The organism is Corynebacterium sp. LK31, from assembly GCF_014335015.1.
In the GTDB taxonomy this organism is placed as follows: domain Bacteria; phylum Actinomycetota; class Actinomycetes; order Mycobacteriales; family Mycobacteriaceae; genus Corynebacterium; species Corynebacterium jeikeium_D.
On the sequence record NZ_PDGW01000029.1, the window covers coordinates 1 to 57,671 of the forward strand.

A 57,671-nucleotide genomic window follows, 5' to 3' on the forward strand; every position below is an offset into this window, starting at 1 on the left:
GTGCCAACAGGGGGCGGGTCACCGGGTTGCACTGTCGCCTGTGTTTCTGCGTGCTCTCGAAACGTGGGCTGGTGCCCCGTGGTTTCCGCCTGGTGTCCCTGTTGGCCGAGTCGGTGTCTACCCGGTTGGGGTGGTCTGGTGGTCGGTGTTGGTGGGGTGCGCCTGGGGTGTGGTCTGTGGGTGTCTCCCGACAGCTCGCTGTCGGGAGCCGGGAGGGTCGATGTGTGTGACGCGGCGAGCCCGTTCGCTGGCCTCCTTGCCCCAGTGGCTTGCCTTGCCGGTGTCGGCGTCGCCTGGGGCGGTGGCCGCGATGCGGTGCTCCCGCTACACATCGACCCTCCCGGTTTCCTGCCGGGGCGGGTGGTTGGTGTTGGGCGTGGGGTGGTGATGGGTGTCAGCCCCCTGGGGGCTGGGGTGAGCGCTGGTGCGCATCGGCGACCGCATAGTGGGTCAGGGTCGTGTCGTAGCCGTCGGTGGCGTGGGGTCATTGTCGCGCCTGGGATCATCGTGGGGCACCACGCATTTTTTTGGGGGGCCGCCAGGGTGACCACTGGGTCACCGCAACCGCACCAGGGCACCGTTTCCTCGGGGCATATGGCAGGGGCGTTACGTGCCTCCGGTGTATCTGCCATTGCCGCGACGAAGGGGGCAGGCAAGAGGGGGCTCACCTCTGGGGGACACCTCCCCCAGGAAGGCGCCAACCAACCAGGGGCCACAGCCCCAGGCGCCTTCGCGCAGTGCCCGAAACAGCGACATGGCAAGAAGCGGCGAACCACCACACGAGGGACACCGACAAGGGGGGGAGCCGCACGCAGCCAACGCCGGGCACAAGCCCGCCGCCGCACAGGAAGCCACGGCCACCAGCACCCACCAGGCCACGGCGACCACAGCGGCGGCACCGGGAAAACCCACCAACGCCCACCTTTATCCGACCGAGCACACCGTCACGACAAAACGGGCCCACACCGCAGCTTCCGAGAGCACGCAGGAACAAGGAGAAAGGGCCCGTTCGTGACAGCGACGGAGGAAAAGGAGGCGGGGTTTTACCCGGCACCCCGCGCACGGTGCGGGCGTGGGGTGAGTTGGTTGTTTTTGTTTGGCTGGTAGGTGCGGGTTTTGGTGGTGTTTGTGCTGGTATTGGGGTTGGGGGTGGGGTCAGCGGGGTCGCGTTATGGTGTCGCGTGTATGGCCGCGTGTATGGCCGCGTGTTTTGTAGTTGGTCTGTAGTTAGAGGTGTAGTCGCGGTGTAGTTGGCTGTGTAGTCACGTTTGTAGTCAGTTGTGTAGTGCGGCTGTAGTCCTGTGCGCAGTGTGGTTGTAGTCAGGGTTGTAGTCAGTTGTGTAGTCAGTTGAGAGGTCGTTATGGCGCGGCTAGTTGAAGTGTCGGAAATGGTGCGTAGCACCGTGAAGACGGTAGAGCCGGAGTCGGTTGTGAGTAAGCGTCGGCGACGTCGTTCCGCCGGCAGTGATTCTGGGAAGAAAAATGGTGATGGTTGGCGTAGAACCACAGCCGATCAGATTCTGTTAAATATGTCCACGCGCTTAGGTGCGATTAGTCAACGGCAGGCGGTCAAGTACGTCTACGATACGACCGAAAAGAATGTGCAACGACGAGTGCAGTTCATGGTCGAAGCGGGCTTGTTGCAACGCATTGACACGTTGCCGTGGGCAGGAACCGTGTTGTGGCCTACCCGTGCTGGGCGCATTGTTGGAGTCGGGGAAGATTCTCCGTTGGTGGAGATGGAACCGCCGTCGATAACGACGATGCTGCACCGACTTCTCGTTGCCGAGGAAGCGCTCAAGGCGTCACTTGTTCATCACCGAGCTGTGTTTACTGAACGTGAAATCCAGGTCTGCCAAGCTCGCGGCGGAGACTACCTGTACCAGATGCTAGAAGATGCAGGAGTTCGGCGATCGGCAGGCGGAACCGCTGGTGTTGTGCCAACAAAAACCTTCGCCGATCTCGATGGGCTGGGCCGACGTGAAATTGAAGCGTGGCTTGTCGTACCAATGACCCACGGAGACACTGACGTGCGCTCCCCAGACTTCATAGAAGTCACCGAGCGCGGCACCCTGCGGGCAGTCGAAGTAGAGCTGACTGCCAAAGCTAACCAGCGCACACGCAACATCCTCGCCAGCTACCGAGACTGCGTAACCGGCCACGGTGAAGTCATGCGCGGCCAAGGGTGGACGTTGCAGAAAGCCAAGCAACATCTACGCCAATTCGAGTCCGTCCGGTGGGTCTGCACACACCCCGTCTATGACCTGTTGCGCGGCCCCGAAGGTGGTATCAACCCCATGACGCATAAGCCCGACAAAGGCATGGTGCGTGAGGTATGGGACGAATCATTATCGTCGTTTCTCTTCTTTGAAAAACCCGACACGTGGAAGCTTGACAAAACGCGCTGGCCGATTAGCTGCGAGCTCATTGACATCGCCCATGACCCCGGCCTGGAGTACGAATTGCTCCAACGAAGCCTTCCTCCGACCTACCGCTGCTCATACAGCGCCTGGCGCAAATGGCGGCGCATATGGAAAACCGATGTTGCAGGCGACGCCAATCCTGTCGGTTTTGAACAGTGGCTCCGCTTTCCCGGCAACTACCGTCGTTGCCTAGAAGCAGCCGGCCGATAACTGGCATCGCGGGCAGCACTGACATGGCACAGTAGCCCTATCCAAAGCACCACCACCGCAATCCACCACGAAAGGAGATCCAGCTATGGGCTGGTTCAACGACGTCGAGCAAGCAAGCGGCGTTGACACAGAGAAGAAAACAAACAAGGGCGGATTAGCAGTCGGCGGCACCATCTTCGTCCTACTAACGCTGGCGACCCAGCCGCTTATCGTCATCCTTTTCGCCATCTTCGCGATTATTGGCGAAAAGCGCCGCGTCCGGCTGAGTCGATGGGCAGGAGCCGCCGTCGCAACGTGGCTCATTGGCATCATGGTCGCTGGGTTCTCGCCGGCCACATGGTTTGGTTGGTGGCCGGCAGGCGCAGCAATGCTTTGGCAAGCCGGCACTGCACCTCTCAAAGGGATTCCGCTGTTATCGCTCATCGCAGAAACAGCCGACAATGGACAGTACCTCTTCCTCAAACACGCCCTCTTTGCCACTCCAGTGGCGCTGTTTCTCATGTCAATTTGGTGGTGGGCACGCTCGTACTCGTTGCGTCTCCGCGGTCAAAATGAAGGCGAAGAATACTCTGACCGGCGACCTGTAGGGTTCCTCGACAAGTGGCGGCGCAAGCGCAATCTTGTTGCAGTCCAGTCCGGTCAGTGGTCAACACGGCACCCCGGAGAGATCGCCATCGGCATTGGAACATACGGCGATGTTGCCTCTGCAATGGTCGATAATTTTAAAAAGGCCTTCGCCATTGTCGGTACGTCACGTTCAGGTAAGACCCGCCTGGCCAACTCCATTGTCGCCCAGCAAGTCCATGAACTCTCGGGTGGAAACATCACCATCGACCTCAAAGGCGATGACGATATGGCGCGCGCAAAAGCAAAGCTGGCCTATGAAAAAGGCGTGCCATTCCTGCATTTCAAAATGATGCCCAAGACGGGCGGTGGCTACCGCCAGCCTCACCCGTTTGCCCCAGATCGCCCCGCTCACTACGACCCATTCCAGCGCGGAAACGGTGCTTCGAAAGCATCCATGCTTTTGGGATCGGTGCCCCGCGACGGCGACGCAGCGGTGTATGAACGCACCAGCCTAGAGATCGTCCAGTTGGCATTCGACATCGCTGCGCTGACCGGATTCGACCGCCAACGCAACGCTCAAGGTTTTCCCGTCTCCGGCCTGTCCATCCTGCTGCAGATGCTCGATCCTGACACGCTCACGCAAAAAGGAACTTCCATCACCGGCGCTCAAGTCAAACAGGCCAACCCCTTCCTCAGCACCGCTGCAGCAGATCGGAAAGCCACGGCAATTAGAGCTCGCGTGGAGTCGCTGGAGAAGGAACTGGCGAACCGACAGTCGGTTGTCAATGCCGCAATTGGAGACGTGCGCAGCCTGGTTGCCACCTATATCAACGACCCCAGCGTTGGCATGTTCCTGAATCCCGGCACCACGCCACTGTTGGAAATTGACCTTGTGCGAGCCATTCTCCGCAATGAGATTGTGCTGTTTTCATTGCCCGCACAGGACTACCCGAAGATGGCCTCCATGATTGCCACGATGGTGCTCCTCGATCTGCAAAGCGCAGTATCGACGCTGCGCCAGTACCACCAAGAGGTCGCTCACTTCCTTAACGCTGAGTCTCATGTCGCTGATGGAACACCGTGGAATCCGATGACAATTCAGATTGAAGAGCTTGGCTCCACACGGTCGCCGGCAGCAGCAGAAGCCATGCTCGGGCTGTTCAATAAGTCCGCTGACGTCAACATTCGCCCCATCCTGTCAACCCAGTCACTATCGGATATTGAAGCTGTGGACTCTACCGGCGTGTGGTTGCGCCAGCTTTTCGGACAGCTATCCGGGCTGGTGTCATTCCAGCTGTCAGTCGCCCAGGATGCGGAAACATTCGCTGGTTTCTCCGGCACAGTCTCGAAGAAAATCCCTACTGAACAGAAGGAAATTACGAGCACGCGCACCGGACTGTTCCAAGGTGCCGGAAGTGCCGGCAGGCTCATGGCCAGGCAGGAAACCGTGACCCGTATCGGCGAAGGAGATGCCCTGGCCCTTGATATTGAGCAGCGCCAGCTGCTGTGGGTTTCCAAGAGTCCGAAGATCACGGCGGTTCACACCACCGCCCCTGAAGGGCCAAATAACTGGTCGGAAGTCCTGACCCTGACCCCAGTGTGGGAGCCTCCGTATCAGTGGCGGCCATTTTCCGATGAAGAGTACGTCGAAGCCTGTAAAGAAAAGCAGCGCACCGTCTATGAAGCGCTGATTGAAGACTTGGAGACCAACCCTATGCTGCACAAGATTCTCAACGCTGCAGAGGAGACATTGGACGTAACTGCCACTGCAGCGCAGGACGCTTTCGAACCTCCATTGCCTCTAGAGAACCTGCCCGAGCCGAATAACCTCCCCGCCGCGCCGATGCATCATCCCGAACCGGAGGTGTCACGTCCCCGTGACATGCGGCCGCAATCATCCCCGCGGCAGATGCGCGAAGAAGACCTCGCACCACGCGATCGAACAATCCCAATGGATTACGACACTTTCGATGAGCAAGATGAGGATTCCTTCGCCGCAGTTCCCGCAGGTGCTCCTCACGATGCTGACGCTGATCTCTTCGATGATTCCCCCGGTGGCGATGATCCGTTTAGTGGCGAGGAAGACCCCTTCGGCGACTTCTCCGACACCGACCCGTTTGGCGGCGACGATGACCCGTTCGCACCGAAATAGCCAGGTCAGTCGGGAAAGCCATGCAGGAAAGCGGTCGAGCGCTACTGTGAGCGCAATCGATAAGAACACCATGCACCACACCAAAAGGCTCGCTATATGACTACCACCATCCCCACCAACGATTTTGTCCTCCCAGATGGGTTCATTCCGGCCAGCCCAGATGGAAAGCCCGCCCCGGTCCCCAAGCGGTTTACCGACACCTTCCGTCCCGCATTTCCGAATGATCCAGCTACGCACAAAATGCTGGATCAGTTCTTCGCCAACACGCGCAAGGCTGAGCAAGCCAGTAGCGATTACCAGGCTTCCTTCCCTGATTCGCCCTTGCCGGTAGCGAAGCGGAAAACCCACACGACCACGGCAGATGGTCTCATGCGCGTCTCCGAAGATGGCACTATCACGTACCTGTACCTGATGGATAACGGCGATGGAACCTTCACCGCAACCAAATCCGACAGTGACGAAGCGTTGTGTGATGCCAAAGGAAAGCCCATCCTGTGCGACATGGAAGGGCACCCCCTTCCTCCGAAAAAGCGGTGGTGGGACAAAATCGCCGAGAAGGTTGGCGACCCATCGGGCGGCGACGATGAAGCCGATGTCATTGTCTACGACAAGCACGGAACGCCAATCGGAGATTTCGATGTCGTAAGTGTTGGCCACGCACCCACTAGCGGACGTGGCCGGCGAGGAAGTAAAGCCCTCATGGTCGGTGCAGCCAGCCTGGCTGCATTTTCTTGTGCAAGCCTGTTGCTCGGTGTGATTGTGGGGAGAACTGCTGTTCCGGCGCAAGGCCAGGTCACAGAAGAGGAAGCCGCTAAGTACCACCTGTCTTCATTCCCTACCGATTCCGCCGCTACCTTTGGGCGTCACTATGTTGAGCTGTGCCTGACCCACCCGGATAAGGAAGAGGCGCAGAATAAGCGTGTCGAGCTGATGAAGGGCATGGCGCTGCAGCAGCTTGGGGAAGGCTGCGGGTGGACATCTGGCGGACAGAAGGAAAACCCGGTCACTATCAACTTCAACGGTGAGGTCGAAAATCGCACGGAGTACCAGGGAGGGCAGGTCGCCTACCTTGGATACTTCGTTTCCATGAGCTCGGGTGACTTCATGAACGTCACCTTGCCGGTATGGGCAGGGGAGAACACTGATGGGCGTAAGGCGTTCAAAGTGGTCGGCCAATTGGGGTACTCCGCGGCGCCAGCACAAGACGCAGTTCCGAACCTGGAAACTGGCCTGATGGAAGACCGGCAGATCGCGCCGAAGCTTAAGCCCATGTTGGAGACGTTCTTTAAGGCCTGGGGGCAGTCCGACCGGAAGACCCTGGAGGCTTTGACCGCGACCGACGCTAAGGGAGACGTGCTCTCGGGAATGAGCGGCAAGTTCCAGAAGCCCGAGATTACGTCGGTACGAGTCATCCCATTTGACCCGCCCGTTGAAGTGCAAGGACAAACTGCGACGTTTGAATACGTCGAAGGGTCGCAGGTCACCGCATTGGTCAACCTGGACTGGACTGTTAAGGACGATAGTGGCGGACGCACACAGCCAGCGGGCTACCGCGTCACCATGACGCTTATCAATAACAAGTGGCAGGTCAGCGAAATGCTACCGGGGCTGGTTGCAGAAGCCACCGCAACTGCGGGAGAAGGTCAAGGCGGCGCCGCGGGTGCCGGCGACGGCATTGGGACAGTCAACGACCTGAAGTAGCGCGCACGGCTATTTCCGCAGCTAAAAGCGGGAAAGCGGCCATAGTTCATAATCAGGGATGCGCGGGGAAGACCCCGGTCGCATCCTCCGATAACCACCAAAACACTTTCAAGGAGACACCACATGTTCTATGAGATTTTGGCTCAGCAGCAGTCAGGCGGCGGGCAGGGCTCGGCGGGTATCACCAACGCCATCAACAACACCACGCAGCAGCTGCAGATCATCGGCGGTGCTGTCGCAGCGCTGGCCTTCATCGCTGCGGTCATCATCGGCCTGGTCATCGTGATCCGCGGTGGCAACATTCAGCGACTGATTGGCCCACTGGGGGCCGTGCTTGGTGGCGCATTCATTCTCGGCATCGGAACCGCTGCCGTTGGTTGGCTTATCAGCCTCGGCCAGTCTGTCTCCGGTTAATCGACTGAGAGACTCGCAATGTCGAATCCGTATGAGTTCCGCGATTACACACTGCTGAAAAATCACCAGGTTAGAGTCTGGAAACTCTCAGACCAGGTGGACTTAAAGCTTTTCGGCGGCCTCGTTGCTCGTGTTGCCGGTATCGCGATTGCTATTGCCATCGCGGTGGGATTCATCGTATTCGTCGTAGCAAGCATTATCGGGTTGCCGTCACCAGTGGTTTTCGCGCTGATAGCTGGCGGATCTCTTGGCACATGGTTTTACCGTCGAGCAACGTCTGAAAGCGTAAAAACCGACCCCATCACGGCGCTGAAAAAGATTATTCGTCGTATCACCGCTCCTCGTCGCTACGCCGGAGCGGTGACCGCCGAAACAAAGGCAACCAAAATTCACTGGCAGGTCATTCTGTGGCGACCGCATGACAACACCGCCGATATTGGGACAATCCGCCAGTTCAATTCGTACAACCCGCAGCCAGTTGGCTACGACGAGCGCAGGGAAGACCCGCCAGGATATGCCGACATTCTCGTTGGCTACCGCGACCCGTTTAACCCGCAGAAGTTCGTCGAATACGACTACCCCGACTAAGAGGTCTTCACGATGAGGAAGAACGCACCCCAGGAATCTACTGAAAAGAGAAAGTGGTGGCAGCCACGTAAAAAGGATGCGGCCGCCAAGGCTGCGGAACTCCTTGATGCACGTCGGCTGGACTACCGCTACGCGCAAGATGACCCATTCCTATTTATCAAGGGAGAATCGGTCTGGACAGGCGTTATTCTATCCACCACGTCTGATGAATACGCCGCTGGCGAAGAGCAGATCGCGGCTGTGCAGCGCAACGTGCAAATCTACGGTGACCTCTCCACGCACTTCGTAAATGCGTACAAGGAAGATGATGTCACCATTCAAACCATCACGCGCTTTGCCCCAGTCAACGCAAATCAGTGGCAGGAAAGCTACCTAAAGAACTGTTGGGATCCAACGAAGCTGTTTGCGTCCCTGATTGAAAACAAGGTACGACCGCACCTGGAGGAAACCGCTCCCGAGCGTCGCCAATACCTCTTGGTTCGGCTTGGAGACTTCAAGGCACCCCGGCAGGTTGACCCTCTAACACAGATACTTGGCCGCAGTGCAGGTGTCGCAGAAGAGGTATTCAACGAAAAAGACCTGTCGAAGTTCCGCAAACGAGCACGTGAAACGTGCGCGATTCTGACCCAACACGGCGCATCGCTGATGTACCGCAATGACCTCAACTGGCTGATTCAAAAGGCTCTGTACGGGCATTTCCCGGTCAATAATGTCACCGGCATTAATCGCACCCGACCGTGGCGCGGTGGCTGGTTCGACGAGATTGTCAACATCTCGGCCGACATTGAGGATGACTACGTGCGCGTGAAGAACCCGCACCCGGAAAATGGCTGGGGGGAGTATTCCTACATCACGACCCTGACCGTCGAGTACCCAGACCCGACAGTGCCGTTTGAGTACTCCGGTGCCTGGGGGCGTCTGCTCAAGACAATGCCACGTCCCGTAGACGTAATCTGGCCGGCCACGATTCTGTCTGCAGAAAAGTGGCGCCGACTTGCGAAAAAGCTGACCAAGAATGTTCTGGACGAAGCAAATGTGCGGCAGGAAGTCGGCGCCCAGCACTCCGAGTCTTTCGATCGGAAATGGGAGGCCGCAGAGACACTGAAGCACGAACATGAAATCGGCGCAAAGCCGGTTCTTGTGCATCAGCAGCGACTGACATTTGCTGCTGCATCACCGGAAGAGCTGACGAAAATCACCACCGACATCATCTCGATGTTCGGGGAAAGTGCTCGTGTTCGCCGACCAATTGGCGACCAGGGCTACCTGCTTGAAGACCAGCTTCCAGGGGACATGACACCTCCGAAGGGAAGGCGCGGGCAGCTCCCACCAAGTGTGGGGCGTCTTTTCATGTCGAACTTTAACCAGAGCATCGACGTGGAAGACGAACAGTGGAGCGACCTCGAAGCGCTTGCATACGCTCGTCTCGATTCATCCACGCTGGTAGGCGATGCAGTGGAGTTCCGTGGTGGGCAACCTATTTCCTGGCAGGGAATGCAGATTGGCTACACTCTCGACACCGGAACGGCAGTCCACTTCGACCCGCTCGTACAGATGGCGCGTAACCGAGGAGCTGGCATCGTCATCATCGGCGCCTCCGGCGGTGGTAAGTCCTCGCTGGCACTGACCCTATTTTTCTGGGTGAGCGAATCTGGCACGCAGACCATCGTCATTGACCCAAAGAACGACTTTGAGGCGTTTGTCTACTACCTATCGTTCGGAAATCAGGTCAATCTCCCCGGATTCACCGAGGAAGCCCAAGCGGGTATCCTCGGCGGGCCTGACAGCAAGTTCCGGCCCACCAATCCGCAATTCTGGGCTGATACCGCAATCGTGTCTCTCGGCAATGGTGCCCCCGGAGCATTGGATCCGTGGGCTATTGCCGGCGGTACAGGTGATTCTGCGTACATGCAGGGCGAGAACTTGGCGCGTGACGTGATGAACCTGGTCTTCTTGGAAAAGGATGACCGCAAGATTCTCAATACTGCGTTCCAGAACATGCGAGATCAGCACCTCAATCACCCAGGGGTTTCCGAGCCATCATTGTCGGAGCTGGCGCAGCACCTCGGAGCAGAGATTGAGCTCAATGAAAAGGCGTTGGAAGATTCCAAGACCACGCCAGGTGATGCGATTCTTGTTCGTGAGGAACTGCGTCGTATCCGCAGTGTGCAAGATCAACTAGTTCGTGCGGAGACGCGGCAGTTTGGTCGCTTGATGTTCGGTAAGTCACGTGCGCGCGAGCCGTTCCGAGTGGGCAATAAGCGCCGGACAATTATCACTCTTCTTGGCCTAACCCCGCCGTCTCAGAACACGCCTGTGTCTGAGTGGGATGAAAATACTCGTGATGCTGCAGCTGCGATGCTGATTGTTCTTCGTGAAATTGAGCGCATGATGGGTAAGACCACTCGTGTGCAAAACCCGCGAGGAAACTTGCATGGCTACCCGCCTCGGTCGCTATGGGTGGACGAGTTCTACTTCGTGGCGGCAATCCGGGCTGGTCGTGTGTTGCTCGATCGTCTGGCCCGTCAGGGACGCTCGCTGTACTTCTCGCTCGTCCTGATTTCTCAGCAGGCACGCGACCTCAAGGCGTTGGATGAAGACCAGGGCAGCGATGAAGATGCATCGGTCAACCAGTTCGCTACTCGATTCGTGTTCCGTCAAGAAGGCTTGAGTGAAGCAAGTGATGCGTTGTCACTGCTTAAGCCAACGGCAATGAAGAACTTGACGGACATGGAGCGAAACGCAATGGCTATGCGATTGATGTCGCCTGGTGATGGTGGCACGCTTCTGCCTGGCCAATGCGTGATGCGTGATGTGGATGGACGTGTGGCTACCATCGCTGTAGACCGATTGTTCCGAGAAATCGAGGCGGCGACTCAGACAAATCCGTCGCAGCGTTCTCGGGCACAGTCAGAGCCAGTATCGGCAGATGGAACCGAATGGACAGTCCACACCGAGCTTCGTGACCGCCTGCGAACCGGCATGATTACAAGCGAGATTGGCAGCATTCGAGAAGCCATTAACGATGCTCGCGACGAGTCCGCAGAGTTTGACGAATACGCTGCTGTCCTGTCCGTCTAGGAGCCGATGCCGTTCTAAAAGGCGGAAAGCGGCGGTGTGTGACACTAATTGCGCCATGCACCATAACCGCACGTAGATAGGAACGGCTCGGATGCCGAAAGCAATAGTTCAGGAGGTGGAGGCACCGCCTATCGGGCCTTCACAGTCACACACATCATCCCGCCTCAGCAGACTTCTTAGCTGGTGGGGTGAGGATCGCACTGTAACCCTGAGCCGCCGAATCGGTGGCACAGGGCTTATGCTGTCTAGCTTTTACGCCATCGGCGGCCCCGGAGCCGCACTTACAGTCGCGACGCTGATGGTTGCAATCTGGGGCGCGAAGCCACTTATCGCGCGCTGGCCAGAGCAACTAGGCTCTCTCGTTTCCTTCGCTGCAACATGGACGCTTGCCATGCTGTTTTCTGGGGTCATGGGGCCCGATCTTGCAATGGCCGGCTCACATGACTTAGGAGCAGGTTTTGCTATCGGAGCATTCCTGCTCACTGTGTTGGTGTGGGTCGCCCCGGCAGGAAACTGTCATCGTGGGTGGTCTACCTTTATTGGTCTTATCCCAATCAACGTTGGCATGTTTATCGCAGCCGCGTGGCCACAGCACTCCGGTGTCACGTCCCTTATCGCAGCCAGCCTCGGGTGCGCACTCATCTTTTTGCGTCTGCGCCACCATGCTGGGCAGGCCATGCAGAATGAAGATGCTCGCAAGAAGCGGCGCATCCGAACTGTCGCAGCGGGAATTATCGGCGGCATCCTTCTTATGAGCGTGGCCGCGGTTGCCACGCCCCCTAAAGCCAACGCAATGTTCGGCATTTTCGATGACAAGCTGTGCTCGATGATGTCCCCGGAAACCACACAGGAGCCGATTGGTACTGGCCCAGAAAGCTGGTTTCCTCCAAAGAACTTTGCCCAGATCCCAGCACAACAGACTCAAGAAGGAGTGCCGAACCCTCCTCCATATCTCGATACTCCATTGAAAATGGAGGGAGACCTCGACAAATACACCCTGTTTGAGGTTGCAGGCCTGCGCGGACTGCGCTTTGTTAACTGGACGCACACAGCATCAGGCGGCTACGACTGCTCATTTGGTGCATTTATGTCTGTGAACTCAGGCAACTCAATCAACACGTTGTCGCGCGCAATCTTGCAGGCCGTCATCGCATTGAAGGAGTACTCGCAGACGAAAAACCCATTTGCGGCACTGTATGCGCAGTTCTCACCGATGCTCGATGTCTTCATCACCATCGCAATGTCAGCTTTTGGTCTGCTCTACATGGTGTCTCTCATCGTGCTGCTCTTTAAGCTCGTGAAGGGCGGAAGCCTCCAGACGCACGGCGGCAAGCTCATGGGAGGGCTCTTGGCGGCATTCCTCTTTGGCGTGGTCTACAACGGCAGCATTCTGACAGCTTCGATGGAAAACCCCAACGGAAGCCTGTTTTACGAGGTCATGTCCGATGCTGACTCCTTTGTCGGCACACTCAATGCGGCAGTTGCCTCCGAGGTACTCGATGGTATCCCAGATGCAGAAAGCTCAATGTGCCGAAAGCCTGAGGGTGGCACAAATAGCGTTGAGGATGGTCAGCGGTACTCCTCATGTCTGATGGCAGAAGTCATAGCGTATCGGCCGTGGGCGAAAGCGCAGTTCGGAATTAGTGGCGAAAGACAGATTGAGCCCAATGTGAAGCCCGTCGAGGGGGCATCAAACAGCAAAGATGGTGACCCTAAGGCGCTTCCTTGCTACAACAACTACAACGGCTGCTCTGATATTCGCAGCTACCTTATTGCACAGGCCGGTGGCCCGTCGTATATCCAAGACTACGAAAAGTGCCTGTCATCCAACGGGTACGAGATTCCAGGGCCAGACGATGACGCCGATCCACCTGAGATTGACCAACTCCGTGTATGCGACCCGTACTACGCCGTTGCTGAAGACTTCTTCCAGAAGCAACGAACCGATAAGACAAAGGCTCAGGGCACGGAGATGCTGCTGTCCTATACAGGCAGATCTGGCGGGCACGCATCCAGCGCATTCTTTGGATTAGTCGCGGCGGTAGTCGTTGGCGGCATCATCGCAGTGATTGCGGCCGCAACCTTGATGGCCCACTTCCAGCTGCTATGGCTGTTTTTGACCGGCCCGTTCTACTTCCTCGGTGCAATGCTTAGAGGCTTCGAGGTAGTCAACAAGTGGGGCGCTCAGGTTATCCAGACCTTCATCCTTCGGATGTTCTATGGCTTTGCGGTCACCGGCATCATTCTGGCTATCAGCATTATTGCAGTGCTCGATGTGTCTTCTGGTTTCCGAATGCTCTTGCTTGGTTTGATGGTCGGCAGCGTCATTAAGGGACTCCGTAAGCTCGATGCGATGACCGCTTTCGGCGGCGCTGAGCCTGCCGGATTTAGCTCAGGTGGCATGAAGGTCGGTGCTGCTGCAGCCGGTGTCGCCGGGTACAAGGGCGGTACGGCGGCAGCAAGGTCTGCTGTTCGTGCAGCACCGCGTGTGGGCAAAGGCGTTGCCGGCGCTGCCGGAGCTGCTGCTGGCAAGGTGTTGCCGACGAAGACCATCGGTAAGGGCGTGGACTTTATCAACAGTTCCGAAAAGGCTGGCAAAAACATGGTCGCTAGTAGGGCTGGAAGTATCGCTGGGGCCGTTGTCCCCGGAAAGGGTGCTGCTGGTGTAGTTAGTCGAGCCGCCGATACCGTCAAGGCGAAGTCGAGTGCAGTTTCCGAGAAGGTTTCCGAAGTTGCAAACCAGAAGGCACCATTTAAGTCGAGCTATGCGGCGTCAAGGGTGGCACCGTCGGAAACCAAGGTAGAGCGCGTTGATAAGAGCTCGGGGGTTAGCCGCGACAGTGGTTCGACTGCGCGCAGGGTAGCTTCGAGCCAGCCAAATTCGAACCAGGGAACACAAGCCGGCTCGGCATCTCGCACACCAGTACAGCGGCGACGCTCAAGGTCAGCGGATAACTTCGACGATCCGACCGGAACTCTTGGTGGAGGGTCATCGTCGCAGCGAGATCGCCGTCAGAACCGTCGAGGACACCGAGATGATGCTTCCAAGTTCAGTACCGAAGATAAGGCCAACCGGATGCCTGGGGCGAAAAGTCGGGACAGCAAACCGGCAGGGTCTGCTCAGGGAAGCCGAAATGCTGATGAGTCACGGCCGCAACGGCCACAGCGCAACGAACCTCGGCCAGCGCAAGACCGCTTGAGGCAGGCTCGCAGGTCTGCCCAACGCAGAACATCCGGCAGGCCGCCCTTCGATGGCAACGATAAGTCCGAATAAACCCCAAATATGGAGGAAAAATGACTACCGAAACTCCCGATGTAGCACCGGCACCTCCGTTGGTTGCCGAGGGCACAGCCTACCGATTCGTTGACGATGAAGGTGACCTGTATTTGGTCATCGACGGAGTTGTCGAGGAGGAATCGACTGCAACAATGGTGCTGCCGGTTAGTAATGACACGCTTGCGGTTTTCGCTGACATCGCCAATCAGCGTCTTACACCGGAGGAAGGCGATGACGATGAACCGAATGACGGAGAAATCGCCGATGATGAACCGTCCTGGGGCAAGCGCATGGGGCGAAGAGTCAAGAAAGTGACCACAGACCCTGCGGGCGTCAAAGGGCTGTTGGAGTCTAGCTCTCCGCAGAGCAGTATCAAGGGGCTGGATATACCTACGCTTCTGGTCATGGTCGTAGGCGTTATCAGTGTTCTGTTGGTGATTGGATCATGGATTTTCTAGACAAAATGGCCACACAGGCTCAGGGGATTGCCCATAGTCCCGGAAGGCGGGCGGCGTTCCTTACTGTTGCCCTCGCGGCAATCAGTATGTCTGCCCCGCCGACCAGTCTGGGGGTCGGCGTTGCGTTGTTCCAGCTTGCGCTGTGGAGTGTGCTCGCGTTTTCCTGCGCGACGGTAGCGAAGCAGTCTGACGTACCTAAGACAGTGAGCACACTTCTTCAGGTTGCGGTTTTTATTGTGTGGGCAGGCGTTTTAATACTCGAAGTGCTGCCGCACGTTACCTAAAGGGCCGCTGTCGAGACCGTTCTATCTCCGTGGGGAAAATGAACGCAACAGATGGAAAAGAATAGGCCAGCAGGTAAGCGGATGGTTGTCATAATTTCTCCGACACCAAAGGAGACACCACCTTATGACCTCCATCCGCACCCACCGCAAAAGCAGCATCGCGCTTCTATGTGCAGCAACAGCATTTCTTGCCGCATGTTCGTCTGAGGATGAAAAACAGCCCGAAGAGCAGGTCACTACTGCCACTGAACAGTCTGACCCGGAGCGCAATACCCCGACACGGCCAGTCCCGGACTCCACCGAGACAATCATGCCGACTGTGCGCAGCGCTCCTGACCCGGTTGATGGGCTAACAGAAGATGCCGCGATCGTTACTGCTCAGCGTTTTATCGAGCAGTGGGTGCAGTTTTCACCATCACGTCCCGACGCTAAGCAGTACTGGTTCTCGTCGTGGGAGAAGTCTGCAACATCTGAGTTCCGCGCGTCGATGCGTCGCCAAGCCGACCCACTGTGGTCATGGACGTGGAACCAGGGCAAAAAGACGTGCTGCGTTGAGTTTCCCGGAAAGCCCGAAGCAGTTGTAGGCGATAAAGCCGCGGTTGCCAAGGTTCCACTTGCTCGATGGGTGATGCCTATTGAAGGCACTCAAGCCGAAATTGAACAGGCCATGACTCAGGAGGAGAAAACCTACCTGATTTGGATGACCGCTCGCGGTGAGAAGTTCTCCATCGACCGTGTAGACGAAGTGCCTGCTGACGCAGTTCTGCCTGGCGAGGTCTAGTCAATGGCGCAACAGAAAAGCGATACGAAAGAGGCTGTCAAGCGCGTAGCCGTAGGGCTAATTAAGAAGAAAATTCTCCTTGCCGTTGGCCCGACAGCGCTAGTCATTATCGCTGTCATCATTGCCGTCGCACTGATTATGAGCTTAGGTGTCGTGATTTTCGGTGGTGGCGGCGCCGGTGACAGCGAAGGCGGTACTGACCAACAGTGCTTGGATGTCGGCACACCGACACCACAGCTCGGTGGCGTCACGCGAGGATCATCTGGATCATCATCGGGTGGATCGCCGACCGGAACAGCAGAAATCTCCGAAGATGACTTAGGCCTACCCGTACCGTATGACTGGGTAAAAAACCCTACCTCTGGCTTTGGCCCACGATGGGGATCGTTCCATGACGGCATCGACTACGCTTACGGCCCGGAAGTGATGGGACACCCGATGTACTCGGTTGCAGACGGCACAGTTGTCGCCGCCGGCCCGGCCACAGGATATGGCAACTGGGTGCGCATCATGCATGACATTGATGGCCAAAAGGTGGAGAGCCTTTATGGGCACATCGAAGATGGTCATCTGTATGTCAAGGAAGGTGACCAGGTAAAAGCTGGTGACCACATCGCAGACGTAGGCAATGCAGGATTCTCCTCGGGCCCGCACCTTCACTTCGGTGTCTACCCAGGCGGGTGGAGCCAGGGAGGTGGTGTCGATCCTGAGCCGTGGCTCCCTAAGTTCCAGGAAGCAGCTAAAAAGTCCGGTGGGCGCAGCAGCGGAGATAGCCAAAAGGAGGACAAAGACAGCGATCGGGCTCGCACAGAGGAAACATCCTCCGAAACCGGCTCGACAGACGGCATTGTTTCCGTCGCAGACTGGGAGAAACTGGCCGAATGTGAGGCGGGTGGAAACTGGCAAACCAGCACCGGCAATGGCTACAGCGGTGGACTGCAGTTCGCCGCTCAAACCTGGTCGGCATTCGGCGGCGACGAGTACGCCCCTACTGCAGATAAGGCCTCAAAAGAAGAGCAAATGGAGGTCGCCAACAATATCCTTAAGAGTCAGGGATGGGGTGCATGGCCTGCATGTACTGCAGGGTTTGGCCCAGAGTTTACAAAGCTGAAGCCAGCACCGGAAGGAACCTTCGTCAAGGGTGAGTCATCTGATGATGAGAAGGACGATAAGAGTTCAGATGATGACCAACGCTCCCAAAATGGAAGCAGCAGTGGAAACTCTGCTCGCGTAAAAGCGGGAGATGTCCTGCCGAAGGTCGATAAAGGCAACTACGGAAATGTCAATAGCCCTGTTGAAAATGGTCTGCAGTCTAACGCGCTGAAAGTCATCCGCAACGTTCACGCACGCTATCCCGAGGTGGAAACCTACGGTGGTCTTCGCCCCGGCGACAGGCTTGACCACGGCACTGGCACAGCCATTGACATTATGATTGTGCCTCATACTGACCCAGCGTGGGTCGCGCTCGGCGACGAGATCAACGCTTGGCTGCAGAATAATGCCGAAGACTTAGGCATTAAGTACCTCATTTGGAAGCAGCGTATTTGGCACCCCGGATCTCCTCCCGATAAGTGGGACATGATGGAAGAGCGCGGTGACCCTACGAACAACCACTACGACCACATTCACGTCTCTGTCAATCCAGACGAATCACCCAGTGCAGCCACAGAGGTAAAAGCAATCCCCGGCATGGATGACCCCTACGGGCCACCGGAAACCACTGTCGATGGAAAGGAGGGAGAAGACGCCGGACAACTCACCCGTGAAGACGGCACACCAGGGCGCGGCGCGATCTCCGGTGATACATCCTCGGTTGGCACCGGAAATGCCGCCGATGGGGAAGCGGCAAAGGCTTTCCCCGGCATTAGCCCCTACACCCCGGAAGGGCCACAGCTGGCGATGGAGCTCAATCAAGAGCAGCAATCCGTAGTGCAGGCTATTGACTCGGCCGCAAAGGAATCACGGCTGCCCGAAGATAAGCAGCCCCGAGCAGCCGTACTTGCTGCAGCGCTCGCCGGTCAGTCCAGCAACTTCATCAACCGTCGATCCGCCGATGACCGCAACCGGGTTGGCATCTTTGCCGAAGCTGGATCTCGAAACACCTCCAACCGGCTTTTGGAAGACCCCAAGCAGGTTGCCCGTGGCTTCTACAAGAAGCTCCGCGAGGAATACAAGGACGATGACTCATGGGCTACAGATCCGCTCAATGAAGTCATTGTTCGCCTGTACCCAGAACGAGAGTCCCTTAAAGACGAGCTAGTGAAGTGGGAGAATATCGCCATTGATGCAGTGGCGAAACTGTGGCACACAGAAGGCGCTGAAAAGGGAGACACAATCTCCTGGTCAAAGTTCGACGGAACGATTGACTGCGCCTTGGGGGCGTTCCCAGGGGAAGGAACATCGGGATCGTCTTCGAGGTCGGGCACATCGAGCACGGGTGCTGCACTAAAGGAAGGTGAAGTCCCCGAGGAGTTCGTTAAGTGGATCAAGCTTGGAGCAAAGGTATGCGACGCGGTTACTGAGCCAGTCCTGGCAGCTCAGCTGTACTTGGAGTCTGGGTTTAAACAGCACGGCCACAACAGTGCTGGAGCAGCCGGCTACTCGCAGTTCATCGACGGAACGTGGCAAGCGTATGGCTACAAGGTTGATGAAAACGGTGAGCCCATTGGCCCGCCTGGGTCTGGTGATCGCAACAATGTCGGCGACGCGGTAATGGCGCAGGCGCGATACAACTGCGATAACGCAGAGACTATCGAGAAAGCAATGGATGAAGGGAAAGTCACTGGTGACCCGACCGAGCTTATGCTTGCCGCCTACCAGGCAGGTGTAGGAAATGTTCTCCGGTTTGGTGGTCTGCCGACCGACATCAGCGATGGCAATATGACGCCGGCGGAGTATGCCCAGCACATCGTGGAGACGTCAAAGCAGTTTGAGGATGCCACAAAGAAACCGTCCAGTAGCTCCGATAAGAAGAAAAAGAGCTCGTCGAACGATTTGAAGTCCAAGATCATCGAAGAGGCTGAGTCACAGCTGGGTGTCCCGTATTCGTGGGGCGGTGGCTCACTTGATGGCCCATCGGAAGGATTTGGGAACGGTGGCGCAGGCATTATCGGCTTCGACTGTTCAGGCCTGACTCGATACGTGGTGTGGCAAGCCTCAGGAGAGAAAATCGACATCTCACGCAGCACCAGTTCGCAGCCGCAGTCGAAGTACTTGCGCAAGGTCGATAAGCCCGAACCTGGAGATTTGGTCTACACCCCCGGCCATGTCGCCATCTACGTCGGAGACGATAAAACCATTGAAGCCTACGACATTGGTGAAGATGTCCGGTACGGCAAGTACAACCCCAACAGCACTGCTTACGAGGTTGTTCCAGGTGGAGAAAAGGAGTAGCTATGAGGCATTTAGCACCCGCCATGCGGAAAACCGTGGCAGCTGCGTTATGTGCAGGATTGCTGTGCAGCGCCGCTGCTTGTAGTCGGGATCAGGGGGAGCCGGTAGAGCAGACCATTGAGCAACACGACGAGATGATTAGCCGAACGATGCTCTATCCCAGCGATCTCACTGTTGATTACGCGCAGCCGGACTCCGTGGCCACAGCATTTGTAGAAATCGTTGAGAATCACGATGCTGCTACAGAAAAGGAAGAATGGGCAAGCGTTGCTCGCGCGACAGAGCTGATGACCCCGGAGTCAGCTGCTGCCTACACGTCGGATTTTAATGGCGGCACTGAGACGCGCTGGGAAGACTGGGTGCGCTGGGAGGCTTTCACCACAGCGATTCCGGCTTTCGCTGATGACGTGAGGCCGCCAGATACGGAGAACGAGGTTTTCCGCATTGTTGATGCGCATATTCAGGTTGAAACTCCCGGCGACCATGCGGCTCATGACGTTGTTCGCACTCATTTCCTCATGCTTCAGAAGGTAGATGAGTCATGGCAGGTTGCTCGTTGGAATATTTCAACGCCCGTCGATAAGGCACAGGAGTCTATGAAGTGAGAAAAACACCACGATTTCTACTTGTGGCAGTAACAGTCAGTATCGGTTTGGTTGTGGCATCATGTGGTTCGGATTCTTCCGATAAGGCAAAGAACCCGCAGGATGACCTTCCAGAGCAGACTATTCGCACGACCACGGAGAATGCCTCGCCGCAAATGGATCGAGATTCCTTGCCTCAGGAGTCGAATACAGAAATTAATTGGTCAGATCCAACGGATGTGGCGAAGAAGTGGCTGGAGTTTCGCACCACGTTTCTGGCCAGCGATATTTCCAACCCCGATGTGCTCATTGAGCGCTCCAACGTGGCAACCACCGACGAATACAGAGAACGCAGCGCTCCTGTGACCAATCCTGACATTGTGCGTACTGGAAGTTGGTTCAATGCCGGCGAAGATCCCGATGACCCAATTGTCCTTGTCACGTCCCTCGTGGAGCTGGCCGATCGTGCTAACCCCGTGTTCGCCGACGATGTAGTCACTCAGAGGGTGCTGCGCACTGAAGAAACTCCAGTGGCTGCTTCCGGGAAAAAGTCGAAGCCACGTAAGCAGCGGGTGGAGGTGTCCCTAAAGAAGGTCGAGGATCGCTGGCTGGTTGATGATGCACGATTTATCAACCTGGATAATTGATACCGGCCAGCAGGTCTCATCCGTGCGATAGGCTGCGGTGCATGAGCACCACACACGCCACAACGCGCATAATTCAGTCCACTGAGGTCGATACGCGATGGAAATGGCTCCTGTTCGTAGGCAGCGCCATCGCGGTGTGTGCGATGCTGTATTCACTGGATTTCGGTCCCGGCAAGGCGCTAGTTGATTTCTTGATTGTTGTAGGCACTGTCCTTGGTTTGTGGGCGATTGACCGTCGCCCAACTAGGCCGGGGTTATGGCGTCTTGCCCCTGCCGCAGTGCTATCTGCCGCGGTGCTGGCTGCTGGATTCAGTGGCCAGGCTTGGGTCGCATTAGGGATTGCCCCGGTCGGCTTCATCGCGGCAGAAGTCTTTTCTGTCGGCCGACGCGAGCTCAAGCAGCTCCAGGCTGATGGCATATCTAGCGAGGCTCGGCCATTTGGTTTGAAACAAGCGTCGTTTCCAGCGTGTAAGCGCGACCTCCGACGTTATGAAGAAGTCCGTGATGAAGTTCGGGAACTGCCGGAGCCAACGGTGGCTCTAGAAAACAGTGCCAAGGCCGAAATCCTTGCTGTTAACCGCTCGGGAATCTTCCTGTTTACCCCGATCGAGTTTGACGGCGATTTGGTGCGCGATATTGCTTACCAGCCCGCGAGCCCGACGGAACGCGCTGCCAGCGACGAGAACTGGATGCGGATGCTGCATATCTACTCGACGCACATTTCAACCCACGGTCGTTACAAAGCAACCGCGGAAGACGGCCAGAGCGTAAACATCCCTGACCTCGATGAGTTTGTTCTACGTTTTGCTGACGTCTACGGAGATGAGGCATTTCTTGCCACCGACGAACTAGCTGTCAGCGAGTTCATCGCCAACAGCGATGTCGCAGTGGACGAATTGCTGCCGGCGCAAACTGTGCATTCCGCCGCACAAGCTGCTAATCGGCTGTGCCTGCGCGAAGACATGCCTATTCACATTGTCTACGTGGTGTTCGGAGCACGAATGGATTATGGCTTCGGGAGGGTGCGCATCGAGCGTGATGGAGTGCTCTTTGGCCAGGGCTGGTTATGCGCGCCAGGGGATATTGAGAATTTCCTTGACCACATGCCAGAAGCCCTGACACAGGACTCGCATGTGGATGCGGTTGCGCAGGGCTTTAAGACGTTGGTGAATAAACCCGTTATGACAATTGGCCAGTAGGCAATCGTCGTAACAGATCTGTGGCTACTTTTCCCAGTAGACCTGGTTGGTGAAAGTCCCGGAATTGACTGCGGACTTGATCTGATTAGCGAGAACAAGCGCCGATGATTCCGCTGCTTCGTCGCCCTTCTGCTCGCTATCGGCCTCAACGAGCACCCATGCGGCTGCATCGGGGCGAGCATAAACGCCGGTGGTTAGTCCGTACTTTTTATCGTCGTACTGTGCAATGAACTCGGTGGCTTGCGACGAGATGTTGCTGACCTCCGGGGCCGCTAGTCCTAGTTCTTCTCCCTTAGCGAATGCGGAATCCATGATGTTGGAGGCGCCGCGCAAATCATTGGCGGTTACCTTCGTGACCGGAATCATGGATGCGTCGTCCAGCTTCACCTCATCGAGCTTCACGTGGCTGGCATCGGCGGCCATGACGGTAATGGTGATGTTGTCCAAATCTCCGCGCTGCTTCTTGATGCCAAGGTTCTTCACCTCGGCAGTACAGGGCGTAATGCCGTCCTGGGCGGTGCCGCTTTTGAAATCAACAGTGACATCCTGCCAGGTTCCACCCGACTGCATACTGTTCCAGCGCACCAGGTTTTCCAACCACGCTTGGTAATCGTCGGCGCAGCCCTGGCTTGTCATCGCAGAAATGGTCGCATCGGAAAGCTGCTGCTTCGGCTTGGTTGGGGCCGGCATGTCATCCGACGATGAAGAAGAGCCTCCGTCGGTCTTGTCACCGCAGGAGGCAAGTCCGAAAACGCTCAGAGCAACGGTGGTGGCGACAAGCGCAGTCTTGGTGAAAAAAGCGGGTTTACGCATCTGTGTTCCTTCGTGGCGCGAAAAGCTTTTGGTGTTTCAAGTAGTAACTACTAGCACCCGTCCGCTTCCCGCACAGTGCAGATGCAGAAATCCGATGGGAAGCAACTAAGGAGCGACCGGAATATCGGCTGGTCGCGTCCATTCCTCGCCTTCCTTCAGGTAACTCTTCCAGAACTCGTTGCGGTAAATTGCGCCAGCGAGTGCTGCAACATTTCGGGTCTCGCCTTCGTCGAGATCGTGGATCCGGGCTAGACGGTCAGCGATGACTGAGGGCAATTGTCCGTCACGAAGGTAGTCCGCGACAACATCGCATTCAGATGCAGTGAACTTAGTCATCGTTCTTCCTTCCTGGTAATCACTTTCTGTGTACTTGCAAGTTTATTATGCGACATCGTTGTTTACTCCTGGCCGAAATGAACTATGCGGCCTTGGCCATTGCGGAGTCGAGCACGCCATCTTGTGCCTCAGCTGCCATTTCTTCGTCTACGAGGTAGACCGTGGGCATTCCGTTGATTCCTTTTTTCTCCACCCGCACGCACCGCATTTGGTGGCCTGGGGCGAGGATGACTTCATCTTCACCGGAGAAATTCGAGATCGCTTTTACCGGCAGGCCATTGCGTGTGGAAGCCACGATGAAGTATCCGTTGCTGCTGCCCCCGGAAAATCCTGACGCGGTTCCTGGGTTGGTTGTGAAACTGGAAACCTTGCCCATTTCCACGCGAGAGCCGGGGGAGAAGGCAGTTTCAAAGTACTCGTCGGCTGTGCCTTTCCACCCGGAGGGAATGCGGGTGCCGCGGGCAATCTGGATGGGTTTATCAAGAATGGGCTTTTCTTTGAGTGTCTCAAAGGCTTTCTCTAGCCGTTTGACGGTGGTGGCTGTGGACTTTGATGGTGTCACTCCGTCACGGCCAGTAATTGCAGCGTTGATCGCTTTGTATGAGCCGCCTGTGTATGTGGTCAGAGCCTGCCTCTGAGTCGGTGGTAAAGCATCGAGGAACGGCTGGGCTGCTTTCACAAGCGGCGTTTGCTGAGACAATGAAATAGCGCCCGAACCAGTATTGACGAGATTGCTGCCGGATTGGCTGAATCCCCATTTGGCTAGATCGTCCTTAGCACCGGAGATAACCGAGTAGTCCTTGGACGTCACACTTCCCCAGGCTCGAATGCCCGACCGATACATCGAGTCGTACACCGACTTATCCATGTCAGCGGGAATTGGCGAGTGGTCGAAGTGTGGGATGATGCCGCCAAAGCGGGTCGGCGTGCCCAATGCCTGCTTCTTGGCCTTGTCGTAGGCTGCTTGTGCCTCAATTGTCGAAGCGCCAGCTTTAAGTGCGGCCGTTCGGGCTTCTTCACCCTTGGCTTCGGCGTTGAGTAAGCGTACCCGTTTTGCGTGTCGCGAGACCGCATCGTCAATAGCGACGTCAATTGGGCCGGTGACAGTGAGGTCTATGACCTTTTCTTTGACGTCAATGTCAGTCAACGCCTGCTTGACGTATTTGCGTGCTGCTTCCTTTGATGTGCAGTTTTCGAGCGCTTCCGACATGCTTTTCAGCTGCGCATCACGCTTCATCTGCCACACTTGTTTTTCCAGGTCGGAAGCGTCTTCAGGCAGAGAAGTTAGCGGCTGAACTTTCGGAAGTCGGTTGATCTTGGTGACGGCCTCCTTCTTCGAGTAGGCAGAGCCGATGGGATAGCAGATGCCATTGACCTCTTGGTACAGCGAAAAGTCAGAAGCGCCATTGCGGACGATGACACCACCGCCATCGAGCCTCCGGCCTTCAACAGGCGTATCGGAGCCATGCACGATTACTTGCGCAGTTTCGTAGACCGAGGAATCGCGCTTGCCCATCTTGGTGGAAATCTCGCCGCCGATCGCCGCGAGAGAGTCCATGTCGATACCGGAGTTCTGCACTGCGACCTGTTTCAGGGCTTCAATGCGCTTAGGGTTATCCTTCAGGTTTGCCAGAAACGCATCAGTTTCCTCGCTAGAGGTAAGTTCGCCGGCAACAATCTTGTCAATGGCCTGCAAGATTTCTTCGTCTGACGAGTCGGCCGGAATCGCAGCGATGGTCTCCAGGGCTGCCTTTTGCTCACCAGTGACGGCTTCCTTCTTGGCTGATGCAAGAATTGCGTTGAGTTTGTCCTGGTCGATGCCATTATGGGCGGAAGGTAACTTAGTTTCGTCGAGAATCTCCTCGGCGTTGAGGTCGAGGGACTGGATGACATCGCCGAGGAGGCTCGGGGGAGACTTCTTTACCAGTTCGGAGGTCTCTTCCATGCCTATGCTGTTCAGGTACTCAGCGAGCTTTTTTCGTGCCTGACGTGCATTCCTGCGGTTGGCCGCGGCCTTGGCCTTCGCTTGTGGACTATTGCACGATGGGCACCTGCGGCCGCCATCTTTTACGTTTCGACACATGCCCGAAACATAGGTAGCGACCGCTTTTTATGGGGGTAATTTTTCCCATGAAATAGTCAAGAGTGGGGAGCGTAGCCGGGAAGATCGCGCATCCTCATCCAGGGGTGTCACGTCCCCAGGGAGCTTCATTCTGCAGTGCGGCTATTAGTCGAACGCTGACTGCATTGGTAGCCAGTCGGCACCGAAAAGTGATGCGAGGCTCGCGAGGAACGATGTGTCAGCATCGACGCTGGTGGCATTGACGATGAGCCTCTCGGTCATTCGCTGAGCTGCTTTTTCTTCGATGGTGTTTTCTCCATAGAGGAGGAACCACGGGCAATGCTGGCCATCGCGATGTGCTCGTCCCATCATTTGCTGGGCGGCGATAGCCGAGTAGCGCGGTTGGTGGAAATAGCCACGGCGCGGCGCTGCGGTGGCCACGGTTCCATCGGCGAGCTGCTCATTGGCGTGAAGTGAAATGCTCGACACTGTGTTGATGACCGCGACTTTGCAGCGGCCACGTTGGAACTTGATCCGTTCCTCCTCCAATGTGTCACGTCCCCCGTAGATGCGAGCTACGGGCTCGCCGCGGTCTTCAAGCAACTGGGCAATAGGATCTGCTGCAGTCGTGACATGCTCCACCGCAACGAGCACTTGGTAACCGTCCTCAATGTCAGCAAGTACCTTTTCGACAGTTTCTTCTACCCGCAGGTACGCCGCCTTTTGCCGAAATCGCGTCAGTGCAGCTAACCCCTTTGCTACATCTGCTCCGCGACGTGCCAGGTGCATTTCCCTCTGGAAATCTCCCCACTCCAGCAAATACTGGCGCATCTGGTCAGGGCTGAGCGTTACAGGCAATGCCTCCATCTCTGCCGCACCCCACGGGGCGGGCCGGTTCAGCATGAGCGGCGGATCGCTACGCAACAGCCAGTCGCGCACCTTCATGGCGACCTCAACACTGTCGTGCTTATCGACATCAATGCCCTTGCGCTTTAACGCCGCATCCAAGTCTTTCCACGCTGCCACAGGTTCTCCATGAATCTGCGCAAACAGGGATGCCAGATACCGATACTCGGTCGGCGAGTGAACTGGAGTAGCGGTGACGCTGATGCAAAATGGCACATCCTTCGCCGGCGCCACATCGAGTCGATTGATCCGTCGCATTCGGGCAGTACGTTGGGAGTCGCGACGGAAGACATGCGCCTCATCATTGATGACCACACAGGGGTTCAGACGAGGCTGGCCATTGGGGTGGAGCAGTTTCTTCAGTCCTCCATCGCTGCTGACGATGATCCAGCGAAGACCTCCATCGCCGACAGATGCGATTGCTGACCGCCACATCGGAATGCTCATTCTGGCTGGTCGATCTACGGTGACAACGACAGTGTTTCCACCTCGAAGAGAACAGATTGCCTTCGCAGCGATGATGCAGGCCAGGGTCTTTCCTGTGCCAGTAGCGTTGGCCACAAGGATTCCGCGCCAACCTGTAGCCGCTGCAGTGACAATCGCTCGCGCATCTTCTATTTGTTCTGCGCGTGGGCTTTTGGGCGCCGCGCTAGCTCGCATCGTAGGTGTCGAGCGTCGATTGATCTGATCTTGCACCCAAGCCAGGTAGGAATACGGCTTGGCTGCGTATGGCTCCAGGTCATCCGGCACTTTCTCGCCCACATACAGTGACGCTTTGATGTCTTTGCGGTAGGACAGTCGCGAGTCGCGCATTCCCCACGGAAGCTCTAGAAGCCATAACTGCTCCCCTGCTCGTGGAGAGGGGAGCGGGGGAGCAGCGGTAGTCTTTTTCTTCCGTCGTTTCCTTGCCATGCGCTCTATGCTGCCAACTGGTTGCTGCCCTCCAGCTGATTCACCATGTCTGCGAGCGTGGAATCCAGCTCTGAGTGAAAGGTGCGGGAGCGAGCACATTCAGCGATGGCATCCCAACGGGCTGCAGCGTCCTTAAATACGCTCCGCAGCTCCGGCACAGTCAATCGGAAAGTAGGGCACAGGATAGTGCCGATATGGCGTGGATTGTTCTGGTTAGTGCAGACCACGAACTCGTGGTGCACGTACTTGCCCTCGCGAGGGATAACCAATCGGTCGCAGGTGTAGCGAAGGTTGCCGAGGACAAACGTAGGCACATCGTTGACGCTGAGGGGGTCAACGGTCGCCCCGAGCGCATTGAGCGCTGAGTAGAGACCATCGAGGGAGGACGTGCGGTGAATCTTGTGGTTGGGGCGCTTGAGCATAGAGTCAGGAAGGTGCTCAGCAGGCTTGAGGGCAAGAATGTCCGCGTCAATAAACTTGGCAGTGCTGTCAGTCATGGCGTGCTCCTTGGGGCGGTGAATGTGATGGTCTTATGGTCGCAATCACCACCAGCTACCTGGCCGGTAGCTTAGGTCCTCCAATGACTGCCTATTTAGGCTTGTGAAATGGGAAAATGCCCCAGTATTGAGAAAAGCGAAGCCGGACAGTCAATGTTTCGTCAGCTCTTCTCGTGTGGGGCATTTGTCTACTGTAGCCCTGCTTCAGTAGGGCTACTCCGCTCTATAGCTAGAACTCGGCCTTCTCAACTCTGGACGTGGAGAACACCGCGATAACGCACGAGCCAAGAATTAAGGCGACTGAGACAAGCGGTGTGAGATTTCCCTGAAAAAGGCCGTCACGCACAGTGATAACCGCCACTGCGGCGGCTCCTAGTAGAACGACAGCTATCGGGAAGAGGTTTTCATTTCCTGAACCGAGAACTGGAATATACAGAAGGCCGACAAGGGTCGCTAGGATAGCTCCGATTGCCGCGCCAGTTGCACAGTATTCGACGCCGAACCCCGGCTGATTTCCTCCGGCGCTGATAGCAAAGTCAACGAGGAATGCAACTGCGAATACGATGACTCCGCCGAGGACGCCCAGAATAATCATCGAGGTAGCCAACTGTTTCCAGTCAAAGCGGTCGCCCAGGCTCGGGGCTGAATTATCAGCTGGCTGGCCGTAGACGTTCTGCTCAGTAGGGTACTGGTACTGCTGGTACTGGTTGTGCGGTGAGTACTGGTTTTCCATGTTGTGAACTGCGCTTTCTTTTAGGCATCATCTTCGGTTGCGCGCCGTTCGTGGATTGGCGTCGCAATGTCTTCCAGGCTTCGTCCGTCCCTGCCTTCCAGAAGCTTCTGACAGTTAAGCTTCATCGACGCATTCCAGCGAAGCGCGATACGCAATACGTTGTCTTTAACTCCTGATGTTTCGCTGCTGGCTACGGACTTGAAGACCTCTGCCATCTCTGTGAGCACCCAGGGCTCGGCGGCAACGAAAATGCGGCAGATCTTTGCTGACGTTGCGGCGCTCAAGTTCACGTAGGGATTCCCGTCGCGGTTGTCTGGTGCAATGAGCATCCCCTTTTGGTCTTCGATTGGCGAGAGCCGCCACGGTGCTGGGTAGCAAGCACTTACTTCAGCGACGCTGATGACGCGGTTAGCTGCCGTGGTCAAGAATGACGCGACTGATTCTGGCGTGAAGTCGCCATGCGTGATGTTGTCGGAGTTTGCAGCGAGCTTTTCGTCGAGTGATCGTGCTGCGAAGTAGTCAATTTCCTTAGTGGGAGAAGACATGTTTTCGTCCTTCGTGTGGTGGTGTTTTTCCGTGGTGAGTATAGGGAAAGCCTGCTTTCCGCAGGGGTGCGATAAGCAGGCCGATAGCTTTCCCGTTTACCTGTCGCAGGTGTCTAGCTGGCGGTGTAATGCTTCCTTTTCGGCAGCGGTTACCCACAGTTCATAGATGGTTTTCACCTCAATCTGACTTTTGGCGTAGTCGCAGCGGTAGCTCTTAGATGGGGGCAACCAGGTCGCTGCATCGCCGTCGCCTTTTTGGGAGTTGAGGGAGTCCATCGTGGCAACAAGGTTGCGTGGATCGTTGGCGAAGTTGCGGCGTTCCTTGGCGGTGAGCTTCTGCGCACCTTTTTGCCATGCATCGGAGAGGGAAACGATGTGGTCAATGCTGACTGTGCGATCGTTGTTCGTGCGCTGGTACTGGACTTTCTTACCGCTGTAAGGGTCGTGAAGAAGACCTGATTTCACTTTGCAATCGTCGGTGTTGGGAACGAATGCAATGTTGATGAAATCTCTGGCCTTAATGTCTTCATTGGTAGGGCAGTTGTTGTTGCCGTATTCGACGTCTACGTTGTCATCCCAGCTCTTTCCGAACTGTGCGCGTGAGTATCCGGTCTTGGGTGCGCGGCCTTTGACGTCTAGTTGGTTGAGTTGGTCGCGAGCTTTGTCAACGCTTTGGTCGCTGACTGCGGAGGGGGCTGACGTGGGCTGTTCTGCTGTGGCGTCTGGCGAGGTGGGTCCGAGTACTCCAATCGCAATCGAGAGGATACCGGCGAGTATGGAACCCGTGGTGGACATAGGAACTCCTGCTTGTGGTGTGTGCATGGTGGTGCCTACGAGTGTTGCATGAGAGCGCTTTCTGTTGGCCGAGGTTGGCTATTTTGCTTGGTGTGGACAGTCATGGCCGTGTGCTGTGCGACGCTGTGCGGCGTTGAAACGCAAAAGCGCCCCTCCAGTACTGCTCAGAGGGGCTAGGTGGCGTGCGTTATTCGACCATTTTGTAGATGGGGTTGCGTTTAATGGCATCGCGGACGTGGCGACCGGCGCCGCGCGTGTAGCGTTCTGTCGTGTTGATTGAGTTGTGCCCCATAAGGCGTTGGAGTTGGTAGACGGTGACATCAGGATCTTCTGCCATCATGGTTGCGAACGTGTGGCGGAGCTGATGATTGAGTGACCCCTTGGCGCGGTATCCGGTGATGCCGGCGCGTTTATAGGCGATAGATACTCGGCTTGTTAGCGTGGTGTCGTTGATTCTGGTGCCGTCTGTTTTGATGAATAGTGGCTGGTCAGGCGCCCATCTACTGAAGCTGTTGCGCGATGTGTCGTTAACTGTTTCTGGCAGGCGGGAAGCGCGAGAGACTAGGTATTCGTCTATGGCTTCTCCCACTGGCTTCTCAATGGGGATTTTCCGTTCTTTGCCGCCTTTTCCTACTACTGTGATAGTTCGTGCGCCGGATTCATCGAATGTGGGAGAGACGCTGCCGATGTTGAGTTCGCATAGTTCGTCGGTACGGACTCCGGTGGCGAGCATGAGGAGAATCATCGCGTAGTCTCGCTGCCACCATTGCCGGTATTTGTCGGTGCGGTATTCAGGCTGGGGGTCGGCGAGGGTGCTGAGTAGGCGTTCGACGGCTTCTGGGGGAAGGGCGTTGGGGACGGATGTTCCGTGGTTGCCGTTTGCGGAGGGGACTTGTGCCATAGGGTTTCGGTCTATGATCTCGTGCGATACAAGGTGGTGCAGCATTCCGTTCCATGCCGCCCAGCATCGTCGGTGTGAGGATGGCGCGTGGTCGGCGGCGTATTCCGCGAAGGCGTCGGTGAGTAGGTTTCGGTCTATGTCCTCAATCGGGATTGGTTGGTCGCGGGGTATCTCTAGCAGTTCACGGATTATGCGTTCAATGGTGCGGAGGTCATTGACATAGGCATGAATTGTGTTGTCCGATAGTCGTTGCGCTTGGCAGTGCGCAAGGAACATTGTGGTTGCGTCATCTACTGTGCGTACAGGTGTTCCTGTGCGCCACCGGTATCGTTTGGGTGCTGGCTTCCTTGTCATGTCTATCGTCTCCATTAATTGCTGTGCGTTCTGTCTAGCTCTTTATTTACTGCTCGTGGTTGCGTGTCCCAACTTGGAACATTGTTTTTCTCGCTAGTTCTGCGCCACACTCATATCGCCTTATATTTGTCACAGTGACATTATTGGGCTGATGCGCCTAACATATTCAGACCACTAGAAGCAAGGGTTAGAGCGTGCCGGTAAAACCATCGACAACCCCTTGCTGGATCGGCGTTTTTGACCGTCGATGCCGTGGACACTCACAACCTTCCATCGACACCTCTACACGACCATTAAACGCTCATTAGTCCTGGTAGTCGGCTTTTCGCCTCAGATTGTTCAATGATCTGCAGAGTGTCTTTTTGCACTCAATCCCGCCTTGCGGGGAGGGGGATTTGAGCCAATTCTACTTTACGGATAATTGAGATTATCCGTTTTATCACCTGAAAATTCCCGCCTGTGATATTCCTCACACATAAATTGGTGTACGTCATACTCATTCATGCTCTTGTGTCCTGTAGTAGCACTAATGACTTCCGTAGGTTCTCTAGACTCCTATAGGACATCGAGACTCGAACGATACTAGCAACGTCGTATTGGCCATCAAGCGTCTAACGTTTGACGGCAATCTCACATCACATGCCGCCACTCATTAGCTCGGCAGTCGAATCGGCATGAGAACGTAGGACGAACTACTGACTCCCGGAATGAGCTCGCCGTCATCTTGCGAGCTGGCAGGATTAAAGCGAATCGGGCGACGTGACGCATCTTCCTCAAGGAATAGCGCCACTTTGTCACAATCAATGCAGCGCAGGCCATTAAGTAGGTACTGCAGATCAACTCGGAAAAGTGCGCTGCCATGACCGCTCGCTCCACAGTCATGCAGTTCAGCCGGCTCACTCTTGGTAGTTGCCAAGCATCGAACTCGCCCATCTTGCATATCGAAAGTCACGTCCCCATTGCGAGACACGCGCGGAGCGGCATTCTTGATCGCCCGTTTGAACTGCGCTGTGTCAATCAGCACGACCGACGTAGCCTTGGCTGTAAAGAAGACTCCCAGCTCAACTTCCGGATCGTAGGCATTAATCCTTGTCATAGCTTCCTCGGAGGAAAGTATGACAGCATCGCCACCACCCGCCAATCGGCACTCTACCTCGCCATTTGACTGAATCGAACGCACAAAGTTCTCTACCAGGCGGGCATCAATCGTGAAGCGTCTATGCGTACTATCGGGCTGCTCGCATAGAGGGGTCACTTCCAGAACTCGCTTTGCAATCCTAATGCGATCCGTGGCAAGGAGAGTGACTTGATTTCCCTCACAGTAGACGTAAAAGGACTCTAGCATCTGATGCTTTCTCCCCTGTGCGCCCTGCAGCTCGCCTCGTGCTACCTCAATTGCGGAGATAGCCTCCTTGAATGCTTTTGCAGATACGCGGAAATACGGCTCCGAATCGGGGTTGCCAGAGGTGACACAAGGGGCGAACGACGGGCTGGATTCTGCCTGAAATGCCATTTCACCAGCGGAGATGGATAGATCGACGAATGCCGTGTCGGCTGCCGGGTCTGACAGAGTGGGCGTTGCCGACTCGATGAAGTTGCGGAACTCGGTTGCGTTGCAGGTCATGCAGATTGCATCTTGGGTATCGACAGCGCAGATCCAGCGCGATGCGTAGTTCTCGTTTTCGCGGCACTCCAGGTAAAGGCTACCGTTTTCAACACGCAGGGCTGCGACCGTAGTGCTCGTGAGCTTACGGAAGAGTGAGTTAGTTGCGCGGCGAAGCGGTTTAGCGGGAATGGTGACGATGGTCTGAGTTGCGGTAGTCATCGTAGATTTCCTCTCGTGTGTGGCGAACAACTGCGCTTAGTGTCGCAACCACGCTTCACTATCTGGCCGAAATGATTTCCACTACGCGACTACTCACGTAGTCATTCACTCACTACGTGTGTAGTCACCATCTATTTATGCGCTATGTACAGCGAGTATGTGGCTGAACCGTAGTCGGACAGTCCAATCACACAGCCAGTAAGCCCACCCCACACGAAAGCCCTCGGCGGTAGCTACCGAGGGCTCTGAGGGTGTTGCGCTAAGCGACCAGAAGGTCGAATGCCCGGTTTACGGCGTTGGAGCTATTGCGGGTTCGGAAGTTGCGAAGTGCACGGCCTTCGGCTCCGCCCTGCGCTGGCCTAACCCAGTCATTCCACTCTGCAACAGCGTTGTATGCAGCCCACTTCGTATTGCGGCCTTCCTCCTGGGTTTCTTCATTAACGAACAGGTGCATTAGCTGGTCACGGCGCTTTTCCCACGAGGTGACTGCACGCACACCCATTTCCTCATCTGGCTTGGGGAAAAGTGCACCAATAAAGCCATCGAACTCGTTGGCAGTGAACTTGCTCGCTATGAGCGCCTCCGCACAGTCTGCGAAGTCCGCAGCGTAAATCATGGCTCGATGCAGTGTTTCACGCGCTTCGTCCATGCGCTGCTCTGCGGTCTTAGTGTGGCGGATACTCCAGGTGAACTTGTCACCAAATCCTGTGCGCATACCGTTGGTGCATACCAGCCGAGTTCCCTGGATGTCACCGAGGATGGTTCCCCGTCCGGCGTGGTCTGCGGAGAGATTGATTGAGAAGTCAATGATGTCATAGCCGCCGACGGTGATCTGTGCTTCTGGCAGTTTCATGCTCAGGAAAGTCTTTCGGCCGTGGTCAAGTTCTCCCGCGTGGGAGAACTCGGCGCCGAGCATGTGTGCAGCGTCTGCGAGGGCAAAGGCATCGGCATTGGCAACCGGCTCGTAGCGGGAGCCAACGACGCCAAGAGTGGTGAAGTTATCATCACGCATAATCAGGCGCTGGCCTGGAATGGAGGTGGTGATAACTCCTTCGTCTGTGAGCAGCGAGATCTTTTCTGCGGGCTCTTCGATGATGTTCCAATTCAGGTCGGCAAGTTCGAGGGCGTCATCGAGGCTTGCCGTGTGGGAAATGTCTGTACCCAATGTTGCGGTCGCAGTTTGTCGGGTGGTGCGGGCAAAGGTTGGTGCAGTCATGGCGGCTCCTTTAGGTCGTGTGGATAGCGGTGATGCGTTCAGCATCTCAACACCACTTCCCGGCCTGGCCGAGCTTGCGAGCAAGAGCTTTTGTTGCCGGCGGCGTCAGCGTACTGGTGCTGGACAGTTCCCTGCACTGGAGGATTAACGATCCTAAAGAAACCCGCTTGCGCGGGGAACGTAGACCATCAGGCCGAGGAGGAATTGCCCCGCATACAAAACCGGAACGTCCTCAGCTCGCTGGAGACAATTGGACTGCGCAGTTAAGCCCAGCGAAGTCTTGGACATTAAGAAAGGACGGTAGGAGCAACCTACCGTCCTTTCACCAAAAACCGAGCGGGCTTTCTTAGGGGGAATGCCGGGCGCTCGCACCACACTAAAAGTGTATCCATCGCAGTTCGACAACTGGGATGAACACTGTCGATTGTCGCACGTGATAGTGGGGTTCTCAACGCATTGCAAAGCTACTTTTTGGCCTGCAACTACAGATGTAGTTACGTGGTTCAAGAGTAGCCAGGTGGAAGCCGCAATTCTTTTTGTGATGTGAACCATACGGAGCTACCCCCTCCCCTAGCCCCGACTAGGTTCCATGTCGATTCCCTATGCAGCGAGGGTGCCCGCAAGCTCTCCGCGGTTCGCCATGAGGGTGATTGCGCGGCGCGCGAGGTAGGCGCTGCGATGAAGGTCATCAATGACACGGTGAGCGCTACCACGAAGACCCTGAGATGCTGGCGCTGGTTGCCTCGCCTGGAACTGGTCACCGTCGATGCCGAGGGTTTCGGTGCAGATAAGCACCAGGCTCGTTGCGTCGATGCTGCGGAAATGGAAGGCATCGAGCAAAAGGGGCATTTCGGCTGACAGGAAGGTGCGATCCAGAGTGAGCGATGATCCGAGCATGAAGGGTTTGTGCTCTCCGAAGTGTGTGGCGACGAACTCTAGTGCGCGTTCCTGTACCTTGTCCACGCTGATGTCTGTGGGGTTTGCGTGGGCGAGGTCGTTGAAGAGCCCGTTTTTGGTGTGCATTTGATGTACGTAGGGGCTGATGCCTTTGTCGATGTGGTTCTGTGCGACCGGAGAGGCTACGAGGGATTGGAAGTGTGCTCCTGGCTGCATGTTGCGGTCGAAGGCGACGAGTCCAACTTCAAGCAGGCCAGCCGGGTCTTCTCCGTAGGGGTCGATGCCTGTGGTTTCGACGTCGAGGCCGAGGTAGGTGTATTTCATGGTGTCCTCTTCTCGTGTGGTGGTGTTTGGTTTCACTATGCCGTGGCGCCCGGATTGGCTGGCCGGTTGGCAGTCGAACAGGTGCGCGACGGGGTGGACAATCGATGCCCGCATTGGGGAAAACGCCTGGTTGCGGTCGGTGTGGGGCGCTGGCTAGTCGTGTTGGATGGAGATGAGTATCGGTGGCGTTCGCGTCGCGCCCAACGGCTGCATCTACCCCTTTCCCACGCTGTGCCTACACCTGTAGTCACTACTTGACTACAGGTGTAGTCCGAAAGGTGTTTTAGTTCCCTGAACTGCGCTATCGGCAGTCGCTTCGGTCTCCGTAGCCGACGGACAGTTGGTACTCTCTCGCGCCCCGCCGCAAAAAGGGGGTCGCAGCCGCGAGACTAGCCCGCCAGGCCTTCTAGCAGCTCCTGCTCCAGTACTTTGTCGCTAAAACGGTTGAAGAGATCGACGGCACGGTAGTAATCGAAGTCGTGTGGAGAATGGACTTCCAGGGCTGCAATGAGTTCATCCCGGCAGCGCTGCACCTGCCCTCTCACCTCGCCGAGCACCTGGTCAACGGGCGGCGCTGTCCACGCCGGAGAGGCTTCATCGAGCACGCTCATGGCATCGAAGTACTCGTTGCCGCACCTCTGGCGGATGTCGTTGGTAAGCCGGAAGAAGGTCTCTCCTGGGTGAACATCATCGCGCCAGTCGATGTCGGCCCACGGTCGCACGATTGAATCGTTGTTGTGACATGCAGGCCGCAAGACAATGACAGGCTCTGAAACAGCATCGGTCAGCACGCCGTCTATGAGGGCAACGTTGCGTAGCGCTGTTCTGGCTATCCGTTCTGCAGCATCGAGCGCGGGCTCCGGGTTGGTGACAATCCAACCGCCTCGTTTGGTTCGAGTGAGAGACTGCATTGGTAGATCTTGAAGCTCAATGGGGTGGGCATCGAGATGCCGGTTTACTGCCGTGCTGTCGAGGTGAGCGATGCGGCAGTAGATCTTCCAGTCCTCGGGGATGTTGTGGATTGGTTCTTCCCTGCGGTAGGGAGTCCATCGGCTAGCGGCGTCGTCGGAGAACCTTTCTTGGAGGTCGCTGCCAGTGGTGTTTCCACTGTTTTTATCCCAGTAGGTTGCGGTTGCCTCGTTAAAGTAGACACCATCTGACGGGTCATAGCCGGTGAGGTTACGGCTGATCTGAGTGCCCTGAATGCTGGGAATGGTGACCTTGATGGGGCGCATGAATTGTGTGCTACGGGGGAGAATCTGCCGCCCTTGGGCGTACGGGAGGGTCACGACGATAGGGAGCGTGACGCTGACGGGTTCGTGAGCGCTATTGGCTCCGCATCGAGCATTGGCGATACTCATGGGAAACCTTCTTTCGCGTGGTGGTGTTTTGGTTCCCCTGCAGTATTGGGCACAGTGTTGTAAACCTGGCCGAAACTGTGCGATCGACGGCAGTTCGAGCCTGTCGGCTGTGGACACTCCCCTGCTTTCCCACCCTGCTTAGCAGGGTATTTGGGGTTTCTAGCGTGTCAGTGCTGCTCGTCGCGAGGAGAGCTTTTGGTCAAGGTCAAGCTTGCGGGCTTCTGCCATGCCGGCTTCGAGAGCGGTGGCGCTGAGTGCTGCTGTCCGCCGGGTGGCTTTTACGCGGGGGAAAGCTTTATTGAGTGCTGCTTTTGCTCGCAACTCGTCATCAGCAAGCATGATTTCCGTGCCGACGCCGGATTCTTTTGCGACGTCCTTATCGGCCTTGGCTAGACGGATTTCGACTCCGTTAGAGAATCCGTACATGTAGCTGCGTCGCAGTTGGGTGGTGTTGAGCGCGGAGAGCGCATCGGCTTTCTGCTTTGTGGCTCCCGCTGCCATGATGTTGTTGAGCATGGGAAACAGCATCATTACGCGCTCGATGTGGCGTCGCGCGCCAAAGAGGAAACCTGTCTTGTCGGTGAATACCACCCGGCAGTGCAGTGCTCGGCTGATTTTGGTCAGTAGGTACTGCTGAAGTGGGATGTAGCGACCGTGCAGGTGCACGATTTCGCGGAGAATGTCGGAGGGGTTGTGCTCGGCATCTTTGATGTCGGATTCCTTTAGCCCGTAGCTGGCAAGCAGTGCGAATGCCTTTTCTTGGAAGGCGTCTCCTTCAGGTGTTCCTGCTCGGTCTTGTGCCTGTGCCAGCAACTTTTGAATCTTGGTCTTGATTCCGTCGATGTCCTTTGCCATTGTCCTGTCTCCTTCTGTGCGTGCAATGCGTGTGTTGGTGATGGGTTTAGGTTCGCATTCGCAGTGGAGAAACTGGCCGGTTTAGTTCTGCGGGGATTGTGCTGTTTTCCCAGTTGTTCGCTGTTTTTTTGGGCGGACAGTCGATTGCTGCGGGCTTAGTCTAGGTCGAGTTGGTGACGCAGTGATGCGGCGGGGAGCTCTCCGAGTAGATACGTGTGGAGCAGTGTGCGGTGTTGGTCGCCGCCTCTGTCGAAGTAGTCCTTGGCAGCGTCGGAGCCTGCGGTGACGGTGGCAGTCAGGTCAGCGTGGTACTTGATTTCCCGGAGCTTGTGGGATGCCGCGCGACCTATTGCTGTGGCGGCAAAGAAGAAAATGACGGCGATAGCGGCGAAGATGAGCCCGAGGCTGCTGTTTGTGGGCGAGATTGCCCATGCGAGAAGTACTAGGAAGCCGGACACTGCCGTCATCATGCTTACCAGCGCAATCATTCGTTCGAGGGTGGTGGTGCGGGGCTTTTGCAGGTGTCGGCATAGTGCGCGGGCGACTACCCATTCGCCGGCAGGAGTGCCGTTGAGATCGCGGATGAGCCTCTGGGGAGCAATGAACGTTTGCCCTGATGGGTCGATGCCAGCGGTGGCGCCGATGCGGATGCGGTTTGGTTGTTGGGTATTCAGCATCTGGCTGTAGCGGGATAGGGTGTCCTCCCACCAGGGGTGATGGGTGCGCGAGGGTGACGGCATGGTGTTGCGATGTCTCCTCTTTTTAGAGGTAGGCGACGATTGCGAACCCACAGTCGATGTAGGCAGCATCTGAGCGGTCGATGCCGTTGACGTCGAGGATAGCGCTGAGCTGGTTTTCCCAGTCTCCTTCTCCTGTGAATGGTTCGTCGAGGTAAATGTCGGTCTTTTCGTTTCCGAGGGTGACGGTGATGAAGTCTGCCCCTTTGTCTACGTAAAGGTGTCCGGCGCATTCGGTTCCGCTGAGTGGTTCGTAGATCTCGGGGTCGTGTTCGATTTCTTCGATGTAGTAGGTCATGTTGGTGTTTTCCTGGTGTTGGGCGCAGGACGTGGGTGTGTCACGTCCCCGGAAGGTCGGGCTAGATTTCGGATAGTTGTGCGGCCGCAAAGACGCGGCCTTCCAGATCTTCAAACGATGTGGGCTGCTGGAAGCGGAAGTCTTCGCTGTTTACTGCCTGAAGGTCGAGGATGAGAACTTGGCTCGCGAGTTCCTCTAGCTGACAGACTGGAGCGATGACACTGGTTTTGATGGACTTTTCAATGGCTGCGCCTGTGGTGTCCGCGATTCCGGCGGCTTCAGCTTTTTCACTGATGCTCTGGGCTTTCCGGGCAAGCTGATCGACTTTGAGCATGTTTTCAAGGCAGTCGAACAGTCGGTTCGTCAAGATGGCGCCTGTCGCATTGCGTTCTCCGAGGATTCCTTTTTTGAAACAGTCGGAGTGAGCAATGGCGCCGATGGCCGCGACTGCTCGATCTGCGTATTCGACTATGTTGTCGTAGCGGAATGCGGCTCGCTCAATGACTGGCGCATCAGGGGCTGGAGCGGGCTTTTTCCAAGTAAACCAGCGTCGTTGGGAGCTCTGAGGTTGAGCTGGGGGCGGAGAGTTTTTCGTTACCGCTACCCAGCCTGCTGCGGTTTCTCGTACACCGGGGATTGGCATTGCGTACTCCTTTCCTGTTGGGCTTTCCGGGCGTCTCTGGATTTCATTGTTCCCTAGTGGTGCTTTCCATTGGCCACATCTGCGCGATGAGAGCGGACAGTAAAACTCCCCGAGTATTCACGGGGAGTTTTACATGCCGTAATAAACTAGGTGTGACGTGGCCTTTTATGCTTTCCGGTCTTCTCGGAATGCTTGGTGTCTCGCTTCGTCTGCCAACTGCGGATATTGAATCGCGATTTGCGCGAGGATGCGGCCTTTAACGATGGAGCCGGCTGTTTTTCGGTCTTCCTTGTGCGCAAGTGCGCTGATGGAGTTGCGATGTGCGTCGTAGTTACTTCCCATGTGGCGAAGCCAATTGACCGCAATGCGCTTAAGAAACTCGGGGTCGGACTGCATTGTCGCAGGTGGCTTGTCAGGGTTTCGGCGATTGTAGTGTTGAATTGCCTTTCTTAGAACCCGCGATAGTGGCCAGTTGGGGATTTCAACGGGGACTTGTCTTGCTGCTGCAATAAGTGCGGTTCCACTGGTCACTTGGCTGCTCCAACTGTGGCGGCACCGACGGCCAGTGATGCAGCAGGGTATTCCACCGCGTCGTATCCGCATAGGACTGAGCGCAGTGCGTTGGCCGCGGTGACGTCCCGGCTGTAGCCACCAACGATGTGCAAGTTGGGGGTTGCGCCCCCCTCTTCTTCCCAGGCTTGAGTGACCTCCGGCCGGTCAATGAGATCTTGAATGACGCAGCATACTTCTTCTTCGATGTAGTCGAGGAGTGTGCGAGCAGAGATGTTGACCGAGCCAATGGGGTCAGGCAGCGAGATTGTCACGTCCCCTGTGGTGTCGGACTCGTGAGCGGCAAGCCGAGCTTCGCCGACATCGAAGGCCGCATTCAGCATCCATTGGCGATCAGGGGAAAAAGCAGGATTAGCTTCCCCGGCGATGCGACCGGCCACAGCCGCATAGACGCGACGCTCGCCTCCGTTCGGATCGACGATATGGAAGGTAACCTCACCGCGCTTGCGCACGCGATTGCATTTGACCAGGGACAATGATGTACTCGTGGCGCCGAAATCGAAATAGGTGACGTAACCAGTTGGAGAGTTTTCAGGAAGGGATGCGGCTATCGCTTCCTGCGGAGAGATGGTATAGACACGGATACCGTGTCGCTCCAGACCGACAATGTAGGAATCCACGATGTAGTCAGGCCAGTGATTCGGAGTGATGGCGACGAGACAATCAGGCATGGCGCCGAGGTTGGTTTTCGCCTGTTCGACAGCTGGTGCGGTGACCATTTGGATAAGCGTGGCGGAACTGTAAGGGACATCGGCGATAACCCACGGCTTATTGGCCAGTGACCGCGTGATGTTTCCGACCCATTCGACGGCCTCCCCACCCCAGTCGGGCCCGTGAAGCACGCCGTCGCTATCGACTGGTAGGGATGCCGCGTAGGAATCTCCACTGGGGAAAAGAACTGGCTGGATAACACCATCTTCGTCCACGGTTGCAGCCGAGATGGTTGCGGTGCCCAGGTCAATGGCGACGCAGGTTTTCTGTGGCTTCGATGCCATGCGCTTTCTCTTTCTTTGTTGCGTGGGTGGTGTTTGTCGATTGATTGTCACACTTGCCCGCTTCCCGAACTGCTGGACGCAGCCCGATTTGAGGAAAGCGGCTGTAGGTCACAATCTTTCTCAGCTGCTTTGCAACAACCTAGAAAAGGACGCTCAAGGAGAAAACTGATGCCTGCAACAACTGAGAAACTGCGGTCTGCCCCGTCATCGCTTCGGATGTGGTGGGAAGGTGTGACATCGAGAGGGGGACGCGGGGCCACTGTCGGTGTCACTGTTGTGGCAATTGCGCTGGTTGGTGCCCTAGTTGCGGGGTTCTTTTACCTCCGACCGTTGGATAAGGAAGCCTACAACGACTATTTGGTGCAGCTGAATGATGGAGACTTGCCAGCACCGCCGTTTATTGGTTGGAAGCAGCAGGAAACGAAACCGCCAGAGAAATTGGACGAACTGAAAGACGTTTCAGCTCTTAATCGCTCAGAGTGTGTTCCGGGTGGCGAACTTCATGCCGCCGCGGAGAACATGATTATCGAGGGGGCTCATAAGTGGTCTGGTACTGAGCTGGTGCAAGCCGCGTACAACGCCAACATTCGTGTGGATATTTCAGATGCGCCGATAAAGGAGCAGTACAACCCAGTTCGTGACTGGTTGGAACGGTGCGATCTGGTGGAGTTCAATCAGCAGGATCGGACAGTGAGGTTGACGCACAAGTACATGCCGATTGATATGCGGGAGAAGTACGGGCTCGCTGACACCGGCGTTATTTATGCTCAGACCGTATCCACCACGACGCCTCAGGGCTTCCAGGGAAGTTCCTCGACACTGACAGCGCTCGGCCGCACTGACGATACGACGCTGCGAGTGAAGCTGACGTTCCGTGGCCGCGTCGATGACAATGCTCTCGACACGCTTGGCATCCTGTGGAATGCGCAGGTTGCCAAGGTTCTGGCAAAGGAGAAGAAGGCCGCATAAGTTTCGCCGTTGTTAGGAATTGATGCCCGGTGGTTCATTCCACCGGGCATTTTTTGCACCCGGAATAATCTGAGATGAGTGATGAGACTTATGCCAGCCCCATTTCAACAGCGCGTTTACGAGGAGCTTCGGGGAGAGCATCTGGGCGGCTCAGCGATGATTGCGGCATGGGGGCCAGGCCGTTTCCCAGTGGACTCACGCGGATCACAGCACCAGGTTGGGTCAGCGCCCACGGGTGGGTGTGTGCTGGCGCAGGGTAGGTTTTCACCGCGCAGGAATCCACAAATCGTGAGTCATCGGCGACGATCTGAAAACGCCTACCCGCCTCCTTTTTCTGAAACGGAGAAAAAGCATCCTGAACTGCGCGCAATAGCTTGTCAGTATCGGGCGGGCCCATTGGAGCACAACGGGGAAAACCGTCTGTGCAATCGTAGGCATCAGTACTGAGCGTCTTTGGCCGCGGGATTGTCAACACGACCTCTAGGCGTAGCGGAACATCGAGGGGCACCCAGTCCGATCCGACAGCGCGGAGTGCTTCTTTGGTGATGCTGTCGCGCCACTGTCGAAGCTCAGAGCCCGAGGAGTGCATAACCCGCCCCTTAGCGACTTTCATTGACCCTTGAGTGACGGGTTTGCCCTTTACTACTAGCCATAATTGCCCATCGGGAAGATTGGACAGTTGAGCCAACCGCTCCTTTTTGAGACTGGTAACTGCGTCAAGGTGCGGGGTTCGAGCGGTGGTGCGGGCGGCTCTTTTCGCGGGGCCAATTTCAATGGTGGCGCGCTTCCATCCTGATGCACACGCAGAGCATTTGTCACTGGTCACCGCAATGATTGCGCCCTTGCACTCTGGGCACCATTTGTGGGTGCCGGAGGAAATCAGGTCGTTGACGTTCAGAATGGATGTCATGCAGGCAATGGTCACACTCGTCCGCTTCCCTTGCGTTTTCAGTGCGTTCGTTTATGCAGGTTGACAGGGTGTTTTTGAGTTCGGCCAGGTGGTAACGGGCAAGTGATTTGATGAAGCCAGCCGACGAAAGGAACACACCATGAGCGCTTTTACACGAAGCGAGCACAACACCAGCTTCATTGCCTACGAATCAGCCCCCTCACGTAAGCCCGTTGAGATTCATGTCAATAGCAACGAGATGACTGCCCGAGTTCACCCAGAGGCTTTCATCACGGAGTACCCGAGCGTGCTCATTAAGAGTGTCAATGTCAAAGACGATCTTGTCTCCGTAACGTTCGACGCTTCCAGCGTGGAAACCCGTAACGGCAAGCCGTTGAGCTTTGATTTTCATGGCAACTGCAAGACGGACTCACCCCTACATCAGCTTGCAGAAGCTGCTCGTGAAGCCCAGAGGCCTGTCTATGTTGCCTTTGAGATTCGCCGCAAAGTCCGCAACCGGGCTGGCGATTACATTGCTTTTACGACACCGATTAACACCCTGCGCGGCTGCAACGATAACCCTGACGGCAAGGCAACCACAGATGCGACCAGTGGAAATTGCTCGAAGGTGATTGCCGTTCTGGGTTTTGCCGACGAAGAGCACACGCTTATCAGCGAAGAATGCCGCACCAATCCGCTCAAGTGGGGTGCGGTGCGAGGCAATTACGACGGCACTGTTCCCCCGCAGGGCTGCATCATTCCGAAGTTGGCAGATGGTTCTCCGGCTGGCTGCATTATCCCAGCATCGGAAGTTCCCACCGGGGGTATGAGCGCCGATGTGGAAGCGGCTATCGCACGGATTGAAAAGCAGCTAACGGCCATGCGCGGTGCCCCGGCATGTTCGACGAACAAGCCGTGGATGCTGCGGGGGGCTCGCGGCGAGGTCAACCCTGGCAGCTATGCCGTTACTCATGTGCGGCTCGTGCGCTCGAAGGCTCACGAGGTTGTTTCCCAGTCGGCTGCCAGCGCTGGAGAGGTCAGCACGGATACGGTTCGATCAGTTGAGTCGTTGCTGACGAAGGCGTTGTTGTGGGTTGCCGATACTGTGCAGGCGCGTATGTGCGGGCGTCTTGACCGGATGGATAAGGCGTGGGACGAGGCGTGCCAGTGGGCGTTTTACGTTGTTGAGGCGGAGTTGCCGTTGCCTGCGGAAGTATTTGCGGGGCAGGGGTCGGTGCCACAGGAGTGGAGTGTGGCGGTTCGCAATCGTGCGTTTGAGCTGTTTGCAGAGGCCGTGGAGCTTACCGCGGAGTACTGCGATTCTTTGTCGAAGAAGGGACGTGACACTTCCGAGAAGAAGGAACCGGCAAAGGATGCAGAAACTGCAGATGCTCGTGAATCCACACCGATGCTGTCTGACAGCCCGGAGCTGCGGAAGCGCTGGGATGATTTGATTGTCGCAATCAATATGGGTGGCCACGTGGCGCACTTAAACCCTGCGCTTGTGTCTTGCTTTGGCACCTACCAGTCGGCCGAGATTCCGGCGGAGAAGTTTGAGGAAATGCTCAGCCAGTGGGAAGACCAGCCGCAGCAGTTTGTTGATTTCGCCCGCAACCAGTACCAGGAAAGCATGAATGACGCTGCCTAGCAGCTACTTCATCATTCACACGAAAAGGAATTTTTATCATGGCTCAAGGAGATACCCCGATCACGCTGATTGGCAACCTCGTTGCCGATCCTGAATTGAAGTACACCAACAGCGGTACGGCTGTTGTCAACGTTCGAGTGGCATCCACGCCACGTGTCTATCGTGACGGCCAGTGGGTTGATGGTGAAGGATTGTTCTTGACTTGCAAGCTGTGGCGCGAGATGGCAGAAAACGCCACAGAGACGCTAACCAAGGGAATGCGCGTGATTGTTCACGGCAACCTTCGCCAGCGCTCTTACGAGACGCGCGAGGGCGAACGTCGCACGGTCTTTGAGATCGAGGCCGACGAGATTGGGCCGTCCCTTCGTTTTGCTACCGCCCAGGTCAATCGCACTGCAAAGAGTGGTGGCAGCAGGCCATCGCAGAATGGAGGCTTTGGCGGCGGCTCGCAGCAGAGCAACGCCGGAGGCGGATTCGGTGGCGGTGCCCCACAGAGTGACCCGTGGGGGTCTGCCCCGGCAGCCGGTTCCGGCATGGGAGGTGAAGAGCCGCCCTTCTAAGAGGTCTTTAATGTAGTGTTCCGTGGCTGTAATGCCCTGTGAGATGCGGTTATTCCGCTCTTGCAGGGCGTTTTTGTATCTGGAGCAACCGCCTTATCGGACAGTCGGCGCTGAGCGAAAACATCACTTGATTCACATCCGCCTCCCCACTACCCCCCTTAGCGCTACCCCGGTAGCGCTACCGTATTCACGCTGGCATTCTTGCGTTAACACCACACGAGGAGGAACACCATGACCACCTACGCGCTAACTTGCAACCACCACAACCATCCCGCCAAGACAGATGTCTTTACTGGTTCACTGCGGGAGGTCATTGACGCGCTGATTGACCACAATGACCGCTGGGGCAATGCCGATCTTGCTGCCGACTACTGGCCATACGTGTACTGGGCCGAACCAGACAGCTTCACGCTTGATGACGAAGAGGAAGCCCCCGAGACCCCGGACTACACCGCAGACGTTGCTATCGCGATTGCCTCTTCCGTCCTAGACGAGTCGCCAAAGCACATCTCGATCGCCGAAACCACGCCAATCAGCATTGCCGAGATGAAGAATAAGCTCACCGAGTCCGAAGGCATTAGCTCTTTTACTGCCGAGCAATTCATCACCGATGAATTGGCTAGCCGGGACTGGGGAAGCGACATGCTCTCCGAGGCACACTTCACGGAACTGCGCGATACACTTCGCGCAGAAATCGACAACGACAACATGGGCGTTGCTGAGCTGGATGACCTCGAAGAAGCGTGCGCCAAATACAAACAGGCGAAGAATGAGCTCGCCGAAGCGCTCGCACACCGAAATGCGGCAATCATCGACGCCGCGCGCGCTGGAGCCCAGCGAAAAAGAATCGCCCGGACTGCAGGCCTTGATGTGTCGATGGTGCGTCGGATCATTACCGAAGGGCGCTAGTCGTGAGGCAGAAATGGAGTCCCTACGATTTGCCGTACCTGCGCGAGGCGCAGGTCACCGCGTGGCTAAAGCTCGCAGAATTTTGGGGTAGACCAGAGGCTCGCGCCAGGGAGAAGGTTCCTGGCGCGAGCGCGCTCGACTTTCACGCAATGGCCGATGCGCTCCGTGAAGCACCACTGACGTGGATTGCCCGCGATTTTTGCTCCATGATTCGAGACACGATGGGCACTGTCCCTCAGTGGTCGCCTGAGGAAATCATGCCCTCGCAAAGTGGTCTGGTCGCCTTTGATACGCCCTTGTTTTCCGCTGTCTGGAACGGGGATATTAACAACCAGCGTTACCTAGTGCCGATTGACGCCATTTTTTGGAAAAGAACTGGTGACATGGTGAAAATTCGGGCGCTATCTCGCCTGGGAGAAGCACGGGGCGCACTTTCCCCTCTCCGTGAAGGAATCCCGTGGGACGAAGTGTTCGCAACCACTACACACGTGCAGACGCTGCTCGGAAAAGAGTCCGACGTGGAACTAGTCGTGGCCGAGGGTTTTCCTTCTGACGCCACCGGATCCGAACAGCTACTCGGAGCGTTGGGAGCAATGTGGCTACTCATGGCGCAGCCAACAGTGGTGGAAGAAGCCAATCCGGTTCAGATGCGCGTGAAGCGCTCCGGCGTGCGCCCTGGGCAATCCTCTAAGGCGACCGTTCAGGTCAACGTGCGTTCCCTAGTACGTAAGCATCGAGGTGGAAAAGGCGGAGGCAGTCGCGGCAAGGCCACGACCCGCTGGTGGGTACGCGGTCATTGGCGCCAGCAGGCGTGGGGAAAAGACCGCAAGCTACGCAAACCGGTTTTCATTGAGCCTCACACTGCCGGAGCGCGAGGCGCGGAGGTTGTCGAAAAGCCCAATGTCACCGTGTGGAAGAAAGAGACCTAACCCACAAGGAGACTGCTCCCCCATGTGTTCGCCGGCGATATGGGCTTAGCGAGGTACTGCGGGGCGAGATTCAAGGTGCCATGTAGCCACTAGTCGGGCATCGAACCTTATCCCCTGCTCATCAATCGTTTCGGCGAACTTTTCGCCCCCAATCTCGCGCATGACGGCTGCGGTTGTCGCAGCGTCATCAACTGCCGCATGTGCATTTGGGTTAAAGACTCCGCACCTTCTTGCTAAGGACTCTAGGTTGTACGGCCCAGTGGTCAATTGCTTCGCTAGATCAATTGTGTCGATGAAAGGCAGAACTACGTCTCCTTCAAGTTCAGCACCAAAGCGGTCGATTTCAGCGCACAGCATCTTTGCGTCATAAGGGGAATTATGCGCCATGAGATGCAAGCCATGTACGGTGCTGGCGAACTCTGAAAAGACCTGTTTGAACGTTGGGGCCTGCGCGACCATTGCATCGGTGATTCCGTGGATTGCGGAGTTCGTGATTGCCTTTTCGGGATTAATTAGGCTCCCCCAGCGTCCACACTCCCGGAATTGTTGGTCAACAATTACCACGCCGATTTCAACGATTCGATCGCGGCGGACGCTAAACCCCGTTGTTTCGGTGTCCACGATGGCATAAGCGGGCTGCCTAGACGTCATTAAGCCGTTAATGAGAGATGAGAAGAAACCCATATCAGCATGTTAATGCCCTTGTTGTCACTGACTGGCCATGAATGGACAGTCTTAGCCTTGTGACTACAGCGGTAGTCAGCCTGGCGCTAGAGGGCTACGAGGAAAACCCGACCAACCGATCGGCCTGGTTGAGCAGTTCAGTTGCCCAGAACTCAGGGCGCAGCGGATGGACTACCTCGGGATTTCCTGCAGATGGTCGGCATTCCAGTACAGTCTTCACCCACTTTTTCGGCCACCCGTCAGCGCCGTAGACCGCACCGACCAATGCTCCAGTGATAGCTGCGTTGGTATCAGTGTCGCCACCGTAGTTGATTGCATGAACGAGTGCGTCTTCGCCACTGTCGGTAATCAGCAGGCTTTCGACTGCGATGGATAGAGCCAGGAGCACCCAGCCGATATGGCCGAAGTATCGTCCGACTTTTCCTTGTGTACCAGCGATGATTGCCGAGTACACCTCTTCAGTTTGCGCGGAGGAGAGCATCGCGCTGAGCACTCGGGTCGTGTTTCCGGTCTCGATGGCGGTGACAATTCCGGCAACAAACACGGCATTGGCATCAACGCAGATCGGATTTGGGTGGGTCAGCTCTGCGTCCTGGCGTGCAAACTCCATTGCCTGCTCCAGGCTGATAGTGTCTCGCGCTCCGAAGACTCCCAGTGGACTAACGCGCATGAGTGCCCCGTTGGATTGGGACTGGGCGTTTGGCTTTCCGGCTAGGCCTGTTCGGCACGTCAGTCCGATGTCGAATGGTGCTGTCGATAGCCAGTGCTGGTAATTAGCGAATGCGACGCTTGGGTCGAAGGTGTCGGTGTTTTCTAGTGCGCGGATGAGCATCATCGCCATCTGTGAGTCATCGGTGGGCTGGCCGGCGATAAGGTTCCAGGTTCCACCGTTGGCCATGTTTCGCACGCCATTGGGGTACAGCTTGGCGATGGCTTTGGCGGGGAGGAACTCGACGAGGCTTCCTAGTGAGTCGCCGATAAATTGCCCGAGAAGACATCCTCGGGCGCGGTCTTTAATCGAATTGGCCAGGCTATTGTTCATCATCATTTCCATATCGCCGAGGCTATCGAGCTCAGGTTTCCGCCTGGCCGACGTCCGGGACTGCGGAGTCCAGCTGAGCACAGGCGTGTCACGTCCCCTCCCCCTACTCGACCGCAGCAATCCCGCGGCAGGAAAGCGGCCTGCCCTTACAGTGAAGCCCAGCAACATCCATTTTTCACCGCCTGACCTGGAGGAAAACTACTGATGGCTAAAGCCAGACGCCGACCATCCCCCTTTGAGGATGCTGCTCGCCGCCATTCACAGCAGCTCTTTAAAGACTGGATTGCCCTCACTTTCCGCGCCGACCACTTCCGGGCCGGGCCGGTTCCCCTGCCAGTAATCCATGTCTTCCTTGCGGTCGCAGCTATAGCTGTGATGTGGAAAGTCCCCAGTCTGCGCACCTGGGCATTAATTGCGCTCGCCATCGGTTTTGTCTTCACCGTTGGCCGTGCTGCCATCATCATGCCGGAGCGCAGAAAACGACTCCTGACGCTTTATGAACAGATTCAAAAACGAGCAGCGCTTCCCCGATCAACTGCAAATTCACCGGCCGCACCAGACCGTCACATCAAGGTACGCCAATGGGGCACAAAGTCCACCATTGAAGAGTTCACGCTCACGGTCGGCGACTGCCCTGCTTCCCACAGTGTGTTCGCCCACGCTCCCCTAGAGCAGGCCATCGACAATACGCTTGGGGCACCAGAGGGCATGTCGTGGGTCTTCGATTGGCCGTCACCCGCGGTCTGCCACGGAAAGCTCGTCTCTAACTCCAGCCCGGAAGTCACGCGGCAAGCATTTGTCCGGTCGGCGTTGTCGGTTGTGGCCACAACGCTTGGAATCAACGCTCGCAATGTCGATGATGGTTTCAATGTCACCTTCGACGGCTGGCAAGAGGTCGAAACTCGCACAGGCCTGCAGGTTATGGTTCCCCAGACCATCGCGATTGACTACGGTTCTTTCGACGATTCCAACCCGGCTGCTCGCAGCCAGGTGGAGCGCACCTTCGATAAGCGCATCAAGGCTCCCGGCGAGTGGATGTATTCATGGGACAGTGGCGTGCTGACCATGCAGCAAGCAGACAGGCAATCGACCGAGGCCAAGCGTAAGCGCACCACCCGCAAGATCGAGGACAACGTAATCGGCATGGTTCGCGGCAATGATCGCCGCGCAGATGACCCGGTGGTAACCGTAACGAAGTGGCTGGAGAACAGCAGTTTCCCTGTTGACCATCCGCAGAAGCTGCATATTGACTTCAGCACCCGCAATCTTGCTGCGCGGCGTACTCGGGATGCTTTCGAGTCCAACTTTGATGACACGATGAAAGCCGCGTACCCGAAGGTTGTGTGGCTGTATAACTGGACGTCTACCGGGGCGGAAACAACGTTGGATATTGCCGCAGTTCCTGCGCGGTCAAAGTTGGCGCTTCGCAAGGCGGCGGAGCGTCGCCTGCGCAACGTGGTCGAATCGAAGTTCGGCAGTTCCCGGAACTTCGTGGACTGCGATATTACTTCCTGGCAGGACAATCTCAGTGACCGCGGCGAGGCTCTGCCGAAGACCGCGCGGGTGAACTTCGGCGATGTCGATGTCACCAAGCAGGAGACCCAAGATGCGTTTGAACAGCACTGGGATTCGTTGAGCACCGATAACGACTGGCGCTATCGGTGGTCGCCGGCTGAGGGAATCGTGGAGATGACGGCAGTGGCTCCACTGCCTCCATATGCTACCTTCCCTCAGCCAGGCGAAGGAAAATTCAAGGAGCTCATGCAGGAGGCTCGCAAAGGTCGTTTCCACTTCGGCCCACAAAAGGGCGGCGGGACAATCGTGTGGGATCTCAACGGCACTCCGCACGCACTGTTTGGCGGCAAGACTGGTAGCGGTAAGTCTGTCGCACTGTCGCTGGTTCTTTTCTATGGCCTCTACAACCCGGATTTGATCTCGCTTATTGTTTGCGACCCGAAGCGCACTGACTTCACCTGGACGCCAGAGTTTCCTTCCGTCCAGACGTTCGCGGCGACCGACACCGAGATCGTTGCTGCTGTCGCGCAGGCTCGCGCAGAAATGGAGCGGCGACAGTCACTGCTCAACCGCCTGCAGGTACGCAACCTCGGGCAGTTGCGGAAGAAGTACGCCGAGTACCCGGAGCTCGAAAAAGAGCACGGACCGGCACCGAAGCGCCTCATTCTTTTCTTCGACGAGATTGCTGATTTCCTGGCCAAAGGCGCGAACAAAGACATCGAGGAACTCAAGGATGAAGCTCGCGCCGACTTGGAGAAGATTGGCCGCCTGGGGCGAGCCTTGGAGGTCAACATCATTGCGGCGGCACAGAAGCCGGATGCAAAGATTATCTCGACGCAGCTTCGTTCTCAGCTAGGCTTCCGCCTTGGTGTGGGGCCACTTGACCAGTACGAGTCGGAGCAGATTCTCAACTCTGACCACGGAACACGATTCCCGTCTGAAGGCGTACCAAAGGGGCGTTCCTGGGGACGTGACCCGAAGTACGGCATCCATATGGCTCAGGTGATGTTCCTGCCGGACGATACGAGCCCTGCTCCGTGGGATCCTTCCATCACGCTCGGAGGCGCAAAGGATGTGGTGCGCGAGCACTTGCAAACGCTGGGATATGCCCGGACAGAGATTACGAATAGTGACGGCGGGGTGGAACCCCGTTGGGTTAAGGTGGAAAATTAGAGGACAAAATTCAGGGGCGTATCGAAGAGGAAACATCCTTCGATACGCCCCTTTTTGGGCTATCTCGGCTTAGGCAACCTTCGTTCGCATGTCGAGCATGTGGTTGGCGATGAACTCCACTGTCCAGTCAGCGACGTCATCTCGGGAATAGCCACAGTTGACGTTCTCACTACGAATGTAGTCGTATGTGGCGGTCATTAACTCCTGGTTGCCCTCGATGGCATCAAGTTCAGCGTCGGTGAAGTGGTAGACGCGGGAATTGACCTCATGCAACTTGCTGAACAGGTAGTCAATGGTCAGCCCCTCAGCTCCTGGAAGGGCATTGGCGAGAGCTTCCGACGCACCCGAGCTAGCGTGAAGCTTGCTGCTGTTGCAGCGCTCCCAAATAGCATCGTCGTGAACAACGACGGTGGTTTTGTCTGAGGTCTTCCAGGAGACGGAACCGCGCTCGGGGTCGATGGTCACGTCGAGGGCGACAAGAGCGTAGTTGATTTCGATGAAGGCGAGGGTGCTGGTGCTCATTGGGGCAAGCTCCTTTGGTGGGCTGTTGGTTCTTGCCTGAGCATGTCAATGAGCTGAAACGATCTGGCCGACCGGGGCGACTACGCGCGTAGTCACGTGTTTTCTTGGTGCCTACAGCTCTAGATAGAATTTGTTGCCTTCGTATTGGGTGGCGACTGGGATGTTCTTCACTCCCGTCATTTGGACAGGATTCATGTTTGGTGAGACAACGGTGAATCCGCAGTCCTTGTAGAACTTCGTAAGTTTGTCGTTGTCTCCAACTTCGGTGTCAATCTGGCCGCAAATGACTTCGTACCCGCCATTCCTCGCAAATTCAATGGCTTTATCGACGAGCGCACGACCAATACCTTGCCCACCATATGCAGAGTCAACGGCCAGCTTCGATAGCAAAATACGACGAAGTAGAGCTTCGGAATAGTCAATCTTTTCCTGCTCTGAAAACCCTGGGTTCTTAAAAACCGCCTGAACGGCGCTTCCCATCGTGCTCACATGTACAGCTCCATAGATTTCATAACCGCTTGGGGGCAACGCCACGATCAGTTTTTCATCCAAGGAAGAAGCATTTTCAACCTTAAAGTTCCTAAGTAGTCTTCTAGAGCGGTTCAGGAGCTCTTCGGTGAAATCTTCCATATCGAAACCGTGGTCGTTGAGGAATTTCACTGCGTTCTTTCGGAGCTTGGCTTGATCTTCCTTCACTACTACGATGCGGTAATTCTTCTCCGCGGTCTGCGGAGTTTCCTCCACAACGCGAGGGGCTTCCTCTGCGATGCGGGAATCGTCAGCCTTCTTCTTTCTCTTCTGGAAAAGCTTGCCAAACACGTGCCTTACTCTCCTACTCTCATCAAAACTAGATTTCCTATTTTACCTGCGGAAAGCGGGCTGGTGCCACAATGGTCGAGCACCACAAAACATCCACATGAATGTAGGAACGCTATGCGCATTTTCAGTTCGATCGTGGCCATTGTTGTCGCGCTCGGGGTGGCCTATGGGATTGCTCGATGGGCTGGCGATAATCAGCCATTGTTCAGCGAGGAATGGTTCTCCGTCGTGCGGGAAAAGACTGATTCGGTTATCGACAAGGGGCGTGATTTTGGGCAGACACTGCCTCCTCCTGAAAGCATCAATCTCCCGGAGATTCCCCAGGTTGCAACTGATGTGCCAGGCGCTCCAGCGCAGGAGCTGAATTAATATGCAAGCCATTTCCAAGATCTTTGGGACGATTGTCTCCATTCTCGTTGTCATCGGCGTCGTTAAAGGTATCGGTGAAGCTGATATGCCTGATGGGTTTGACCTGCAGACCCTACTGGCGTCAATTATCAACGGCATCGCCGATCTGACAGTCTTCCTTATTCCGCAAATCATCCAGGCTGTTAGCAATGCGGGCGGGGTGGCGTAGTCATGGTTATGGGCCCGACGCATTCCATGAGTGGCGCGGCTGTCGGCCTTGCCGTAGCCCAGTTGATTCCTGCATCCTGGGGCGGTGTCACGTCCCCGGCTGAGGCATTCGTTTTCGCCGGCATCGGTGCCGGCGCAGCGCTCCTCCCCGACCTCGATAGTCCACAAGCAACAGTGTCTCGATCGTTTGGCCCCGCCTCAATCGGCCTTTCGCATCTAGTCGAAAACTCAGCGCAAGCCCTGGTCAATGTCACACGCACACCAAAAGACGAATACTGCGGCAACGGGCACCGGACAGCGACGCACACCATCTGGTTCGCTATCGTCGCAGGACTAGCGTGCTCGGCGCTGGTAGCCATCGGCGGGAAAACCGCCACGATAGCCCTGCTGTTTTTCTTCCTTGGGCTGGGACTTCGTGGGCTGTTCCCCTCCTGGTCAAAGCAGAATGACTGGCTTGCTATCTCTGCCCTATCTCTAGGTATCGCCCTTGCTGTGTGGCAATTTGTGCCAGCCTCCGCGTCACCGGCTGCTATCGGCTGTGCGGTCGCTGTCGGTGTCCTGACGCATATTTTCGGCGACTGGCTCACCAAAGCTGGCGTACCCATGTTGGGTGGCGTAGTCACGGTCAATGGCAAGCGTTGGTGGGACTTCGGCGCTCCAGGCGCGTTGCGCATCTCCGCTAATGGAACGGCCGATCAGTTCTTGCTGGGGTTGTTTACTCTGATGGTCGGCTACGAGATTTTCCTGATTGGCTCGGGGCGAACCATTGCGGACAGTCTGCAGGCTATCGGCGGATAATTTATCCGCCCCATGACTTCCCCACTGGGGTGGCAGTACTGCCACCCCAGTGCTTTTTATTGCCCTTAGGCATTCACCTCAGCTTCCACTGGGTTGGTGAACAATGCCCATAGCTGCTGTGTCGCGTCCGTGTAACCGTTGAGGTACTCGGTGCGCTCGGTGAAGTAGTCCTGCATCGAATCGGCGCATTCTTTGTCAAGAACAGCCACGCGGTGTTCCATGTCGAGAAAGTGCTTAATCAGTTCTGGCAGTGCCTGGCGTGCTTCTGGGCTATCAGGGTTGGCTTGGAGCTTCTTTACCTGGTCAACCGTGAGTTTCTTGGTCAGCATCGTCTTTTACTCCTCGTCGTCGTTGTTGCCGTTGTGCGTTGTTGCAATCTCGTGAATTGCGCGGGTCTGTCGCACCAGTCGGAGCACGGAATCAGGGCTGAGAGCGGCTTCTGCGTCAAAGTCCTTGAATGCGTCCTGTTCGTTGTCGAAACGGCTCACAGGCACCCATTCACCGTCTGTTTGGCGCTGTACTTCGAACTCAACGGTGGTGTCATCGGTGGAGACGATTCCGGCAACCAGCAGCTGCTTAGCCATCTCGTAGGAGCCGTTGCCGACCTCTTCGCCGTATTCCAGAATCTCTCGTGCGCGTTCAAAGGTGTTCATTTTCTGTCCCCTTTTTCTTTGACTGTCTCGCGGTCGTTGTTGTTGATTTCATCTTCGCAACCAGCAGTGTTGACCTGGCCGGAATTGCCGACCGCAAACACCTTCCTAAATACGGCTTCCACCTGGTGTTTTACGCTGCCCTGGCGGCGGACAGTCACGGTCAGAACGCAGAAAAAGGGGCAGGTCATTATGACCCGCCCCTCGTGGTTTCTACAGTTGGCGCTGCAGCATCATCGGCATCAAAACGTTGTGCTCAAACGTCGGCTTATCGAACTGCTGCGCCAGGTTCTCCAAGAAGCGAATCTGCTCATCGTTCAAAGGCAAAGTACGCCCCATGTCATCAGCGGTAGTAACAAGGCAATCGCCGACGTAGAACTGATGGAGCGGAGCACCTACTGAGTGCATCAGCCACATGACTTGAGTGTTGACCTCGGGGGCTGTGGCAAACATGCCCTCCTCGTCGAGCCAGAAGTCCAGGGCACCCACGCTGGTCTCAAGGGATACAACGTCCACCAGGCGGGCGTTGGTGGCCTTCTGAAGCTCGGCGTAGGTAATGCTGCCGTCGTTATCGACTTCGACGTTGACGGTCTTCATTGGGGCGTTGGGCTTGACTTCGAATGCGGTTGCAGTGGCCATGATGTCCTCCTTGAAAGGAATCTCGTGGGTGGCTGATGTGCTCTCAGCGTCTCAACCGCTACCGACAACCTGGCCGGATTAGTACGCCTGTCACCTTGCCGAGATAGTGGCCACTTCCAGGGAATTTAGCGCCTACGCCAAACCGGACAGTCACGGGATTGGGGAACGCATCGCCCTCGCAGGAATACTCCCACGAGGGCGATTTTCGGCCTAGACCGCGGGCACGTCCTCCAGCTTGCCCTGAACCCACTCCAGCGCCTTATCCGTCAGCGAGTAGACGAAAACCCGTGCCATGTTCATCTGTACCGCCGCATCAGGCTCCGGCTCCAGGAAGCCAGATGCAATGACGGCATTGAGGGTTTCCTTGGCGACGTTGTGGCTGACAATGACCTGGCGGTCTTCGTCCTCCAGGAAAATATCGGGGCTGTTGACGGTCAAGGTGGTGAAGCACTCTTCCCAGCCGTCTTCGAGGTGCGTCAGCTGCAGGGCGACGCGACCTCCTTCCAGGTAGCGCTCAACTTTGACAGTGAGGTCAAAGTGCTTGCCGCAGAAGTTCAGCGGAATGTTCCAGTCGGTGTTGCCCATGATGGTGTCCCCTTCGTGCGTGGTGGTGTTTTTGAGTACGCATTTATGTTCTCACCAGGGGTTTTCCATCTGGCCGGATAGTGATGGGGCATCAGGGGATGCGTAAGTCATCGCCGAGAGTTCTAGCTGCAGTTTTGGTGGTGGATATACCGACTCTTAGATCGGACAGTCAAGTGTTTCCGACAAGGAATCGCCGGCGGGTCATTGCATGAAAAAGCACCCTTACCAGCGATATGGCTAGCGGGGTGCTTTTCTCGCATAGGTGGCCACTACAGTGCCAAGAACTCGATTTCGTCGATCATTTCCTCCAGCTCTGCTCGCGCCTTTCGCACAGTTTCGGCTTTCTGTGCCACTGCAAGGCGCTCGCCTTCGATGATTGAATCATCCACCTCGGGCACTGCTTGAAGTACGGCGGCAATCGCTGGCACCATGTCCATCGTCTCTAGGGCGTCTTCGACGGACTTTTGCGCTTCCTCCAACTCGGTGTCATCCAGGGAATCGAAGATGCCTTCGGCTCCCTCTTGGGCTGCGATGTCGCACAGTGCCTGCATGGCTTTCTTTGCGACATTGATGGTTTCTACTACTGCATCCAGGTTCTTATTGACCTGTGGGGATAACTGCGCGAGCGTGCGTGTGAATCCGGCTACTTGCTCGACTTTTTCTACCGCGTTGTCGGCCTGGGCTGCGCGAGCAAGCGTTTCCTCAAAGCTCGGCTGACCAGCAGGCGCGAAAGCTCCTGTCTGTTCGGACACTGCCTTGTCGAACTCTGCTTGCGCCTGTGGTTGACCTGATTTCTGCTCGTTCGGCGCCACCGTGTCTTGCCAGTCGGGCTCTTCGTTTGTGGTGCCGTAGCGGTCGTTTTGGGTGACCTTGGCTGCGCGGCCGCGCTGTGGGGCTTCGGCGGCGGCAAGGTCTTCTTCGGATACCCACGGGGCGAACCCGGTGTCTGTAGGTGGATCGGGAACTTTGCCCTCGTCGATGGTTTCCTTCATCGTCGTGTCAATGACGGCCTGAACATCGTCAGGTGTCACGTCCCCGCCTTCTGCAGCCTCTTCAGATCGAGCGACGATTGCATCCAAAAGGCGCTCATGGTTCTCGCCAGTTGCGCCACCAGGGATCTGCTTTAGCAGTTTGTCTGGCACCACAAGGTCAGAAGCATCAACACCAGTTTTCTCTGCAATTGACCACATCATCCATGCAACATTGCTCATGCGACGCACGTAGGAAGCGGAATACATCTTGCCTTGCGCGTTGGGCAGGCGATTTTGAAACCGCTCACGAATAAACTCCCGCGGCGAGTGGTAGCCCAGTGGCTCCCACGCCTTCCTATCCAGGATCTCCTGCATTGTCTCCACGAACGTTGTGGCGGAAACTAGCGCCCGTTCTACCAGTTCTTCGGCTTGCTCAACGGTCAGCGGGCCCTTGTCCGGGGCAACCGGGTGCTGTTCAGCATCTGCTACCTGCAGAGAGTCCGCTAATGCAGCGTCCATCGCGGCATCCACTGCTGCGCTACTCATGGTTTAGCTCCTTTCTGTGCGCCATGCTTCCTAAACGTGTGGGGTGTCAGTGTGCGCGTAGTTGCCCAGTGCATTTTCCTTTGCGGCGTCTCTCTGCTCCTTAGAAGGCAGGTATGTCAGCTTCGGCCCTCGGATACGTGGATTACGAGTATCGGCAATCAGGTCGAGCTTTTCGGCATACGTCGCAGTGTTTGAAGCGATGAAAAAGCCCTTGGGCCCATAAGCAGTCGGGTTTAGCCCGAGCTTGTCGGCCAGCACTTCTACTGCGATCTTCTTCTGCTGAGGACTGGCTTCATCGAGTTTCTTCGGCAGCCGCACAGAGATACCGCCTGGGGAAATAGTGGAGGCAACACGAGCTCGGATGGAAAACGACTTACCTGTTGTCGGGTCGGTACGCCGCGTGGTGGAAAACAGATCCTTCATGCGAGCAGCCACGGCCGCATCATTGGTCAAATCGGTGACGTTATCCAGGGCTGATTGCTTGCGCGGATGCCCCTCGTCATCGTGAGTGGTGGGCGTCCAGGTGGTCGGCCAATCGACAGGATTTCCTTCCCTGTCGGTCGGCCCCTGGGTCATCAACGTTGTGGTGCCCTGCCCGGCGGCGCGGTTGGCGATAAAGCGTTGCATGTCAGCCTCGATGCGGTGGCGCTTCAGGTCACGGACAGTTCCCAGACCTGGGGTAGGTGCGTACTGGCGTGCGTCCTGTGCCGCAGTGTTGCCAATGGTGTCACCTGGCACATATTTCGAGGTCACAATCGTGGAACGCTTGTTCTTTTCTGCCCACTTCTGAGCATCGCTGGCTGTCTTGTCGGGTCGCCAGGCCTGGGCGAGACGGTTCATAGCTGCGCTGGTGTGTCGGCAAGTGCCGTGCTTTTTGTACTCGTCGCAATCGCATCGCAGGCCAGGGTTGTTG

Annotated in this window: 55 protein-coding genes (1 of these 55 running past the window's edge); 23 read left to right on the plus strand and 32 right to left on the minus strand. The window is 56.5% G+C overall.

What is annotated here, in order from left to right; translation table 11 throughout:
• The first annotated feature begins 1,529 nt into the window (after positions 1-1,529).
• From CRD18_RS10600 to CRD18_RS10660, 13 genes are all read left to right on the plus strand, one after another.
• Complete coding sequence (locus tag CRD18_RS10600) at positions 1,530-2,633, plus strand: hypothetical protein (RefSeq protein ID WP_187406721.1); 1,104 nt, start codon at positions 1,530-1,532, stop codon at positions 2,631-2,633.
• A gap of 85 nt (positions 2,634-2,718) precedes the next feature.
• Entirely contained in the window at positions 2,719-5,352 is a 2,634-nt protein-coding gene (locus CRD18_RS10605) for a hypothetical protein (RefSeq protein WP_187406722.1), read from the plus strand.
• 96 nt (positions 5,353-5,448) lie between these two features.
• Positions 5,449-7,053, plus strand: coding sequence for a conjugal transfer protein (locus CRD18_RS10610; protein ID WP_187406723.1), 1,605 nt, complete (start codon positions 5,449-5,451; stop codon positions 7,051-7,053).
• A 123-nt stretch (positions 7,054-7,176) separates the two neighbouring features.
• Entirely contained in the window at positions 7,177-7,467 is a 291-nt protein-coding gene (locus CRD18_RS10615; RefSeq protein ID WP_187406724.1) for a hypothetical protein, read from the plus strand.
• 96 nt (positions 7,468-7,563) lie between these two features.
• Complete coding sequence (locus CRD18_RS10620) at positions 7,564-8,055, plus strand: hypothetical protein (RefSeq protein ID WP_187406725.1); 492 nt, start codon at positions 7,564-7,566, stop codon at positions 8,053-8,055.
• Between the two features lie 12 nt (positions 8,056-8,067).
• Positions 8,068-11,136 (plus strand): ATP-binding protein, encoded by a 3,069-nt coding sequence (locus CRD18_RS10625; RefSeq protein WP_187406726.1) that lies wholly within the window; start codon positions 8,068-8,070, stop codon positions 11,134-11,136.
• 238 nt (positions 11,137-11,374) lie between these two features.
• Positions 11,375-14,410 (plus strand): hypothetical protein, encoded by a 3,036-nt coding sequence (locus tag CRD18_RS10630; RefSeq protein WP_187406727.1) that lies wholly within the window; start codon positions 11,375-11,377, stop codon positions 14,408-14,410.
• Between the two features lie 20 nt (positions 14,411-14,430).
• Complete coding sequence (locus CRD18_RS10635; protein WP_187406728.1) at positions 14,431-14,871, plus strand: hypothetical protein; 441 nt, start codon at positions 14,431-14,433, stop codon at positions 14,869-14,871.
• A gap of 408 nt (positions 14,872-15,279) precedes the next feature.
• Positions 15,280-15,936, plus strand: a complete 657-nt coding sequence (locus tag CRD18_RS10640) for a hypothetical protein (RefSeq protein WP_187406729.1) — start codon at positions 15,280-15,282, stop codon at positions 15,934-15,936.
• Positions 15,937-15,939: 3 nt separating this feature from the next.
• Entirely contained in the window at positions 15,940-19,329 is a 3,390-nt protein-coding gene (locus CRD18_RS10645) for a transglycosylase family protein (protein WP_187406730.1), read from the plus strand.
• Between the two features lie 2 nt (positions 19,330-19,331).
• Positions 19,332-19,934 carry a hypothetical protein gene (locus CRD18_RS10650; protein WP_187406731.1) on the plus strand — a complete coding sequence of 201 codons (603 nt, stop codon included), beginning with the start codon at positions 19,332-19,334 and terminating at the stop codon, positions 19,932-19,934.
• Positions 19,935-19,957: 23 nt separating this feature from the next.
• Complete coding sequence (locus tag CRD18_RS10655; protein WP_187406732.1) at positions 19,958-20,560, plus strand: hypothetical protein; 603 nt, start codon at positions 19,958-19,960, stop codon at positions 20,558-20,560.
• A 41-nt stretch (positions 20,561-20,601) separates the two neighbouring features.
• Positions 20,602-21,759 (plus strand): hypothetical protein, encoded by a 1,158-nt coding sequence (locus CRD18_RS10660; RefSeq protein WP_187406733.1) that lies wholly within the window; start codon positions 20,602-20,604, stop codon positions 21,757-21,759.
• A 24-nt stretch (positions 21,760-21,783) separates the two neighbouring features.
• On the opposite strand, the gene CRD18_RS10665 is transcribed toward CRD18_RS10660, so the two are convergent.
• The 13 genes from CRD18_RS10665 to CRD18_RS10720 all read right to left on the minus strand — a co-directional run bounded on the left by CRD18_RS10665 (position 21,784) and on the right by CRD18_RS10720 (position 34,875).
• A complete protein-coding gene (locus tag CRD18_RS10665; protein WP_187406734.1) occupies positions 21,784-22,572 on the minus strand; it encodes a hypothetical protein in 789 nt (262 codons plus the stop codon).
• A gap of 105 nt (positions 22,573-22,677) precedes the next feature.
• Positions 22,678-22,908 (minus strand): hypothetical protein, encoded by a 231-nt coding sequence (locus tag CRD18_RS10670; protein WP_187406735.1) that lies wholly within the window; start codon positions 22,906-22,908, stop codon positions 22,678-22,680.
• An 82-nt stretch (positions 22,909-22,990) separates the two neighbouring features.
• Positions 22,991-24,991: an ADP-ribosyltransferase gene (locus CRD18_RS10675; protein ID WP_187406736.1), complete on the minus strand. Its 2,001-nt coding sequence runs from the start codon at positions 24,989-24,991 to the stop codon at positions 22,991-22,993.
• Positions 24,992-25,135: 144 nt separating this feature from the next.
• On the minus strand, positions 25,136-26,788 hold the full coding sequence (locus tag CRD18_RS10680; RefSeq protein ID WP_187406737.1) for a DEAD/DEAH box helicase family protein: 1,653 nt from the start codon (positions 26,786-26,788) through the stop codon (positions 25,136-25,138).
• Positions 26,789-26,793: 5 nt separating this feature from the next.
• Positions 26,794-27,285 carry a hypothetical protein gene (locus tag CRD18_RS10685; RefSeq protein WP_187406738.1) on the minus strand — a complete coding sequence of 164 codons (492 nt, stop codon included), beginning with the start codon at positions 27,283-27,285 and terminating at the stop codon, positions 26,794-26,796.
• Between the two features lie 229 nt (positions 27,286-27,514).
• Positions 27,515-28,018 carry a hypothetical protein gene (locus tag CRD18_RS10690; RefSeq protein WP_187406739.1) on the minus strand — a complete coding sequence of 168 codons (504 nt, stop codon included), beginning with the start codon at positions 28,016-28,018 and terminating at the stop codon, positions 27,515-27,517.
• A 20-nt stretch (positions 28,019-28,038) separates the two neighbouring features.
• Complete coding sequence (locus CRD18_RS10695; RefSeq protein ID WP_187406740.1) at positions 28,039-28,563, minus strand: hypothetical protein; 525 nt, start codon at positions 28,561-28,563, stop codon at positions 28,039-28,041.
• A gap of 96 nt (positions 28,564-28,659) precedes the next feature.
• On the minus strand, positions 28,660-29,358 hold the full coding sequence (locus CRD18_RS10700) for an HNH endonuclease family protein (RefSeq protein ID WP_187406741.1): 699 nt from the start codon (positions 29,356-29,358) through the stop codon (positions 28,660-28,662).
• A gap of 187 nt (positions 29,359-29,545) precedes the next feature.
• A complete protein-coding gene (locus CRD18_RS10705; protein ID WP_187406742.1) occupies positions 29,546-30,259 on the minus strand; it encodes a tyrosine-type recombinase/integrase in 714 nt (237 codons plus the stop codon).
• Between the two features lie 1,006 nt (positions 30,260-31,265).
• Entirely contained in the window at positions 31,266-32,438 is a 1,173-nt protein-coding gene (locus tag CRD18_RS10710) for a hypothetical protein (protein WP_187406743.1), read from the minus strand.
• Between the two features lie 259 nt (positions 32,439-32,697).
• Entirely contained in the window at positions 32,698-33,654 is a 957-nt protein-coding gene (locus tag CRD18_RS10715) for a DUF932 domain-containing protein (protein WP_187406744.1), read from the minus strand.
• 153 nt (positions 33,655-33,807) lie between these two features.
• Positions 33,808-33,942, minus strand: coding sequence for a hypothetical protein (locus CRD18_RS11175; RefSeq protein ID WP_255498691.1), 135 nt, complete (start codon positions 33,940-33,942; stop codon positions 33,808-33,810).
• 312 nt (positions 33,943-34,254) lie between these two features.
• Entirely contained in the window at positions 34,255-34,875 is a 621-nt protein-coding gene (locus tag CRD18_RS10720) for an exonuclease domain-containing protein (RefSeq protein ID WP_187406745.1), read from the minus strand.
• Here CRD18_RS10720 and CRD18_RS10725 point away from each other — a divergent pair.
• On the plus strand, positions 34,874-35,032 hold the full coding sequence (locus CRD18_RS10725; RefSeq protein WP_187406746.1) for a hypothetical protein: 159 nt from the start codon (positions 34,874-34,876) through the stop codon (positions 35,030-35,032). The genes CRD18_RS10720 and CRD18_RS10725 overlap by 2 nt on opposite strands.
• Before the next feature lie 232 nt (positions 35,033-35,264).
• On the opposite strand, the gene CRD18_RS10730 is transcribed toward CRD18_RS10725, so the two are convergent.
• From CRD18_RS10730 to CRD18_RS10760, 7 genes are all read right to left on the minus strand, one after another.
• On the minus strand, positions 35,265-36,236 hold the full coding sequence (locus CRD18_RS10730; RefSeq protein ID WP_187406747.1) for a hypothetical protein: 972 nt from the start codon (positions 36,234-36,236) through the stop codon (positions 35,265-35,267).
• A 159-nt stretch (positions 36,237-36,395) separates the two neighbouring features.
• Entirely contained in the window at positions 36,396-37,091 is a 696-nt protein-coding gene (locus tag CRD18_RS10735) for a DUF2786 domain-containing protein (protein WP_147739814.1), read from the minus strand.
• Between the two features lie 155 nt (positions 37,092-37,246).
• On the minus strand, positions 37,247-37,831 hold the full coding sequence (locus CRD18_RS10740; protein WP_187406748.1) for a hypothetical protein: 585 nt from the start codon (positions 37,829-37,831) through the stop codon (positions 37,247-37,249).
• Positions 37,832-37,853: 22 nt separating this feature from the next.
• On the minus strand, positions 37,854-38,126 hold the full coding sequence (locus CRD18_RS10745; RefSeq protein WP_187406749.1) for a hypothetical protein: 273 nt from the start codon (positions 38,124-38,126) through the stop codon (positions 37,854-37,856).
• Between the two features lie 61 nt (positions 38,127-38,187).
• Complete coding sequence (locus CRD18_RS10750) at positions 38,188-38,769, minus strand: hypothetical protein (protein ID WP_187406750.1); 582 nt, start codon at positions 38,767-38,769, stop codon at positions 38,188-38,190.
• Positions 38,770-38,934: 165 nt separating this feature from the next.
• Positions 38,935-39,300 carry a hypothetical protein gene (locus CRD18_RS10755; RefSeq protein WP_147739818.1) on the minus strand — a complete coding sequence of 122 codons (366 nt, stop codon included), beginning with the start codon at positions 39,298-39,300 and terminating at the stop codon, positions 38,935-38,937.
• Entirely contained in the window at positions 39,297-40,334 is a 1,038-nt protein-coding gene (locus CRD18_RS10760) for a hypothetical protein (protein WP_187406751.1), read from the minus strand. The genes CRD18_RS10755 and CRD18_RS10760 overlap by 4 nt, the downstream gene beginning before the upstream one ends.
• Positions 40,335-40,502: 168 nt before the next feature.
• Here CRD18_RS10760 and CRD18_RS10765 point away from each other — a divergent pair, with 168 nt between their 5' ends.
• A complete protein-coding gene (locus tag CRD18_RS10765) occupies positions 40,503-41,303 on the plus strand; it encodes a hypothetical protein (protein WP_187406752.1) in 801 nt (266 codons plus the stop codon).
• Positions 41,304-41,391: 88 nt separating this feature from the next.
• Here the strand turns inward: CRD18_RS10765 and CRD18_RS10770 are convergent, their stop codons facing one another.
• Entirely contained in the window at positions 41,392-42,213 is an 822-nt protein-coding gene (locus tag CRD18_RS10770) for a RusA family crossover junction endodeoxyribonuclease (protein ID WP_187406753.1), read from the minus strand.
• Positions 42,214-42,352: 139 nt separating this feature from the next.
• Here CRD18_RS10770 and CRD18_RS10775 point away from each other — a divergent pair, with 139 nt between their 5' ends.
• From CRD18_RS10775 to CRD18_RS10790, 4 genes are all read left to right on the plus strand, one after another.
• Positions 42,353-43,840, plus strand: a complete 1,488-nt coding sequence (locus tag CRD18_RS10775; protein ID WP_187406754.1) for a hypothetical protein — start codon at positions 42,353-42,355, stop codon at positions 43,838-43,840.
• Positions 43,841-43,878: 38 nt separating this feature from the next.
• A complete protein-coding gene (locus tag CRD18_RS10780; RefSeq protein WP_187406755.1) occupies positions 43,879-44,400 on the plus strand; it encodes a single-stranded DNA-binding protein in 522 nt (173 codons plus the stop codon).
• A 231-nt stretch (positions 44,401-44,631) separates the two neighbouring features.
• Positions 44,632-45,309, plus strand: a complete 678-nt coding sequence (locus CRD18_RS10785; RefSeq protein ID WP_187406756.1) for a hypothetical protein — start codon at positions 44,632-44,634, stop codon at positions 45,307-45,309.
• 2 nt (positions 45,310-45,311) lie between these two features.
• Complete coding sequence (locus tag CRD18_RS10790; RefSeq protein ID WP_187406757.1) at positions 45,312-46,238, plus strand: hypothetical protein; 927 nt, start codon at positions 45,312-45,314, stop codon at positions 46,236-46,238.
• Positions 46,239-46,283: 45 nt separating this feature from the next.
• On the opposite strand, the gene CRD18_RS10795 is transcribed toward CRD18_RS10790, so the two are convergent.
• Positions 46,284-46,922 (minus strand): PolC-type DNA polymerase III, encoded by a 639-nt coding sequence (locus CRD18_RS10795; RefSeq protein ID WP_187406758.1) that lies wholly within the window; start codon positions 46,920-46,922, stop codon positions 46,284-46,286.
• A gap of 94 nt (positions 46,923-47,016) precedes the next feature.
• The gene (locus CRD18_RS10800) at positions 47,017-48,045 is read right to left on the minus strand and encodes an ADP-ribosylglycohydrolase family protein (protein ID WP_187406759.1); all 1,029 of its coding nucleotides are present in this window, start codon (positions 48,043-48,045) and stop codon (positions 47,017-47,019) included.
• Between the two features lie 123 nt (positions 48,046-48,168).
• Here CRD18_RS10800 and CRD18_RS10805 point away from each other — a divergent pair, with 123 nt between their 5' ends.
• A complete protein-coding gene (locus CRD18_RS10805; RefSeq protein ID WP_187406760.1) occupies positions 48,169-50,652 on the plus strand; it encodes an FtsK/SpoIIIE domain-containing protein in 2,484 nt (827 codons plus the stop codon).
• A gap of 69 nt (positions 50,653-50,721) precedes the next feature.
• On the opposite strand, the gene CRD18_RS10810 is transcribed toward CRD18_RS10805, so the two are convergent.
• Together CRD18_RS10810 and CRD18_RS10815 are read right to left on the minus strand one after the other, a co-directional pair.
• Complete coding sequence (locus tag CRD18_RS10810) at positions 50,722-51,174, minus strand: hypothetical protein (RefSeq protein WP_187406761.1); 453 nt, start codon at positions 51,172-51,174, stop codon at positions 50,722-50,724.
• 111 nt (positions 51,175-51,285) lie between these two features.
• Entirely contained in the window at positions 51,286-51,993 is a 708-nt protein-coding gene (locus CRD18_RS10815; RefSeq protein WP_187406762.1) for an N-acetyltransferase, read from the minus strand.
• 114 nt (positions 51,994-52,107) lie between these two features.
• On the opposite strand from CRD18_RS10815, the gene CRD18_RS10820 reads away from it, so the two are divergent.
• From CRD18_RS10820 to CRD18_RS10830, 3 genes are read left to right on the plus strand one after another with little or no spacing between them, the layout of a single operon-like run.
• A complete protein-coding gene (locus tag CRD18_RS10820; protein WP_187406763.1) occupies positions 52,108-52,362 on the plus strand; it encodes a hypothetical protein in 255 nt (84 codons plus the stop codon).
• 1 nt (position 52,363) lies between these two features.
• Positions 52,364-52,570, plus strand: a complete 207-nt coding sequence (locus tag CRD18_RS10825; protein WP_147739835.1) for a hypothetical protein — start codon at positions 52,364-52,366, stop codon at positions 52,568-52,570.
• Between the two features lie 2 nt (positions 52,571-52,572).
• On the plus strand, positions 52,573-53,367 hold the full coding sequence (locus CRD18_RS10830; protein WP_187406764.1) for a metal-dependent hydrolase: 795 nt from the start codon (positions 52,573-52,575) through the stop codon (positions 53,365-53,367).
• A gap of 65 nt (positions 53,368-53,432) precedes the next feature.
• Here CRD18_RS10830 and CRD18_RS10835 read toward each other — a convergent pair whose 3' ends face one another.
• The 7 genes from CRD18_RS10835 to CRD18_RS10865 form a co-directional block, all read right to left on the minus strand.
• A complete protein-coding gene (locus tag CRD18_RS10835; RefSeq protein WP_187406765.1) occupies positions 53,433-53,696 on the minus strand; it encodes a hypothetical protein in 264 nt (87 codons plus the stop codon).
• Positions 53,697-53,702: 6 nt separating this feature from the next.
• Positions 53,703-54,020, minus strand: a complete 318-nt coding sequence (locus tag CRD18_RS10840; RefSeq protein ID WP_187406766.1) for a hypothetical protein — start codon at positions 54,018-54,020, stop codon at positions 53,703-53,705.
• Entirely contained in the window at positions 54,017-54,208 is a 192-nt protein-coding gene (locus CRD18_RS10845) for a hypothetical protein (protein WP_187406767.1), read from the minus strand. Before CRD18_RS10845 ends, CRD18_RS10840 begins: the two co-directional genes overlap by 4 nt.
• Positions 54,209-54,230: 22 nt before the next feature.
• Positions 54,231-54,656 carry a DUF3846 domain-containing protein gene (locus CRD18_RS10850; protein ID WP_187406768.1) on the minus strand — a complete coding sequence of 142 codons (426 nt, stop codon included), beginning with the start codon at positions 54,654-54,656 and terminating at the stop codon, positions 54,231-54,233.
• A gap of 210 nt (positions 54,657-54,866) precedes the next feature.
• Positions 54,867-55,241 (minus strand): hypothetical protein, encoded by a 375-nt coding sequence (locus CRD18_RS10855; RefSeq protein ID WP_187406769.1) that lies wholly within the window; start codon positions 55,239-55,241, stop codon positions 54,867-54,869.
• A gap of 269 nt (positions 55,242-55,510) precedes the next feature.
• Positions 55,511-56,758 carry a hypothetical protein gene (locus tag CRD18_RS10860; RefSeq protein WP_187406770.1) on the minus strand — a complete coding sequence of 416 codons (1,248 nt, stop codon included), beginning with the start codon at positions 56,756-56,758 and terminating at the stop codon, positions 55,511-55,513.
• A 30-nt stretch (positions 56,759-56,788) separates the two neighbouring features.
• A protein-coding gene (locus CRD18_RS10865) for a hypothetical protein (protein WP_187406771.1) crosses the window boundary here: on the minus strand, positions 56,789-57,671 show its end. The gene runs 1,778 nt beyond the window's last position; only the last 883 of its 2,661 coding nucleotides appear in the window; its start codon lies off the right edge, out of view; its stop codon occupies positions 56,789-56,791.

Coding starts and splice junctions, on each gene's coding strand:
- CRD18_RS10725 (WP_187406746.1), top strand. CDS start 34,874: ATGGTGTCCTCTTCTCGTGTGGTGGTGTTTGGTTTCACTATGCCGTGG.
- CRD18_RS10640 (WP_187406729.1), top strand. CDS start 15,280: ATGACCTCCATCCGCACCCACCGCAAAAGCAGCATCGCGCTTCTATGT.
- CRD18_RS10650 (WP_187406731.1), top strand. CDS start 19,332: ATGAGGCATTTAGCACCCGCCATGCGGAAAACCGTGGCAGCTGCGTTA.
- CRD18_RS10635 (WP_187406728.1), top strand. CDS start 14,431: ATGACTACCGAAACTCCCGATGTAGCACCGGCACCTCCGTTGGTTGCC.
- CRD18_RS10685 (WP_187406738.1), bottom strand. CDS start 27,285: ATGACTGACAGCACTGCCAAGTTTATTGACGCGGACATTCTTGCCCTC.
- CRD18_RS10855 (WP_187406769.1), bottom strand. CDS start 55,241: ATGGGCAACACCGACTGGAACATTCCGCTGAACTTCTGCGGCAAGCAC.
- CRD18_RS10750 (WP_187406750.1), bottom strand. CDS start 38,769: ATGCCAATCCCCGGTGTACGAGAAACCGCAGCAGGCTGGGTAGCGGTA.
- CRD18_RS10780 (WP_187406755.1), top strand. CDS start 43,879: ATGGCTCAAGGAGATACCCCGATCACGCTGATTGGCAACCTCGTTGCC.
- CRD18_RS10810 (WP_187406761.1), bottom strand. CDS start 51,174: ATGAGCACCAGCACCCTCGCCTTCATCGAAATCAACTACGCTCTTGTC.
- CRD18_RS10660 (WP_187406733.1), top strand. CDS start 20,602: ATGAGCACCACACACGCCACAACGCGCATAATTCAGTCCACTGAGGTC.
- CRD18_RS10795 (WP_187406758.1), bottom strand. CDS start 46,922: ATGGGTTTCTTCTCATCTCTCATTAACGGCTTAATGACGTCTAGGCAG.
- CRD18_RS10765 (WP_187406752.1), top strand. CDS start 40,503: ATGCCTGCAACAACTGAGAAACTGCGGTCTGCCCCGTCATCGCTTCGG.
- CRD18_RS10740 (WP_187406748.1), bottom strand. CDS start 37,831: ATGCCGTCACCCTCGCGCACCCATCACCCCTGGTGGGAGGACACCCTA.
- CRD18_RS10610 (WP_187406723.1), top strand. CDS start 5,449: ATGACTACCACCATCCCCACCAACGATTTTGTCCTCCCAGATGGGTTC.
- CRD18_RS10745 (WP_187406749.1), bottom strand. CDS start 38,126: ATGACCTACTACATCGAAGAAATCGAACACGACCCCGAGATCTACGAA.
- CRD18_RS10625 (WP_187406726.1), top strand. CDS start 8,068: ATGAGGAAGAACGCACCCCAGGAATCTACTGAAAAGAGAAAGTGGTGG.
- CRD18_RS10700 (WP_187406741.1), bottom strand. CDS start 29,358: ATGTCCACCACGGGTTCCATACTCGCCGGTATCCTCTCGATTGCGATT.
- CRD18_RS10730 (WP_187406747.1), bottom strand. CDS start 36,236: ATGAGTATCGCCAATGCTCGATGCGGAGCCAATAGCGCTCACGAACCC.
- CRD18_RS10820 (WP_187406763.1), top strand. CDS start 52,108: ATGCGCATTTTCAGTTCGATCGTGGCCATTGTTGTCGCGCTCGGGGTG.
- CRD18_RS10645 (WP_187406730.1), top strand. CDS start 15,940: ATGGCGCAACAGAAAAGCGATACGAAAGAGGCTGTCAAGCGCGTAGCC.
- CRD18_RS10680 (WP_187406737.1), bottom strand. CDS start 26,788: ATGGCAAGGAAACGACGGAAGAAAAAGACTACCGCTGCTCCCCCGCTC.
- CRD18_RS10670 (WP_187406735.1), bottom strand. CDS start 22,908: ATGACTAAGTTCACTGCATCTGAATGCGATGTTGTCGCGGACTACCTT.
- CRD18_RS10760 (WP_187406751.1), bottom strand. CDS start 40,334: ATGGCATCGAAGCCACAGAAAACCTGCGTCGCCATTGACCTGGGCACC.
- CRD18_RS10835 (WP_187406765.1), bottom strand. CDS start 53,696: ATGCTGACCAAGAAACTCACGGTTGACCAGGTAAAGAAGCTCCAAGCC.
- CRD18_RS10600 (WP_187406721.1), top strand. CDS start 1,530: ATGTCCACGCGCTTAGGTGCGATTAGTCAACGGCAGGCGGTCAAGTAC.
- CRD18_RS11175 (WP_255498691.1), bottom strand. CDS start 33,942: ATGTCCAAGACTTCGCTGGGCTTAACTGCGCAGTCCAATTGTCTCCAG.
- CRD18_RS10710 (WP_187406743.1), bottom strand. CDS start 32,438: ATGACTACCGCAACTCAGACCATCGTCACCATTCCCGCTAAACCGCTT.
- CRD18_RS10860 (WP_187406770.1), bottom strand. CDS start 56,758: ATGAGTAGCGCAGCAGTGGATGCCGCGATGGACGCTGCATTAGCGGAC.
- CRD18_RS10845 (WP_187406767.1), bottom strand. CDS start 54,208: ATGACCTGCCCCTTTTTCTGCGTTCTGACCGTGACTGTCCGCCGCCAG.
- CRD18_RS10840 (WP_187406766.1), bottom strand. CDS start 54,020: ATGAACACCTTTGAACGCGCACGAGAGATTCTGGAATACGGCGAAGAG.
- CRD18_RS10630 (WP_187406727.1), top strand. CDS start 11,375: ATGCTGTCTAGCTTTTACGCCATCGGCGGCCCCGGAGCCGCACTTACA.
- CRD18_RS10775 (WP_187406754.1), top strand. CDS start 42,353: ATGAGCGCTTTTACACGAAGCGAGCACAACACCAGCTTCATTGCCTAC.
- CRD18_RS10695 (WP_187406740.1), bottom strand. CDS start 28,563: ATGTCTTCTCCCACTAAGGAAATTGACTACTTCGCAGCACGATCACTC.
- CRD18_RS10690 (WP_187406739.1), bottom strand. CDS start 28,018: ATGGAAAACCAGTACTCACCGCACAACCAGTACCAGCAGTACCAGTAC.
- CRD18_RS10830 (WP_187406764.1), top strand. CDS start 52,573: ATGGTTATGGGCCCGACGCATTCCATGAGTGGCGCGGCTGTCGGCCTT.
- CRD18_RS10825 (WP_147739835.1), top strand. CDS start 52,364: ATGCAAGCCATTTCCAAGATCTTTGGGACGATTGTCTCCATTCTCGTT.
- CRD18_RS10705 (WP_187406742.1), bottom strand. CDS start 30,259: ATGGCACAAGTCCCCTCCGCAAACGGCAACCACGGAACATCCGTCCCC.
- CRD18_RS10715 (WP_187406744.1), bottom strand. CDS start 33,654: ATGACTGCACCAACCTTTGCCCGCACCACCCGACAAACTGCGACCGCA.
- CRD18_RS10675 (WP_187406736.1), bottom strand. CDS start 24,991: ATGTGTCGAAACGTAAAAGATGGCGGCCGCAGGTGCCCATCGTGCAAT.
- CRD18_RS10735 (WP_147739814.1), bottom strand. CDS start 37,091: ATGGCAAAGGACATCGACGGAATCAAGACCAAGATTCAAAAGTTGCTG.
- CRD18_RS10665 (WP_187406734.1), bottom strand. CDS start 22,572: ATGCGTAAACCCGCTTTTTTCACCAAGACTGCGCTTGTCGCCACCACC.
- CRD18_RS10805 (WP_187406760.1), top strand. CDS start 48,169: ATGGCTAAAGCCAGACGCCGACCATCCCCCTTTGAGGATGCTGCTCGC.
- CRD18_RS10850 (WP_187406768.1), bottom strand. CDS start 54,656: ATGGCCACTGCAACCGCATTCGAAGTCAAGCCCAACGCCCCAATGAAG.
- CRD18_RS10770 (WP_187406753.1), bottom strand. CDS start 42,213: ATGACATCCATTCTGAACGTCAACGACCTGATTTCCTCCGGCACCCAC.
- CRD18_RS10785 (WP_187406756.1), top strand. CDS start 44,632: ATGACCACCTACGCGCTAACTTGCAACCACCACAACCATCCCGCCAAG.
- CRD18_RS10720 (WP_187406745.1), bottom strand. CDS start 34,875: ATGAAATACACCTACCTCGGCCTCGACGTCGAAACCACAGGCATCGAC.
- CRD18_RS10605 (WP_187406722.1), top strand. CDS start 2,719: ATGGGCTGGTTCAACGACGTCGAGCAAGCAAGCGGCGTTGACACAGAG.
- CRD18_RS10615 (WP_187406724.1), top strand. CDS start 7,177: ATGTTCTATGAGATTTTGGCTCAGCAGCAGTCAGGCGGCGGGCAGGGC.